We start from the raw sequence: 56,981 nt of genomic DNA on the forward strand, positions 1-56,981 counted from the left end.
TCCGGGTGTTACAAACGGAGGTCCCATTGGACAAGAACATGAAAATCCTCATCGTGGATGACTTTTCCACGATGCGACGGATCATCAAGAACCTGCTGCGAGATCTCGGCTTTACCAACACGGATGAAGCCGATGATGGCAATACCGCGTTGCCAATGCTGAAAAGCGGTAAATACGATTTTCTGGTGACGGACTGGAACATGCCGGGCATGACCGGTTTTGACCTGCTCAAGGCCGTGCGTGCTGACGAAAACCTGAAGACCCTGCCGGTTCTGATGGTGACAGCTGAGGCGAAGCGGGATCAGATTGTCGCCGCTGCCCAGGCCGGGGTGAATGGTTATGTGGTAAAACCGTTTACTGCGGCTGTCCTCAAGGAAAAAATCGAAAAGATTTTTGAACGCATCCAATAAGCAGAGGTCGGGTGGCTCTCATGAGCGATAGCAAACAGACCCATCGCGGCCTTGAGCCAGAGGTTGCAGAAAAACTGAAACAGCAGGCGGTAGAACTCGCTGAAAGTGCACAGAGCGAAGATTTTGCCCGTGCGATGACTCTGATCAATGAACTCAGCGACGTTCGCGATCAGAGTCTGTACCGCGAAGTTGGGCGTCTTACCCGGAGTCTTCACGAAGCCATACGAAACTTCCAGATTGATCCCCGCAATGCGGAACAACAGGAAGCTCTGTCGAAGATGACGGATGCGTCTGATCGGCTTGAGTACGTCGTTCAGATGACGGGTGAGGCGGCTAACCGCACAATGGACCTGGTGGAAGAAACCATGCCAGTGGCAAGCGGTGTCCGTGAGGAAGCGACTGCGCTACGGGATGAATGGCAGCGGCTGCGGCGACGGGAAATGGAGCCTGCGGAATTCCGGGAACTGTATGGTCGTATAGACAGGTTCTTTGTGGGCCTGGTGAAAGACTCCGACACCATGTACGGGAATCTGTCCGAGATTCTGTTGGCACAGGATTTTCAGGACCTTACCGGGCAGGTGATCCAGAAAGTGACCACCCTGGTGAAAGAGGTCGAGGAGCAGATGCTCAGCCTGGTTGTGATGGCGAGTCACGTTGATCAGCTTACCGGTACCGTGCATCAGATTGAGGAAAAGGTGGAGTCGCCAGAGCAGGGCGTCGGTCCTCAAATCAAAGCGGCAGAGCGTGAAGATGTAGTTTCGGGACAGGACGATGTCGATGACTTGCTGTCCAGTCTCGGTTTCTGAATATAAGAGGATGACGCATGGCGTTTGATGCTGATGAAGAGATCCTGCAGGACTTCCTTGTGGAAGCAGGCGAGATACTCGAAAAGCTGTCCGAGCAGTTGGTAGATCTTGAGCAACATCCAGAAGACAGCGATCTGCTCAACGCCATCTTCCGTGGATTTCACACCGTAAAAGGTGGCGCTGGGTTCCTTCAACTGGATGCTCTCGTAAACTGTTGCCACTCTGCGGAAAACGTGTTCGACATCCTGCGGAATCACAAGCGTAAGGTCAGTTCGGAATTGATGGACGTTGTCCTGGAAGCTCTGGATAACGTCAACGCCATGTTCGAGGAAGTTCGTAATCACGAAGAGCCGACGCCTGCGCCGGCAGAGCTGATTGCAGCCCTTGATGCGTTTGCTTTGCCTGAGGGGGAAGGCGCCAGTGCGCCTGTTGAGGAGCCTCAGGCGGTTGTCGAGATAGAAAGTGTGGCCCCGGCTGAGAATTCAGCTGGCGCTGAAGATGACGGTGGAGATATCACCGACGAAGAATTTGAGAAGCTGCTGGATGCCCTTCATGACGGAGGTGCTCCCGGCCACGCAGCGCCTGCGGCTGAGCCGGAAAGCAGTGACTCATCTGTAGCACCGTCAACCGGTGATGATGAAATTACCGACGATGAATTCGAAGCTTTGCTGGATGAGCTGCACGGTAAGGGGCAGTTCTCCGGTGCAGCCACCCCTGCGGAGGATAGCTCGGGCAGCCCTGAGCCTGTTGCGTCGGCGGGCAGTGACGATCTGATCACTGATGACGAGTTTGAAAAACTGCTGGACGAATTGCACGGTAAAGGTGGCGCGCCGACAGCGCAGTCCGGAAACGGCAGCGAGGCTGAGAAACCGCCTGAAGCGGAATCGCCGAAGCCCAAGGCTACGACTAAGCCGGCTCCTGCGCCTAAACCGGAAGTAAAGCCGGATCCTAAAGCCGAAGCCAAGTCAGCAGCTCCTGCTCGTGAAGCTGCACCTGTGGCTGAGACCACGGTCCGGGTCGATACCAAGCGCCTTGATGACATCATGAACATGGTGGGTGAGCTGGTCCTGGTACGTAACCGGTTGCAGCGTCTGGGTGCGGAGAGCGAAGATGAGCAGATGCACAAGGCTGTGTCCAACCTTGATGTGGTAACGACCGACCTTCAGTCAGCTGTCATGCAAACACGCATGCAGCCGATCAAAAAGGTGTTTGGACGGTTCCCTCGGGTAGTCCGTGATCTCGCCCGGAACCTCAAGAAAGAAGTGAACCTTGTGATGCACGGCGAAGAAACCGACCTCGATAAGAATCTGGTCGAAGCGCTGTCTGATCCGTTGGTTCACCTGGTTCGTAACTCGGTCGATCATGGCATTGAAGCACCGGATGTTCGCGAAGCCGCCGGTAAGCCTCGCAAAGGGACGGTAACCCTGTCCGCTGAGCAGGAAGGTGACCATATTCTGCTGTCCATTGAAGACGACGGTGCGGGTATGGACCCCGAGGTTCTTCGTCGCAAAGCGGTGGAGAAAGGCCTCTATGATCAGGATGCTGCAGATCGTCTGACAGACAACGAATGCTTCAATCTGATCTTCGCCGCTGGGTTCTCAACCAAAGAGCAGATTTCGGATGTATCCGGCCGCGGTGTGGGTATGGACGTGGTCAAAACCAAAATCGGCCAGTTGAACGGGCAGATCAATATTGTTTCCGAACTGGGTAAAGGTTCCAGCATCATCATCAAGGTGCCTCTGACCCTGGCGATCATGCCGACCCTGATGATCATGCTTGGGGATCAGTCCTTTGCTCTGCCACTGGTGAACGTGGTTGAGATCTTCCACCTCGATCTCACCAAGACCAACGTGGTGGATGGCAAGGAATGCATTGTGGTTCGGGATAAGGTATTCCCGCTGTTCCATGTGAAGCGTTGGTTGGTCAGGGATGCTGCAGGCCAGCCCGAGCCGGAAAATGCTCACGTGGTGATTGTGGCCATGGGAACCAAACAGGTTGGTTTCGTTGTCGATCAGCTGATTGGGCAGGAAGAAGTGGTTATCAAGCCACTCGGCAAAGCGCTCCAGGGCACCCCGGGCATGGCGGGCGCCACAATCACTGGTGATGGCCGCATTGCGCTGATTATTGATGTTCCCAGCCTGTTGCAGCATTACAGTTGAGCTGGCCGGTTGCAGGGATAGGGTATCGGTAGGAGAAATGGATGACAGTTTCTGTCCTGGTCGTTGATGATTCAGGCTTTTTTAGAAAACGGCTGACGGAAATCCTGACCGCTTCAGGCCAGATCAAAGTGGTAGGCGCTGCTACCAATGGTCGTGAGGGCATTGAACTGGCGGAGAAGCTTCGTCCGGACGTCATTACCATGGATTATGAAATGCCTGTGCTTGATGGTATTTCTGCGGTTCGGGAAATCATGAAAAAGCGTCCTACGCCGGTGCTGATGTTCTCGTCGCTGACGTACGAAGGTGCCCGGGTCACTCTGGATGCTCTGGAAGCTGGAGCGGTCGATTTCCTGCCGAAGAATTTCGAGGAAATCGCCAAGGATAACAGCCAGCTTCAGAAGATCCTGATTCAGCGTATTCTGGACGTGGCCGGTAGTCGTCCGGGCTCCCGACCGACGCCTGCTTCTACGGCTCCCTCCAAACCGACATTGGCGCCAGCCGGATCTCGCCATGAAACTCCGGCAAGGGTGACTACCCGGTCGCCGCTTGGACAGCGCCCCCGAGTTCCTGAAAAGCCTCTGGTCGCCGAGGAACCAAGGCGGCCGGCCCGGAAAAAAGGACCTGCCAAACATTACAGTGTTGTCGGCATCGGTACCTCCACTGGCGGCCCGGTAGCGCTTCAGCGGGTGCTGACAACCTTGCCTGCCTCGTTCCCTGCTCCCCTTGTACTGGTGCAACACATGCCTGCCAGTTTTACGCCGGCGTTCGCGGAACGGCTGAACAAACTGTGCCGGATCGAAGTTCGCCAGGCTGAGGAAGGAGATATTCTTAAACCCGGTCTGGCCCTGCTGGCTCCGGGTGGCAAGCAGATGATGATTGAAAATCGAGGTGGGCAGGCCCGGGTGCGTATTCTTCCCGGCGATGAACGGTTGAACTACAAACCGTGTGTCGATGTCACCTTTGGTTCCCTGGCCCGGAGCTTTCCCGGCAAAACCCTGGGTGTGATCCTGACCGGGATGGGGGCTGACGGCAGGGAAGGGTGCCGGATGATGAAGCAGACCGGCTCGGATGTCTGGTCCCAGGATGAGAAATCTTCGGTGATCTACGGCATGCCAATGGCCGTTGCAAAAGCGGGGCTGTCTGACGAGGTATTGTCACTGGACGAGGTGGGCCCGCGACTCATTGAAGGTGTCTGCTGATGGACATCCTCAGTCTTCTGGGTATTGTTCTGGCCTTTGCGGCGATTCTCGGCGGCAACCTGCTGGAAGGCGGCGCTCTGGGTTCCCTGTTTAACGGACCGGCAGCGCTGATTGTGGTTGGCGGAACCTTTGCCGCGACGATTCTCCAGACATCCTGGCCGCTGCTGAAGAGGGCCTTTGCCCAGGCTCGTTGGGTATTTCTGCCTCCCTTTGTCAGCCTTGAGGATGGGATTGGCAAGGTGATCGACTGGAGTGTCAAAGCCCGAAAGCAGGGCCTGCTCGGTCTGGAAGGTCTGGCAGAAAAGGAGCCTGAGAGGTTCGCGCGTAAAGGTCTTCAGTTGCTGGTGGACGGCGCCGAGACGGAGACCATTCGCAGTATCATGGAAGTCGACCTCGAATCGCGCGAACAGCGCGATCTTGAATCGGCAAAGGTGTTTGAGGCCATGGGAGGGTACTCTCCGACCATTGGCATTATCGGCGCGGTCATGGGGTTGATTCAGGTAATGACCAACCTCGAAGATCCGCAGTCGCTGGGCGCAGGTATTGCGACCGCTTTCGTGGCAACTATCTACGGTGTTGCACTGGCCAATCTGCTGTTTTTCCCAGTGGCCAACAAGCTGCGCGGCATCGTCCGTGAGCGGACCCGTTATGAGGATATGATGATCGAAGGCATCATCGCGATCGCAGAAGGCGAAAACCCGAAATCCATCGAACTCAGACTGCGGGGCTTCCTGCAGTAACCATGCGCAGGCCAACTATGCGGCGCCGCAAGCAACCCCAGGATGACCTTCACAACAAGGAGCGGTGGCTGATCTCCTACGCGGATTTCATCACGCTGCTGTTTGCGTTCTTTGTGGTCATGTATGCGGTGTCGTCGGTCAACGAAGGCAAGTACAAGGTGCTTTCTGAAACTCTGACCGGGGTGTTTAATGCGCCGCAGCGATCCTTTCAGCCCATTGAAGTGGGCGATAATCCTCAGCGTTCCCTCAATACTCCCAGCGACGAAGTCATTATGCCTCCGGTGACCGAAGCCCCGAGGAATCCGGAGATGGATGCACAGGCGCGCACGGAAGCGTTGCGAGCCATGGCTGATCGGCTGGCACTGGAGTTTGACGAATTGATTAATCAGGGAGTGGTTACCCTGGAAACCAGCGACACCTGGCTGGAACTGAACCTCCCCAACAGCATGCTCTTTGGCAGTGGCGATGCGGAGCCCCACTACGATGCTTTTGAAGTGGTTGAAAAAATCGCGGTGGTACTCAGGGATCGTGACAATGCCGTTCGTGTCGAGGGTTTCACGGATAATCAGCCGATAAGTACCAATCGTTTCCCGTCAAACTGGGAACTATCGGTAGCCAGGGCGTCTGCGGTTGTTCGAATGCTGACGATGGAAGGTATTGAACCCGAACGTCTCGCGGCGGTGGGGTATGGGCAATACCAGCCGGTTGCCCGCAATGACACAGACGAGGGGCGGCGGCGGAACCGCAGGGTGGTATTGCTGATTTCCCGCGATGCCAGCATCCGTGGCGCCATGCGTTAGGCCTGCTCTCGGTTTCCGTGTATTCCGCCATTGGCATGGTTTCTGTATTACTCCCTTGTAATCAATTGAAGGCGGCAATAGCTTGCCGTTCTCTCCGTGAGTTGGAGCCTTCCGATTCAAGTCGGGACGTTTTCGGCCGATAAAACGGTAGGCCGTAATGAACACTGAACGCAGTGATGTATTTCTGGAGAAGCAAGCGTGCGAATCTGGGCAGTAGCCAATCAGAAGGGTGGAGTCGGGAAAACCACGTCGGTGGTTGCTTTGGGTGGGTTATTGGCCGAACGCGGCAAGCGGGTTCTGGTGGCCGATCTGGACCCCCACGGTTCTCTCACCACCTGGTTTGGATATGATCCGGACACCATTGCCCATAGCGTATTCGATTTATTCCAGCATCAGGGAAAGGTGCCTGACGGGCTTCCTGCTCAGCTGATTACGGATACCGGATGCCCCGGCCTGTCGTTGTTGCCTGCAAGTACCGCCCTGGCAACCCTTGAACGCCGAATGGTTGGGGTGGAAGGAATGGGGTTGATTATCTCCCGGGCACTGGCCCAGCTGTGGGATGATTTTGATTATGTCATTCTGGACAACACACCTTCTCTGGGTGTTCTCATGGTAAACGCGTTGGCGGCGGCCCAGCACTTGATTATCCCTGTTCAAACTGAATTTCTGGCTATCAAAGGGTTAGAGCGGATGCTGCATACCCTGCAGATGATTATGCGTTCGCAGAAAAACGAACTGCCGTACACGATCGTGCCAACCCTGTTTGACCGGCGGACCCAGGCTTCAGTCAAAAGTCTCAATCTGCTTCGTAAGACCTACCAGGACAATCTCTGGCGTTTTGCGATTCCCGTGGATACCAAGTTTCGTGATGCGAGCCAGGCTGGCAAAACGCCGTCCGCGCTGGACGCTTCTACCCATGGCGTAAGGGCCTACACCCACTTGCTGGATGATCTGCTTGCCCGAACCGAGGCCATGAAGGAACGTCAGCATGGCTGACGAAAAATTGACAAAGCTGGCTAGTCCGGCCAGCGCCATTGCCAGCTACCTCGACGATCTGTTGCACACAGCAACGGATTCGGCGCGTCTGGAAGACGCTGAGGAAGCGTTGCCACAGCTTCTTGTCCCCGAGCCCGAGCCCGAGCCCGAGCCCGAGCCCGAGCCCGAGCCCGAGCCCGGGCCAGAACCAGAGCCAGAGCTGGAGCCAGAACCCGCACCCGACGTTGCGGTTGCCCCCGCCGAGCCGGTCGCACCCGAGCCAAAGCCCGGGCTGATCACGCCGCCGAGCCGGCCGCATTGGTCTGAAGAGCCGTTCGAATGCCTGATCTTCACCGTGGCGGGGTTGCAACTTGCGGTACCGCTGATTCTGCTGGGCGCGATCCACCGTATTGAAGAAGAAATACGGCCAATCCCCGGCAGCCCCCGTTGGTACATGGGCATTCGTGCGGACCGCGATCATAACCTTCGGGTTGTGGATACTGCGGAATGGATTATGGCCGGGCGTGTGCCAGACGGTGCCAGGGACAATTATCGTTTTGTGATCCGCCTCGACAACAGTGATTGGGGGCTGGCCTGTGATGATGTGGCGCAGTCGTTTACACTCAGTCCCGACGAGGTGCGTTGGCGTACAGCGCGGAGCAAGCGTCCCTGGCTGGCGGGAACAGTGATTGATCACATGTGTGCCCTGATTGATGTGGGTACCATGTCAGATCTTCTGGTCCGGGCTGAGCGGGAACATCACCTCGATCTGAATTAAAAGAATACTTCAGTTACTCAATGAAACCGTGCATGACTGGCACGGTTTGTGCCCTTAACTATAGTATTGGGCACTGATGATGAATTTTTGACGATCAGGTTGCCCGCGAGGCAGCCACACAGGAGATCTAGCACTATGGCTTCCCCTAGCGGACAACCGAATCAGACCCAGGACGATCAGGTACTGCAGTATGTGACCTTCCGTCTGGATGATGAGACCTACGGTCTGAATGTCATGCAGATCCAGGAAGTGCTGAGATACACCGAGATTGCCCCGGTTCCGGGAGCACCGGATTATGTACTCGGTATCATCAACCTGCGGGGCAACGTGGTCACTGTGATCGATACCCGTCGCCGGTTCGGGCTGGCGGATGCGGATGTCACGGACGCCACCCGGATTGTGGTGATGGAATCTGCCAACCAGGTGATGGGTATTCTGGTGGATTCCGTGGCTGAGGTGGTCTACCTGAAGTCCAGCGAGATTGAAACTGCACCGAACGTGGGTAACGAGGAAAGCGCCAAGTTTATTCAGGGCGTGTGCAATAAGGATGGCGAACTGATCATTCTGGTTGAGTTCGACAAAATGCTGACTGAAAACGAATGGGCGGAAATCGCCGCGCTGTAACCCTTTGCAGCGATACCGGTGGACGCCTTTCGTCATTAACAACGGGAGACGTCCGTCATGTTTGCAGAAATTCCTTCCTATGTTCCCTGGGGTCTGACCGCCGCCGCGATTTGTCTGGTGTTGGTTCAGGGCGTGATTCAGGGCTGCCAGATCAGACAGCTCAGGGCCTCACTGAAAGAACGTTGCGATACCCTCGGCCGGGAACTCCATGCCACTGCCAGTGGCAGCATGGGCGTTGGCCAGCGGTTGGTGGCTTGTGAACGTCAGCTTCATGAGCTTCGGACAACCCAGGATGAAATGCGCCAGAATGATCCGCTCAGAATTTCCTATGATGAGGCATCACGCCTGGTTGATTTGGGTGCTGAGATCGACGATCTTATGAATACGTGCGGGATTTCCCGTCCAGAGGCCGAGCTGGTGTCAGCTTTAAGGAAGCGCCAGGCAGCCTGAAACGTCGTCGTTTAGGCTTTGCTTAATGAAAAAACTCTATCCGAGGGCCCTGGAGGCCCTCCTTGCTGTATCCCGCCACGAATTCGTCGCTGGTACGGACCTCGCCGGATCTATCACCGGCCACTCCATTCCCCGGGAAGATACTGTCAGCCACATACTTGACCTCATGCCGGAGGTGGAACCGGATCAGGTGGTTATGCACGTGGGCGGCGGCGCAGGCTATGTTGCTGCTGTGCTCTCCGGGCTGGCCCAGCGGGTCATCTACGTTGAGCGGAACGATGAGGTTGCCGAAGCGGCCAGAAAGCGCTTTTTCCGTCTCGGTAAACACAACGTGGATGTCATTCCCCGGCCGATCGAAGAGGCGCTGGGCCTCGATCAGCTTTGCGATGTTGTCCTCTGCACCACATTCCTGAAAGACCGTGCCGTTGTTGCGCCTTATCTCCGTGATGGCGGGCTTTTGGCTTGCCTGGAAGGAAGCGCCGGTCCTGTGCCCAGCCTGGCCATGTTCGAGAAGCGACATGGCAAACTTGAACGGGTGAGGACGCTGGGGTGGGTCGACTTCAATCGCAGTTCCGAGCAGATTCTGATTGATCTGGGCATTATCGACGAGCAACACCTGGCGGATGCCAAGCAGGAAGCTGAGAAGCAGAACTGCCGTCTGCTGGACCTTTTGCGGCGCAAACTCAATCTCGAAGAAATCGACCTGTACAAATCCCTCGGGCGTCAGCGGGGCATGGCATTCCGGGAAGGCGACGAGTTACTGAACGGACTCCGGCCGGAGCTCTTCCGTCGATTCTCACGTACCTTCCTCGACCTCTCCAGAATGATTCCGGTTGCCGAAGAGCAGGGCAAAATGGTGGTTGCGACGGATGATCCGGACGCGCGCACCGACCAGCTGGAGCGGATGACTCCAAATCAGAGTGTTGAATGTGTGCTGGTTACCCCGACGGATTTTCGACGCCTCTGGTCCGCGTTGGATCTGACGGTTAAAGGTCGTCATTTTGTTGCGGACCATGCACGCCACCCTGAGTCTGAGCGTGAGGGAGAACAGGGTGGCGGGGCACTGCTGGGTGATGACCAAAGCAAAAGTAATGGCCATGTCAGCCCCTATCTGGTGTCTGTTTATGAAGCCATTCTGCTGGATGCGGTGAGTGAGAAAGCCAGTGATATCCACATTGAGCAGTACGAAGGCCGCGTTCGGATCCGCCTCCGGGTGGATGGCGACCTTCACGACTTGCCGCAATACCAGCTGTCACCTCGGGAGATCAAAGGTGTCATCAACGTCATAAAGCTTCGTGCGGAGCTGAATATTGCCGAACACCGTCTTCCGCAAGGAGGGCGTTCCAGGCTCCAGCTGGCCAATATGGCCTACGACTTGCGAATTCAGACCCAGCCATCCCTGCACGGCGAAAACGCCATCATCCGCCTGTTGCCACAGACGGGCCGGGCGATGACCATTGCTGAACTGGGCATGTCGAAACACATCGGAAGCCGCTACCAGCGCCTTCTGGATAACCCGGCAGGCCTGGTTCTGGTGGTTGGGCCGACCGGATCAGGCAAATCCACAACGCTATACGCTGGCCTGCAGACACTGGCGGATGACGGGCGCCGAAAGGTAATCACTGTCGAAGATCCCATTGAATACTCCATAGACAACATTCAGCAGACCCGGGTCAGGACGGAAATCGGGTTTGGGTTTGCCGACGCCATGAGGGCGTTTGTGCGGGAAGATCCGGATGTCATTCTGGTGGGAGAAATTCGTGATCAGGAAACGGCACTGGAGGCCATCAGGGCTTCCCAGACGGGGCACGTGGTTCTCTCCACCCTTCACTGTAACGATGCCGTGGATTCGCTGCAGCGGCTTTACGACCTGGGGGTACACCCCAACTCGATTGCCGGGGAACTGCTCGCGGTGATTGCCCAGCGCCTGGCGAAACGGATATGTACCCATTGCCGAAAACCTGCAACGCCGGACCCGGCCATATTGGCCGAGCTCTTCCCGGATGGTCCTCCTGCAGATTTTCGATGCTTCGAAGGGAAAGGCTGTGATAACTGCAATGGTCGCGGCACCCATGGCCGGGTTGCGATCGTGGAATACATGGAAGTGGATTCTGATATCCGCAACGCTATATCAAGCCAGCCGCCGGTAGGGGAGCTTCGCTGGAGGGCGCTGGATGCCGGTCTGGTAACCATGCGTGATAGCGCACTCGACCACGTGATTGAAGGCCTTATCCCGTTGTCCGAGCTGCCACGGATCCTGCCCAGGGAGCGTATGGCGCCGGAAGTTCGTGGTGGCCGGAGGGGTAGTCTATGAAGAGTCATAAGGAGATGAAAGCTGCCCAGCGGGAGCCTGTCGAGGTGACCTACGCAGAGGAGCTGGCCAGGCTCTCAGCCGAAGACCTCGGCCCGGTGCCGGCCGGATGGCAGATGTCGCCACGGGCGGTTGAAAAGTTTGTGATGGGAGATGAATCTCTGGGGATAGAGCCGAAATTTGTGGCCGATCCAGCCATGGTGATCCGCATTATCATTTCCCTGTGTACCAGTCGCGGTTCGCTGCTGGTCGGGGAGCCAGGCACGGCCAAGTCCTGGCTGTCGGAACTGCTGGCGGCAGCGATCTCTGGGGTATCCACGCTCACCCTGCAGGGCGGGGCTGTCAGTAATGTGGGGCAGCTTCTATACAGTTGGAACGAAGCCATTCTCCGGACTGAAGGCCCGTGCCGTAAGGCGCTCGTGCCCAGCCCCCTGTTAAGGGGGATGATGGATGGCCAGATCGTTCGTTTCGAGGAGCTCGCCCGATGCCCTCAGGCCTTGCAGGACGCTTTGTTATCTGTGCTCTCGGACCGGGTTGTGGTCATACCGGAACTGGCAGGCGATGATGGCATTGTGCTTGCCCGGGAAGGATTTAATGTTGTTGCCACGTCGAACAGTATCGACGAGGGCGTGCATACCATGAGCGCCGCACTGAAACGCCGTATGGATTTCGAAGAGATTCGTCCGATACGGAATCTTCAGGACGAGATGGCGGTGGTGCTTCGGGAAGTCCGTAAAGCCAATCGCCGGGCCGGCATTGAGGTGGATCTGGAAGAGTCGGTGATCGAGGTATTGGTGACCATGTTCCATGAACTCCGTAGCGGCCAGACAATGGATGGGCGTAGTACCGATCGTCTGGCCGGGGCAGCACTGTCAACCGCGGAGGCGGTGTCAGTGGCGCATGCGGCCAGTCTTTCTGCCTGGTATTACGGAGGCGGAGCCATGACGGTAGAACAGCTGATGCATCACATTATCGGTTCGGCATTAAAAGATCAGCCAGAAGATCGTCGTCGGTTACGCCACTACTTTGAAACCACCGTGGCGCTTCGTACCGGTGACAACTGGCGCCAGGCATGGGAGATGCGATCACTGATCCAGTGATCCTTCTGCAGGCTGGTCGGGTCTGGTGTCCGAGGGCGTTCGGCCCCGGATATGGAACGCGAAAGCCAGAATTTCGGCGATTACCCGGTACAGGTTTTCCGGAATTTCCTCGTTCAGCGACAGGCGGGCAAGAATGCTGGCCAGTTCTGCATTTTCGTACAGGGGGACATTGTGCTCCCTGGCAATTCTGATGATTTCCTCGGCCAGTTCGTGGGTACCTGTCGCGGTGATGGTGGGAGCCTTTTCACCGTCGTACTTCAGCGCCACAGCGGCGTTGCTTCCGACCTCCGCCTGCTTGTCTGTCATGCCTTCGTGTCCACCAGTCTGTGTTCGAGTCGGGTTGGCGCACCCTGAGGCCTGCCCCGGCGGCACTCAAGGTCGGTTACCTCCAGCCCAAGGTCGGTCAGGCTTCGCCGGAGTAAGGGCAGCTCTTCATTGACCTGCCGGAGTGTTTCCTGGCGTTCCGCCCAGACCCGGGCACTGACGTTCTGTTGGCGCAACGAGACGTCAAAATGCAGCTGACCGGCGCTGTCCAGGTCCATTGCCAGGCTCAGGCGCCATTCGCTGCGTGCGGCCCTCGGTGTGCTGCGGCCTCTGCCGGTGTCCCGATCATGCTGCTCGATCCGCAACTGCGCGGTTCGGGGCTCATTCTGGGGTGTCAGCCAGGGCAGCTCGATCAGCAGGGTTGATGCCGGGGCGGGGCCTGCATCGCCGCCGACCCGGGCAGAAAGTACCTGGCTGTGCAACTGGTTCACAGTAATACGGTTCAGCATGCCAGCGAGCAGTCGCAGTGTCTGAGCGACCGTGGTGGGCTCGCTGCCTGCCGATGCCGTTTGAGTATTGGCCATGGCCTGTGGGAATTGCAGAGGTGCCTGAACCAGATCGGAGCTGGTCAGTGGGGTCAACCGGTTGAATGCCTCCGGCCCTTTATTCTGTTGTGCCAGAAGCGCAGTAATCATGCGTGTAATGGCGAGCTTCAGGTCTGGCAAAGACGCGGACGGTGCCTGTGTCAGCCGTGATTCCGCAAAAAGGCCACTTTCCGACAGCCACTGTTTTACCTGACCGGGGGTGGACTCATGACTCCCGGAACCCGGTGAAAGGCTGGAACTCGTCGGCAGGCGCGACAAAACCTGTGCAATGGCCTGGCGAGCCGCCTCGGGCAATGGTTGAGGTTGCACGGTGGAGGGCAGCTGGCCAGGTGCCAGCTCCGGCTTCAGCCCCTGGCCCAGACTGGTCAGAAGATTTGCGAGCCCCGCCTGCAGGTTGTGTTGCCATGGCATACGTTGAGCGAGGGCCTGAGCGATGCCCGCTTCCCGGGCCAGGCCGAGCTTGCCTATCAGCTGGAGTTCATTGCCTGCCCGCATAATCTTGACCCAGTCACCAGCCGAAATCTCGGTCTTGCCCGTCGCAGCCTGAACCAGCAGGGACTTGCCGCGTACATCAAGCAACAGCTCTGAAGCCCCGTTGCCTTGCTGCTGGATGACCTGAGTGACCCGTGCCAATGCCGTTTCGCGGTTGGAGAGCTGCAAGGCATCAAGTTGTTGGCGGGCGGATAGCCCGACAGACTCACGCGCAGGCGAGGCCGTATCGCCGCTTCCGGGCGGTGTGCTCCTGGATGAAGGCGAGGGCTGAGGTGGTGGTTGGCTGCCAGGTAGTTTCATTGCCAATGATTGATTCCGGACAAGAGTAATCCGTAAGCGCTTTCGTTATAATACGCCGCGCCGGCGATACTCGCCGTGAATAATGCACCCGATGCTGCGTAGCGCTGCATCGTCCTAGTTACGGGGCCCTGATGTCTGAGCCGTTACTACAGGCTGTCAATCTGCAGTGTGAAAGGGATGAGCGGGTTCTCTTCCGCAACCTCTCGTTCTCCATAGTGCCCGGTACGGTTACCCGTGTCGAGGGCCCGAACGGTTCCGGGAAAACAACGCTGCTCCGTATCCTGGCCGGTCTGAATGATGCCTGGTCGGGAGATCTGAAGTGGTGTGGTGAACCCCGCTCCAGCGTCCGCGAAGAGTTCCAGAGAAATATGCTCTACCTTGGGCACCGCCCGGGAATCAAATCCTTGCTTACCCCGATGGAAAATCTCCGGGCCCTGATGGCTGCGCGCCGCCCGATGCCTGATGACGTCCTGAGGCAGGCGCTGGCTGGTACTGGCCTTTCGGGGTTTGAAAATGTGCCCTGCCGTAACCTGTCTGCCGGCCAGCAACGCCGTGTTGCCCTGGCAAGGTTACTGATAGCCGATGAGCCGCTGTGGCTGCTGGATGAAGTGTTTACTGCCATTGACGCGGATGGGGTGAATGCCATCGAAACGTTGTTGCAGCAGCGGGCTGCCGAAGGCGGCGCTGTTGTGGTGACAACCCACCACGATCTCCGAATGGACGGTATGAAAAAGATCGTTCTTGGAGGGGGGGCTGCCGATGAATGCTGACGCCCGACCTGTTATCAAACCCATCCGTAATGGCGTTGGAGCCTTCGCTGCCATGAAGGCGGTTTTTGCCCGTGACCTGAAAGTGGCGTTTCGTCAGAAGCAGGATCTGCTCAATCCGCTGCTGTTTTTTGTCATGGTGGTGTCGCTATTCCCCTTGGGAGTTAGCCCGGAAGTGTCATTTCTGCGAGAAGCCGGTGCAGGTATCCTGTGGGTAGCGGCATTGTTGTCTGTTCTGCTTTCTCTGGACCACCTGTTTCGTCACGATTTTGACGACGGGACTCTGGAGCAGTTGGTGCTTCAGCCCCAGCCACTGTTCCTGCTGGTGCTGGCCAAGACCCTGGCACACTGGATGCTGACGGGGCTGCCCCTGGTACTACTGACACCGGTGCTTGGCGTAATGGTTCATCAGGAAGGGAACTCTATTGCGGTTTTGTGTCTAACGCTGCTGATCGGTACACCGGTATTGAGTCTGATTGGCGCAATCGGGGCAGCGTTGACCCTGGGGTTACGATCGGCGGGGGTGCTCTTGTCTCTGCTGATCATTCCGCTGTACATTCCCGTCCTGATTTTTGGCACGGGTACAGTTGCAGCGGCGGCGGATGGAGCATCCGTCGGAGCGTATGTGGCGCTGATGGCGGCGTTTCTTGTGTTGGCGGTAACGCTGGCACCGTTTGCGGCAGCGGCGGCTTTGCGAATCAGTCTGTCGAATGGCTAGGAATAACGTGATGATCTACGGGGAATTCCTCTGATGTGGCAATGGTTTCATAAACTGGGCTCACCCAAGTGGTTTTTCGGGATAGCGACCCGGTTCATGCCCTGGCTGCTGATTCTCGGGCTGGGCCTGCTGGCTGCAGGTATTGTCTGGGGACTGGCATTTGCACCAAAGGATTATCTGCAGGGTAACAGCTACCGTATTATCTTCATCCACGTCCCGACTGCCTTTATCGCCCAGTCTGCCTACATCATGATGGCCGTTGCGGCCGTGGTCACGCTGGTGTGGCGGATGAAACTTGCCGATGTGTTCGTCAAGGCGGTGGCACCGGTGGGTCTGGTCCTGACGTTCCTTTCCCTGTTCACCGGAGCCGTCTGGGGTAAGCCAACCTGGGGAACCTGGTGGATCTGGGATGCCCGACTGACCTCTATGCTGATTCTCCTGTTCCTGTACGGAGGCGTCATCGCGCTTGACCGCGCCATCAATGATGAGAAATCTGCCGCCCGCGCTGTTGCGGTTCTGGTACTTGTGGGCGTCGTCAACATTCCGATTATCAAATACTCGGTGGAATGGTGGAATACCCTCCACCAGCCCGCCACCTTCAAGCTGACCGAAAAGCCGTCCATGCCTGCAGAAATGTGGGTTCCGCTCGTGCTCTCGATATTGGGCCTGTATCTGCTATTCGGCTGGCTGGCCTGCCTGCGGATGCAGACCGAGATTCTCCAGAGGGAACAGCGGACAAAATGGGTTCGGGAAATGATCACAGCGGGGAGGAGCTGAGTCATGGCGTTTGATTCCTTTGCATCGTTTATTGCCATGGAAGGTCATGGGCCCTATGTCTGGGCCTGTTATGGCGTTTTCTTTCTGCTGATGGCCGTTTTGGTTCTCTGGTCACTCCGCAGCAAACGTGCAGCTGTTGAAGCATGCCGGCGCCGGTTCGAGACTACCAGTGACACAGGCCGCGAAGCGGCTACCGGGGCGTCTGCGACGTTCGCCCGGGTGAATGTTTCCCAAGACTGAATGGCAGGTAATTAATGCATCCTATCCGTAAAAAGCGGCTCACCATCGTACTGTTCCTGATTGCAGGCATTGCGTTGGCAGTAGGGCTGACCACATATGCCCTGAGGCAGAACATCAACCTCTTCTATGACCCAACGCAAATCGCTGCTGGCGAAGCTCCCGTTGATGTCCGTATCCGTGCCGGTGGCATGGTGAAGGAGGGCTCTGTTGTCCGGGATCCAGGCAGCCTGAAAGTCGAGTTTCAGGTAACCGACTTCAATCAATCGGTACCTGTGCAATATGAGGGTATCCTGCCGGATCTGTTTGCCGAGGGGCAGGGCGTGGTTGCCATGGGACGTCTGGATGAAAATGGACGCTTTGTCGCGGATCAGGTTCTGGCCAAGCATGACGAGAATTACATGCCTCCGGAAGTTGCGGATTCCCTGAAAAAGAATGGTTCTATGGGCCAGGCCGGTGAAACGGTAGAAGCGGCCACTAACTGAATGCACCACACCAACGCCTGATAGCTGGAGGCACAGATGTATCCGGAACTCGGACAGCTTGCACTGATTCTCGCGCTGTTGCTGGCAGTGCTACTTTCCGTTGTCCCTCTCGTAGGGTCGATTACTGGCAGGGATAATCTCCAGGCGTTCGCACGCCCCCTGGCTTCCGGGCAGTTTGTTTTTATTGCCCTGGCGTTTGGCATATTGACCCACGCCTTTATGACTGACGATTTTTCAGTAGCCTACGTGGCGAACAACAGTAACAGCATGCTGCCCTGGTACTTCAAGTTCAGCGCCGTCTGGGGCGGTCATGAAGGTTCACTGCTGTTGTGGATACTGATGTTGTCCGGCTGGACACTGGCGGTGGCTATCTTCAGCCGGCGCCTGCCAGCGGAAATGATTTCCCAGGTGTTGTCTGTACTGGGCATGGTGGGTGTGGGTTTCCTCCTGTTTATCATCATCACGTCGAACCCCTTCGACCGTCTGCTGCCAAATGTGCCGGCCGATGGCACCGATCTGAATCCGCTGCTGCAGGATTTCGGGCTGATCGTTCATCCCCCGATGCTGTACATGGGGTATGTTGGATTTTCCGTCGCCTTTGCGTTCGCTATTGCTGCCCTGATCAACGGGCGTCTTGACGCTGCCTGGGCTCGCTGGTCCCGTCCCTGGACGACGGTCGCCTGGTCTTTCCTGTCAGTTGGTATTGCATTGGGTAGCTGGTGGGCATACTACGAGCTTGGCTGGGGAGGCTGGTGGTTCTGGGATCCTGTGGAAAATGCGTCACTGATGCCGTGGCTGTCGGGTACCGCTCTGATGCATACCCTGGCGGTTACTGAAAAGCGTGGCGTGTTCAAAAGCTGGACAGTACTCCTGGCGATTGTCACCTTTGCTCTCAGCCTTCTGGGTACCTTCCTTGTTCGTTCAGGTGTGTTGACCTCGGTGCATGCGTTTGCGTCGGACCCCGAGCGTGGCGTGTTCCTGCTGGCGCTGCTGGGAATTACCATGTTCGCGAGCCTGGCTCTGTATGCGTTCCGGGCACCGGTGGTGCATGTGCGTGCCAGCTACGGAGGCCTGTCCAGGGAGGTGTTCCTGCTGCTGAATAACGTGTTGCTGGTGTCTGCGACGCTGCTGGTTGCCATCGGCACTCTGTATCCGCTGGTACTGGACTACCTGGAACTTGGCAAACTGTCTATCGGTGAGCCGTTCTTCAATACCACGTTTACACCGCTGGCAGTGGCTACAGCCCTGTTGCTGGGCGCCGGTATTTTTTCCCGCTGGAAGAAAACAGACGGCGGATGGCTTGCCCGAAAGTTGCTCTGGCCGCTGGCCATCAGCGTCATTGCCAGTACTGTGGTGATTCTGGGATATGGCAGCTTCAAGCCATGGGCGCTTGTGGGTGTGTTCAGCGCCATGTGGATTGCTGTCGCCACCTTCTGGGATCTATGGGAAAAGTCCGATTCCCGAAAGGGCCGGGTACACGGGCTGAAGCGTCAGTCCCGAAGTTACTATGGCATGATCCTTGGACACCTGGGCCTGGCAATCACCATTGCCGGCGCAACCGTGGTGTCCAATTACGGTGTCGAACGTGATGTTCGCATGGTGCCGGGCGACACCGCCACCGTGGGTGACTACCAGTTTGTGTTCCGGGATATCGGGCAACGTCAGGGCGCTAACTTTACCGCTCAGTACGGCAGCTTCGATGTGGTACTCGATGGTAAGCGGATCGCTGAATTGCATCCCGAGAAGCGCCAGTACCCGGTGGGCATGAGCGTGATGACAGAAGCGGATATTGATGCGGGCCTGTTCCGGGATATCTTCGTAGCCATTGGTGAGCGTCTGGACGATCAGGCCTGGGCCATCCGGCTTCAATACAAGCCATTGGTACGTTGGTTGTGGCTGGGCGCCCTGTTCATGGCTGCAGGCGGTTTCATGGCAATTTCCGATCGCCGCTACCGTATTCGTTCCCGTGCGGATCAGAAGGCGGAGGCAAAGTCTGCGCCCACATCCTCTGAAGATCCTGCCGGAGCTGTGTCATGAAGCGTGTTTTGCTGTTTCTCCCTCTGGTCGTTGCGCTGGTTCTCGGGGTGGTTCTGTTTGCGGGTATCGGCAAAGATACGACCACGCTTGAGTCAGCTTTGATTGGTAAACCTGTTCCCGCCTTTACGCTGGCGGATCTCCATGACGCTGGTCTTGAGCGCAGCAATGACGTTCTCAAAGGTAAGGTTCAGCTTCTCAATGTCTGGGGCACCTGGTGTCCTGCATGCCGGGATGAACATCCGGATTTGCTGCGCCTGGCAAAGGAAAAGGGGGTGTCCATTGTGGGTCTCAACTACAAGGACAACCGGGAAGATGCTCTGGTTTGGCTGAATCGCCTCGGCGATCCGTACAGCACATCCCTGTATGACCCGAAGGGGACGCTGGGCTTTGACCTGGGCGTATACGGTGCTCCGGAAACCTTTGTGATTGATGCCGGTGGTGTGGTTCGCTACCGCCACGTGGGTGTCGTGAACCAGCAGGTCTGGGAAGAAACGCTGCTGCCGGTGATTAACGAAGCGAAGGGGAATGGCTGATGTTGCCCAGATGGTTGGCCGTTTTAATGCTTCTTTTCAGCGGAGCTGCCTTCGCTGATGTGGCAGACGTTTATGACTTCGATAGTGCGCAGCAGGAAGAACGCTTCCAGTCGTTGATTGAGGAGCTGCGCTGCCCCAAGTGCCAGAATCAGAACATTGCTGATTCAAACGCACCGATTGCCAGGGATATGCGTGATGAAGCCTATCGCATGATGCGTGACGGGGCTTCCGAGGACCAGATTGTGGATTCTCTGGTAGCGCGGTTTGGTGAATTTATCCTGTACAAGCCTGCCGTGGAAAAGCGCACCATCCTGCTCTGGGCGACGCCTTTCATTGCAGTGTTTGGTGGATTACTCGTGGTGATTGGCGTGGTTGTGCGGTCCCGGCAGTCCGGCCAGAAGGCCCCTGCATTGAGCGCGGAAGAAAAAGCCAGGGCCGCGCAGATTCTCGATGGTGATGAACAGGACAACCGTTCCTGATCCATACGCCCCACGAACACTTGATTTGAACCAGTGACGATAAGCTTCATGACCGAAACATTCTGGATTGCCGCAGCGGTACTGATCATCCTCGCCATCGCTTTTGTTCTTTACCCGGTTTTGTTCCATCGGACCGGCTCCACGGAACGAACTGACCTTAAAAATCAGAACCTGATGGCCTATCGGACTCGTCGGAAGGAACTCGATGAAGAGTTTGAGGCTGGTGCCCTGGACGAAGAAACCTATGAGCAGATGAAGGAAGAGCTCGCTGGTAGCATGCTTGATGATGTGGAAGAAGGCAGCTTTCGTTCATCCCTTAGCAGTGGGCGCCGCAGCGCAAGGGTCGTAGGCCTACTGGCCATACTGCTGATCCCGGCAGCAACCTTTTTGTTGTATGAGGAATGGGGTGCCATGGACAGGGTAGAGCAGTACATCACCATGCAACAGATGGGAGACTCAAACGCTGCGCGTGCCGAGCAGATGAGCGGTTTGGTTGAGCAGCTCCGGGACAAACTCGAAGCGAGCCCGGATAACCCGGATGGCTGGGCGATGCTGGGCCAGAGTTATATGCGCCTCGAACGCTACAGGGATGCGGCCTGGGCCTTCCAGAGACTGTCGGGTGTAACGGACACAGAGAGTTCCCGGGCGGTAGCTCTGGGGTTGGCGGCGCAGGCCCTGTTCTTTGACAGCGAGGGCGAGCTGACGCCGGATGTCACTGCCGCGATTGATGCGGCCCGTGAAGTCAATCCGGATGAAGTTAATGCGCTCGGCCTACTTGGTATTCACGCCTTCAGTCAGGAACAATACCGTGAAGCCATCGGGTTCTGGGAACGTATCATTTCGGTAGCGCCAGACCACCCGCAGATCGCGGCGATTCAGGGCGGTATCGATGAAGCATACCGTCGCCTGGGTGAAGAGCCGCCTGCGCAGGAAATCGCCACATCTGGCCCGGGGGTAACGGTTAGAGTCGCTTTGGACGATGCCTTCAAGGGCCTGGTCCCTGAAGACACAACGCTGTTTATTTTTGCCCGTCAGGTCGGAGGTCAGGCGGGTCCTCCGCTGGCCATTGCACGCCTCAGTGCCTCGTCTTTGCCGGTGGAAGTGCGGCTGGACGATAGTCGTTCAATGTCTCCTCAGGCAAAAATCTCAGCCGTAGATGAAGTGTTGATCACCGCCCGGTTGAGCCGCTCGGGAACCGCTATGGCACAACCGGGTGATTGGCAGGGAAGTATTGTCGACCCGGTTGCTGTCACAGATGGAAATGGGGATGTGGTCGAAGTTGTGATTGATAAGCAGCTGACGAACTGATTAACCGGTGTATCCTGACAGCGTGATACCCTCAGGCTGTCAGGTTTTTCGGATACAGGGGTGGCAAGGCTGTTTCCTTCCTGGCCTTGCCCTTGCTCTTACCGCTACGCAAGTGCTGTAGTAATACAGCCAGTTTTTTACCGTCCCATCCCTCGATACGACCTTCAGCCGCAAACAGGTGCGACTGCAAATCCGCGAACGCAGCTTGCAGTTCCGGGCTCGCGGTATGACTGATGGCTTCCGACGCAGTGCGGAAGTTGTGGCCCGGAAACGCCAGATTCATCCACCGAAGCATGAGTGCCGGGGAGCTTGCGGAACCTGTCCTGATGGCATCCACAAGCTCGTCGAACACTTGAGATTCCTGATTTCCGGCTTTGGTCACCGGAGTGGTTGCTTCGCCGGAACTCCGTTTGTGGGCCGCCCACCACGCAACCAGTGTCACCAACCATAGACCGCCGAAGGCCAGAGCCAGTAATTGCCATACTGGCTCACCTGAATCTTGTGGGGTCCGGGGTGCGGGTTCCTGACGTTCCGACGTCGTGGGCTCGGGCGATTCCGGGGCTGGTGCCACGGGTTTAGCGGCAGCCGGGGCGGCACCTCCCACTTCCAGTATCTTGGCATTGAGTACTGCATATTGCTGGCTATCGGTATCCGTATCCCACCAGGGGATACGAATTTCCGGCAGCGTCATTTTCCCGGGCTTCACGGGCACCAGTGCGCTGGTCTGACTCAGTGTGGACGTCAGCCCCTCTTGTGTCTTGATAGTGGAGCGTTCCGGCTGGTCAGGATAGCTCCTGAGTCCTTCAGGCACTTCATCGGGAATAGGAGGCAGCGCTTCGGAGGGCAGGCCCTTGGCTTCCAGAGACAGCTCCCGGGTGAGATTCTCTCCGGTGTCTACTTTCATCGTGGGTGGCAGACCGGACTCGGAGAGAGTCAGATCACTGGCGGGTAGCCAGGTGTCGCCGGTGAAACTGGCGGGAATATCCTTGACCGGCACATCATAAAGTTGCTCGCTGTCCCTCAGGAAAATCAGCTTGCCCTCGGTGTCCCGGGCCTGACCTTCAAATTTGATAGCAGGCAGGGTGAGAGTACCTGGCTGCTGGGGGAACAGGGCGTAGCGCCGTTCTACCACCCGGTAACGAATGCCATCCCTGTACCGGGAGTATTCTGTTTGCTTTCCAAGCGGCTCGATAATCGCGTTCGGGTGTTCCGGTTCGGACAGGTCGCCACGAATCAGGTTGCCGCTGAAGAACAGGCGAACGGTCAGCGTAAGCTGTTCCTGAACATAAACTTCTGCCTTGTCGGCGGCCAACTCGATAAAGCTGTCCCTGGCACTGGCCGGGTCCTGTTGCGGTGGCGTTCCGTCAATGACCTCAATGGTAACCGGCTCAGACGTTGCGTCTCGGAAGGTCAGAGCGGGAATGGTCAGTTTGCCGGTGCTCTCGGGAGCCAGCTGGTAGGTCCAGGTAATTTCGCCCACCATGTCATTGTTGACAGTACGAATGCTGTACCGCTGATTCCGGGAGAGAATCCTGAAGTCCGGTTCCACCTTTTCGATATCCGGATTGGGGAGGTCAGACAGGTTGAAGTCGAACAGATTGCTCAGGTTGATATCCAGCTTCATCGTGCCTTTGACCGTGAGCGTCACCACTTCGCCCTCGTAGAGCTGGGTCCGGTCCGGTTCAACCCTGAGTTCCTCCGCGTGGGATGCCATTGCTTGTAATGTCAGGACAAGAAAGACGGCAAGTGGAAAGAAAAGCCGTTTTACCATGGTGTATCGCCCTCGTCGGAAGGTGTTTGCCGTTCCTGGTATTGCTGCAGGAATTTTCGTCTTAGCAGGCCGCCGGGATTGTCCGGGACTCGCCTTAGCCATTGTTCCTGACCCTGGCTCAGAGGCTGTTCGGAAATCTCGGAAGGGGCCTGTGAAGTGGGCTCAGAAGGCTGCTCCGTCTGGTTACTGTCGTCAGCTTGCTGCGGCTGTTGTGGCTCGCTTTGTTGTTCTGACGACTCGCCGTTCTGCTGTTGTTCAGATTCGGACGGCTGCTGTGATTGCTCACCCTTGTCCTGCTGATCATTCTGGCCGGATTGGTTCTGTTGCTGCTGACCATTCTGATCCTGATTGCTTTCGCCGTCCTGATTTTGCTGTTGATCCTGCTGGGACTGGTCTTGCTGGCTACTGTTCTGGTTTTTTCCGGATTTGTTCTGTTGTTGCTTTTGCTGCTCAAGTAGCTTTTTTACCAGATCCCGGTTAAACGTGGCGTCTTCCATGTCCGGATTTTGGGAAAGTGCTTCATTGTATGCATCAATGGACTCCTGGAGCTTACCCGCTTTGGCCAGTGCATTGCCGCGGTTGAAATCTGCCCTGGCCCCGGGCACCTGAGCGAAGGTGCGGGCAGCTTCATCAAATTGATTGGACCGGTACTGGGCGGAACCTCGCCAGGCAGGGCTATCAAGGTTTTTAGCTGCCTGCTCAGGATCTTGCTCAATCAACGTCGGGGCGCGCTGGTCTTCCCGCTGCCACAGGCTGTCCCAGTCCATGGCTTGTGCCGGTTGTGGCGTCGACAGTGGCAGCAAAATGACAGCGATAACGGCAAATGCTCCGCGTCGCCAGCCAAGCACTAACAAGGGCAGAATAAGCCATAGCAGCCAATAGCCGTCATCCTGCCAGCGTCTCACGGTCAGATCTTCTTCCGGGTCCTGCCATTTACCGTCGGTGTTGAAGCTGTCGAGGCTGTCAGGACTCAGTCCGAGCGCCTGAATATCGGTGTCATCGAGGGTCAGGGTATGGCTGGCACCATGGGTTTTGCTGGCGAGAAAGGCTAACCCCTCCGGGTCGGCCTTGCTAATGACCACGTCACCGTTGTCCCGGATAAATCCCCGTTTGGCAAGTGGGATAGGGCCTCCGGCCCGGGTGCCAATTGTTAGGGTACTCAGCGAAAACCCGGTGTCTGCAAGGCTCTCGCGGATAGTGTCGAAATAGCGGGCCTGAATGTCGTCACTGAGTAGCAGAATGCGTCCTTTGCCTGGCGCTCCCTGCTGTAGTAGCGCCTTGGCCTGTTCAATGGCAAGATCTGCGCGGTTACCCGCAGCTGGCATGATCATGGGGTCCAGAACGTCCAGCATGGCCTCAATCGTTTGCCGGTCGTCCGTCAGCGGCGTGACGACATGGGCGTCAGCAGAAAAGACAATCAGGCCGTTCAGACTGCCTTCCCGGGTCGCGAGAATATCGCGGATTTTGCGCTTGGCCAGGGTCAGGCGATCAGGCTCCACATCAGTGGCCAGCATGGACAGTGAAAGATCCAGCACGATGACCAGGCTGTCACCAGGTTTCTTCAGGGGTGTTGGAGCCTCCCTCCAGGCCGGGCCGGCGAGGGCAATCGACAGCAATGTCATTGCCGCTATAGCGGGTAGCACCGGAGACCGGCGTTTCGTCCCTGCCTGGCCATTGTGCCTGAGCAAGGGGGTGAGGAACGCCTGGGGAATCAGCCGCGACCAGCCACTGTCTCCGGATCGAAGATGCCGAATGGTCAGGTACAGTAATGGAACCGCTAACAGCACCAGCAACCAGACCGGCCGCAGAAAATGAAAATCAGCCATCAAGCCCTCCCTCAACAGATTGCCCAGGAGAATGGCCACGAGAGCCCCCACGAGTCTCACGTTTTTCCCGCACAGCCACAATAAACCTGCCCAACAAAAACATCAGCCAGAGTATTCCCGCGGCGCCGGCAGGCCATACGAAGAGTTCGGTTACGGGGCGATAAAACTTGCCTTCAAGCTCGATGGGCTCGAGTTGATTGATGCTTTCGTAGATCATTTCCAGTTCCGGCAGGCTTCTGGCCCGGAAATACTGCCCACCGGTTTGCTCGGCCATCCGGGTCAGCAGGGCTTCGTCCAGGTCACGGGACGGGTTAACCCTGCGGGAACCCAGAAAGCCGCTCTGAATCATGGATTCAGCGCCAATTCCGATCGTGTAGAGGCGAACGCCGGCCGCTTTGGCTATTTCAGTCGCTTTGTCCGGTGTGATCTCGCCGGCGGTATTGGCTCCGTCTGTCAGCAGAATCGCTACCCGCTGATCCTGGGGTCGGTCACGCAGGCGCTTGATGGACAATCCAACAGCGTCTCCGATAGCCGTTGCACGTCCTGCCATACCCAGGCCGGCCTCTGTCAGCAGCGTCTTCACGGTTTTCAGATCGAAGGTCAGCGGCGCCTGAACGTAAGGTTCTGTGCCAAACAGGATCAGCCCCAGGCGATCACCTTGCCTTCGGGTAATGAAGTCATCCAGTACAACTTTCACCGCCTGCAGGCGGTTAATGCTACGCCCCTGAACAACCATGTCCTGTTCGTCCATGCTGGGCGAGATATCTACCAGTAGCATGAGATCTCTCCCTGTGACGGGCAACTGGACCTGTTCACCCACGTGCTGCGGGCGGGCCAGGGCGAGTACAAGAAGACACCATCCCAGCAAAAGCAGCAACTGGCGCCACAAGGGCGTTGCATTACCTCGATGGCTCACACCTGGCAGGTCGGAAAGCCAGTGCCCCATGGGCAGCACCGGAGCGTCCACCGCTTGCCGGTGGGATCGCCACCAATACAGCAGCAGAGGGATCACGGTCAGGAGCAGCAGCCAGGGGTAGGCGAGGTTCAGCATTTCTGGCCTCCCAGCCACTGGCGGGCAAAGCTTATGGCAAGAATCGGATCGGCATGTGTTGCAGGTTGCCAGGCACTGTGAACGATAGCCTCCACAATCTGGCGCGAATCGGCATCACCATCCGGAGAGGTCTGCAGCAGAAAACGAATCCAGTCGTCGCCGGACAGAGCCTCCGGGTGTTGATCCCTGTATCGTTCCCGGGCGGCCTGCTTGAGCAGAGTGTTGAGCTGTGCAAACCATTGCGGATTCCTGCTTGCACGGCTTTCCAGCTCACCGAGCTGTCTCCTGGCAAGCCTTAGCCACCGACATTTTCTGTGCCGGCGCATAATGAACCAGACGGCGGCAGCAATCACGAGCAGAAGACACAGAGCAAGCAGCCACCAGCCTGGTGCGGGCGGCCAGAAACCGCCCGTTTCCGGGAGATGAATATCCCTGAGTTCGCCGAGGGTAGACTGTGGGTTCATCCGATTCGTCCCCCGGGCCCCAGCAGAGGTTTCAGGGCCGTCGCCGGGTTTTCGGCAGTGGACAGAGTGGCCGAGCTTACCCCGGACATCCTGAAGCAGCTTTCCAGTGCCTGCTCATGTTCTTCCAGTTTTTGCCGCCAGGCGCTTTGAAACCGTGAATTGGAAGCATCGAACCAGACCGGCCCATCGGGGCCTGCGACGGCGAATCGCCCGCTTTCCGGCATGTGTTGTTCAAGGGGATCGATAATGCGAAGGGCGCTGACCGTATTGTGTCTGGCAAGGGCACCAAGCAGCGTGCCAGTGTCGCCGGAGATATTCATAAAATCACTGATAACGAAGATCCGGCTGCCGGTGTGGGCAACCCGTCGGACTTCCGCAATGGCCTGATCCAGCCCAAACGCATTTTCTGCAGACATCTCCTTCCCTTCGTTCTGTCCGGGGTGTTGTTGCAGCTTCGCAAGCGTGTCGAGGAACTGAAGAACGGACTTTTTGCGGCGCGCAGGGCGTTGGACGATGAGCTCCCGGGTGTTAAAGACAATGCCTCCGACCTGATCGCCTGCCCACAACGCCAGCCAGGCAAGAATGGAAGCCGCCTGAGCGCAGCGTACCTGCTTGTAGGCGCCGGTACTGGCAAAGAACAGGCTGGGTCCGAGATCGCACAGGAGCAAAACGGGGCGTTCCCGTTCCTCTTCGTAGAGTTTGGTGTGGGGGGCTTGCCGGCGGGCTGTTACCCGCCAGTCGATACTGCGGATATCATCACCAGGCTGGTATTGGCGAACTTCCGCGAAAGCCATCCCCCGCCCCCTCTGTGGAGAGTGCTGTAGTCCAGCCTGACGACTCCGGACCTGGCGGGCAGCAGGCAGCTTCAGAGCCCTGGCGTCCGCCTGTAGCCGGATCAGATCGGGAAGACTGATGGTTATTTCGGCCATTACGCGGTGACCGGCACCCGGTCAATCAAACGTTCGATTACGGTGTCTGCCGTCATGCCCTCGGCCTCAGCCTCAAAGGTCAGCAGGATTCGGTGGCGCAGAACATCGAAAGCCATGCTCCTCACGTCATCTGGAGTCACGTAATCCCGACCGTCGAGCCATGCCAGGGCCCGGGCGCATCGGTCGAGGGCAATGGTACCCCGGGGACTGGCACCGAATGCGGTCCAGCGGGCCAGTTCCGGATCCAGGCTGGCGGCGTCACGGGAAGCCAGTACCAGAGCAAGCAGATATTTCTCGACGGCTTCGGCCATGTAGATTTCCGCAACCTCGCTGCGAGCGGCGAAGACTTCCTCTGCAGACAGGCGAATGTCCGCTTTGGGCTGGCCCTGGCGATAGTCGTTCCGTGCGAGATGCAGGATAGCCCTTTCGGATTCCGCGTCGGGATAGTCAATCACCACATGCATCAGAAATCGGTCCAGCTGGGCTTCAGGGAGGGGGTAGGTACCTTCCTGTTCAATCGGATTCTGGGTGGCCATGACCATAAATAGTTTGTCGAGTGGGAAGGTTTGCATGCCCACGCTGATCTGGCGTTCACCCATGGCTTCGAGAAGCGCTGACTGTACCTTTGCCGGTGCCCGGTTTATTTCATCGGCGAGCACCAGATTATGGAAAATAGGACCACGCTGAAATTCGAACAGCCCCGTTTCGGCCCGATAGATTTCGCTTCCGGTGACATCGGATGGCAGTAAGTCCGGGGTGAACTGGATGCGATGGAAGTCGCCCTCAAGATGATCTGCAAGGGCTTTTATGGCGGTGGTTTTTGCGAGCCCTGGAGCGCCTTCGACGAGCAGGTGGCCATCTGCAAGCAAAGCGATCAGAAGCCGCTCTACCAACCGTTCCTGGCCAATAATCCGCTTGGCCAGCTGATCCCGTAATTCACCGAACGTATTCTGTAACGACATGAGAAGTGATTGCCCCTCTTTTGAGGATGATCTGAGGTATCCGGATCTTGCGTAAGTAGATGCCGCAGTTTTTGCGTCTGGGGAGCAAAAATCAAGGGCTTGACTATGCTTAAGTGACAATACATCGATTACGTTTATTTCACGTTAACTGAGGTTCGACATGAATGCGCTGACAGTGGCCAGCAAGGAACAGTTCTTTGAACAGTTGGCTGAGGCTTTCTCCCAAAAAATCGCAAAAACAGAAGCTAAGAAGATCAGCGAATTTGCCAAACAGCATTATGCACATATCCCCCTCGAGGAGCTTGTCAGTCGACGATTCTCGGATACCTATGGTGCGGTACTGGCCGCCTGGCAGTTTCTCCAGAAGCGGAGTGGTGAAGAAACGCCGGTATCTGTTTTTAATCCGGATCTTGAAAGTGACGGATGGCAATCGACCCATACCGTTGTTTTTATCCTGCATCCGAACATTCCATTCCTGATCGACTCGCTTCGAATTGCGATCAATCAGCGGGAAATCGGTACCCATTCAATCCAGCATTCGATTCTGCAGGTCGAGCGGACCAAAGAGGGCAAACTCAAAAAGTTGCTGCCCACGAAGAAAAGCAGTTCCGGCGCGGAATATGAGGCTTTCATTGTGCTGGAAATCGACCGGCACAGCGACCCCGAGGATCTTAAGGCGCTGGAAGACGCGTTGCAGACTGTATTGCACGAGGTTCGTATCGCAGTGTCGGACTTCCCGGTGGTGACGGAGAAGGTCAGTGAAATTCTCACGGGTCTGGATAAAACCAAAGCGGGAATATCCGACGAAGAGAAGGAAGAGGCCCGTGGATTCCTGCACTGGTTGTTGCAGGATCATTTCACTTTCCTGGGTTATGACGAATACGATTTTGCGAAGGACCGGAGCGGGATTGTCGTGAGAAGGGTCGAGGACTCGGAGTTGGGTATTCTCCGGGTTAACAATGAACGACCGGACCGTGTGCGGCTGAATGAGCTGCCTCAGCGCACCCGTCATGAAATGACGCGCACCGACGATATTTTCATCTTTGCCAAATCGGCCCAGCGTTCCCGGGTCCACCGTCCTGCCTACCCGGACTACATCGCGGTCAAGAAGTTCAACGCCAAGGGGGAAGTGGTCGGAGAGCGCCGTTTCCTTGGTCTCTACACGGCCCGGGTCTATAACGAGCGGCCGGACGAGATTCCCCTCCTGCGGCGGAAATTTCAGCGGGTGATGAAAGAATCCGGGTTCCTTACGGATGACTACGCCGGTAAAGAACTGGAACAGATTCTGACTCTGTACCCCAGGGATGAGTTATTCCAGATCAAGACCGATGAGCTATTGAAGGTCGCCAAGAGCATTCTCTATATCCAGGAGCGTCGCCGGATTGAACTGTTCATTCGTGAAGATGTGTATGGCCAGTTCGTGACCTGCCTGGCGTTCTTCCCTCGGGATATCTACAACACTGAGTTGCGACTCAGGGTCGAGCAGGTATTGATTGATACGCTCGGTGCCGAGGATGTGGAATTTGTTACGCATTTTTCCGAATCAGTGCTGGCCCGCGTCCAGTTCACCATCCGCGTGCCCCAGGTCGAGAACCGCCAACTCCCGGTGGCTGAAATCCGGGAGAAGGTTATAGCGCTGGCTCAGTCCTGGCGGGACGGGCTCTATGACGCGCTGAGTGAAACTTACGGCGAGGAACAGGGTAACGAGTTATACCGGCTCTGGGCCGGAGGTTTTCCTGCCAGTTACACCGATATGTTTTCGCCGCGCCGTGCTGCGATTGATCTGGAGCATATCTCCACGGCCGCCCGTCAGGGTGATCTGGCGATGAGTTTTTATCGTGCTCTGGAAGAAGATGAAAGCACGCTGCACTTCAAACTGTTCTTCCCGGATCAGCCGCTGCCGTTATCGGACGTGATGCCGATCTTTGACAACCTGGGATTCCGGGTGTTGGGTGAGCATCCCTTTGAAGTGATTGATCGGAGCGGTAAGACTGTCTGGATTCATGACTTTGCGCTCAAGGCTCATTCAGGGCGTATTGTGGACATTCATCGTATCCGGCCGATTTTTGAAGACCTGTTCCGGCGGGTCTGGCACGGTGATGCCGAGAATGATGCGTTCAACCGGATGCTGCTATCGTCCTACATGAGCTGGCGGGAAATTGCGCTGCTCAGGACCTATGCCCGATACATGCGGCAGATTCGCTTCTCCAATAGTCAGACCTTTATTTCAAATACCCTGGTCAACCACGTGGAGCTGACCCGGATTCTGCTGGATTACTTCGAAGTGAGGTTCAATCCGGACAAAAACCAGAGCGAGGCCAAGAGCAAAGCTGCTCAGCAGAAACTGGAAATCGAATTCAATGCGGGGCTGGACGGGGTCGACAACCTGAGTGAGGACAGGGTACTCCGGCTATACTTGGAGTTGATGCAGGCTACTCTCCGAACCAACTACTTCCAGCCGGATTCTGATGGGGGAGTCAAACCATACATCAGCGTGAAATTCGATCCGTCCCGCATACCGGACATGCCGCTGCCATTGCCGATGTTCGAGATCTTCGTGTACTCACCAAGGGTGGAAGGTGTGCACCTGCGCGGCGGTAAGGTCGCCCGCGGCGGGCTGCGTTGGTCTGACCGGTTCGAGGACTATCGCACAGAAATTCTCGGGCTGGTGAAGGCTCAGCAGGTCAAGAACGCGGTGATTGTGCCGGTCGGCGCCAAAGGTGGTTTTGTTGCCAAGCGCCTCCCGGACCCATCCGACAGGGAGGCCTTCCAGGCCGAGGGTATCGAGGCCTACAAAACCTTTATCCGCGGGCTGCTGGATATCACCGACAACCTGGTCGATGCAGGAATTCAGCCGCCAGAGAGCGTGGTACGCCACGATGAGGACGACCATTACCTGGTGGTTGCGGCGGACAAGGGTACGGCAACCTTCTCGGATATAGCCAATGGTCTGTCGGCTGAATACGGCTTCTGGATGGGTGATGCCTTCGCCTCCGGAGGCAGCAATGGTTACGACCACAAGAAAATGGGCATCACCGCTCGGGGTGCCTGGGTGTCTGTGGAGCGCCACTTCCGGGAAATGGGCATCAATCCGGCCCTGGACGAATTCACTGCCATTGGTATCGGTGATATGGGCGGGGACGTATTTGGTAACGGCCTGCTTTGCTCTGAGAAGACGAAACTGGTGGCAGCGTTCAACCATATTCACATTTTTGTCGACCCATCACCGGACCCTGAAAGGAGTTACAAGGAGCGCAAGCGTCTGTTCGAGTTGCCCCGTTCTGCCTGGACAGATTACGACAGCAAACTGATTTCCAAGGGTGGCGGCGTGTTCAGCCGAAATGCCAAGTCCATTCCCCTGAGCCCGGAGATCCGGAAGCTACTGGGAATCAAGGCTGACAGGGTACCTCCCAACATGCTGATCTCTCACATTCTCAAGGCTCAGGTGGATTTGTTGTGGGTTGGTGGTATCGGAACCTATGTGAAGGCCGCTTCCGAGTCCCACAGCGATGTCGGCGACAAGGCTAATGACGGCCTCCGCATCAACGGATCGGAGCTGCGATGCAAAGTTGTGGGTGAGGGGGGCAATCTGGGGCTGACTCAGCTTGGCCGTATCGAATATGCCCTGAAAGGCGGTCGCCTCAACACCGATTTCATCGACAATTCCGGTGGCGTGGACTGTTCGGATCATGAAGTAAACATGAAGATCCTCCTGAACCAGGTGGTCTCCATGGGCGACCTCACAGACAAGCAGCGTAATGCGATGCTTGAGGAGATGACTGATGATGTGTCTGCTCTGGTACTGAAGAACAACTACCGGCAGACCCAGGCGATCAGCATTGCCAGCGAAGATGCGGCATCACGGCTTGAGGAATACCGTCGCTTGATGAATACCCTGGAAAGCGAGGGCAAACTCAATCGTGCCCTCGAATTCCTGCCGGATGATGAAACCCTGTCTGAACGGAAACTGGACAAGAAGGGCCTGACCCGTCCTGAACTCTCGGTGCTGATTTCATACGTGAAAGGGGATCTTAAGCAGGCGCTGGTCGAGAGCACATTGCCTGATGAGCCGCTGCTGGCAGGAGAAATGTATAAGGTATTCCCGCGTGGGCTGACTCAGAAATTCTCGCAAGAGCTGGGTGAGCACCAGTTGCGGAGAGAAATCGTGGCCACCCAGATTGCCAATGACATGGTCAATCACATGGGGATTACTTTCGTTGAACGGCTGAATCAATCCACTGGAGCGGATGCCGGGTCGATTGCACTGGCCTGGATCATTGCCCGGGATGTGTTCCGCATTGATAACTGGTGGGACAAGATCGAAGCACAGGATTTTCATGTTTCCGCCCAGCTCCAGATGGAACTCATGCAGGAGTTGATGAGGCTGATGCGCCGCTCTGTGCGTTGGCTGCTGCGTAATCGCCGGGCGGAGCTCAGTATTCAGGCTCACATGGAACGTTTCGCCGACAGCGTCTGGGCGATTACGGCCGGCTTGCCTGAGTATCTGGGCGAACAGGCCCGTACCGATTGGGAGAAACGTCACCAGGCGCTGGTCGACGCCGGCTTGCCCAAGGAACTGGCTTCGGTGGTTTCTGGTACCGATTACCTGTATTCGTCTCTGGGCATCATTGAAGCCAGGGAAGCGACAGGGATGCCTCTCAAAACCGTGGCGAACCTCTACTACGAGCTCGGCGATAAACTCGACCTGGACTGGTTCGCCAATGCCATCGCTACCCTGGCGCCGGCGTCCCACTGGCAGGCGCTGGCCCGGGAAAGTTTCCGCGAGGACCTCGACTGGCAACAGCGGGCGTTGACCACCGGGGTATTGAATCTGGCCAGCAAGCCAAAGGATGTACCGGCGAGTGTGGAGAGCTGGTTGAAGTATCATGAGCCGATGATCGAGCGCTGGAAATCCATGCTGGCTGAACTCAAGAGTGTTCGGGAGCCCGAATATGCGATGTTCTCGGTCGCTTTGAGGGAGCTACTTGATCTTGCGCAAAGTACGATTCACTCCTCGCAGCCGGACAGCGGGGAACAGACTAACTGAGTATTGCTTTGTGGCATCGGGTCGCGTTCAATCACGACCCGACACTCATTGATGGATATGTACTCATGGGGCAGTTAGACCACCTTCTGGATAAGAACCGCGCCTGGGCCAATGGTATCAAGATGGCCGATCCGAAGTTTTTTGATCGGCTGTCCAATCAGCAGGCTCCGGAATACCTGTGGATTGGTTGTGCGGACAGTCGCGTACCTGCCAACCAGATTGTGGATATGGTCCCTGGCGAACTGTTTGTTCATCGAAATGTGGCGAATGTCGTCGTTCATACCGATTTTAACTGCCTGTCGGTGTTACAGTTCGCCATCGAAGTGCTCAAGGTTCGCCACATCATGGTCGTTGGCCACTATGGCTGCGGTGGTGTCAAAGCTGCGTTGCGGAATGAGGGATTCGGCCTTATCAGCAACTGGCTGCGTCACGTTCAGGATGTACGGGATCGTCATCAGGATGTGCTGAATGCGATTACCAGCGAACAGGACCGGGTCGATAGGCTCTGTGAACTGAACGTTCTGGAGCAGGTCGGTCACGTATGCCAGAACAACATCGTTCATGAAGCCTGGGGACGGGGACAGCCGCTGACAGTTCATGGGTTTGTTTACGATGTCGCTGACGGCATTCTTCGGGACATGGGGCTTTCGATTTCCAACGAAGAAGAACGCGAACGCATCCAACAGCGCGCGCTGGAAGAACTTGTCCAGCGCCCTGTCCGTGCTGTTCGTCAGAAAAACGTTTAAAAGGCTTTATCATTTTACATGTCCTTATCCAATTCCTTGCCCAACTCTCATGAAGCACTGCTTCGTAACCGCGATCTGTTGACCGGCCGGGTAGCGCTCATCGGTCCCGCCTCCCCCTCAATTCTTGCCGAGTTGCCTGCAGGCGGCATTGCTGTGAGCGAGCATGCCGGCCAAGTAAAGGCGCTTGAAAGCCAGGCTGACTGGCAAATCTGTTATGGCTACGACGTGTCCGCGCTGCAACCTGCGAGTTGCGATGTGGTGTCGATATTCCTCCCCAAAGTGCGAGCAGAGCTGGATTTGAGGCTGGCACTGGCTCGCTGGCTCGGTCGTGATGGCGCAACGATCATCCTGGTGGGAGAAAAGAAAGAAGGTATTGCCGGGGCCATCAAGCAGCTGCGGGCGGTCGCTCCGGACGCAGGAAAGATCGACAGCGCACGACATTGCCAGGTGTGGACGGCAACCAATTCGGCCCCGCTGGAGCGCTTTGAGATTGCCGACTGGTTCGAGTGGCATACAGTCAGCAACAGTGGGGTTTCCCTGCAGATCGCCGGGCTGCCGGGCATCTTCAGTAAGGGCGAACTGGATGATGGTACCGCACGACTGCTGGACTCCCTGGCAGAGGCACCGCTGAAGGCTTCAAAGGTACTGGATTTTGCCTGTGGCGCCGGGGTTGTCGGTGCCTGGCTTCAGGGCTGGCAGGCGGCTAACGACAAGCCGGTAACACCGGTTGATGCGGTGGATGTACAGTACCAGGCGGTTACTTGTGCCCGGGCAACCTATGATCGAGCCGGGGCCAAAGGGGACATCATCGCGTCGGATGGTTTGAGTGAACTGGAAGGTCGCTGGTCGGCCGTCGTGACCAACCCTCCTTTCCATGCCGGCGTTAAAACCGATACCTCAATGACCGAGAACTTCCTTCGGGATGTGGCTCGCCATCTGACGTCCGGAGGTGAACTGCGCCTCGTGGCAAATACGTTCCTGCCCTATGAAACCATGATCAAGCGATTTGTCGGCCCGGTTGAGCGACTATACGAAGATCGAAAGTTCACCGTCTACAGGGCTGTGCGCAGATAAAAAAAAGCCCCTGGGGTGAGGGGCAAAAGGTTCGCGTCCAAAACAACGGAGCCAACCGGAAAGGTTTGATGTGAACAGTTTCCAATCTAGGGTTAATTTCTAGAATAATCAGCCTAAAATGCCGATCTTGTGACAAACCACCCGCTGGAAGCCTGAAATGACAAGCGCAGTTCTACAGACCCCCGTTGGCCCCCTGACTTTGCATCGGCCTGGGGGCGGCCGGTCCCTGCAAGCCTGGGATGCTGCAGATGAGCTGCTTCTGGAACAGGCTTTTGAGCGCCTCAAAGGCCTTGAATCCCCGCGAGTACTGGTAGTGGATGATGCCTTTGGTGCGTTAACTCTGGGGCTTGATCTGACCTCTCCCGAGGTCGTTTCGGACAGCGCAGTATTGAACTCGGCAGTCTCGAAAAATGTAGCGCTCAATGCTGCCATTTACGGTGTGTCTGAAGTACGTAACTGGCTGAACCCTCCCGAAGGCCCGTTTGATCTTGTGGTTATGCGCATTCCCCGGCATGCAGACTATCTGGCGTGGTTACTGCGTTGGATAAATGGCGTGTTGGCCGATACCGGTGTTCTGCTGGCAGGTGGCATGATCAAACATTTGCCCGACAAGAGCGTTGATGTTTTTGCTGAGGCAGTTGAAACGGAGGCGGTACTACCGGCCCGTAAAAAGGCGAGGGTTGTTGTCTGCAGGGCTGGGGTGGCGCGGCTGGCGGAATGGCAGGGTCAATGGAAAGGGTATTCACTGGGCTCTGGGCAATCCGTTCAGGCATTACCCGCGGTATTTGCTCGTGAACGGCTTGATATAGGTACTCAGCTGTTTTTGCCCCGGGTCTGTGAAGCGGTTGCCGGGCTTGTGGAGGGCAGTCGTGTTCTCGACCTGGCCTGCGGTAATGGTGTCGTGGGGCTGGGGGCGCTATCCGTAAGGCCAGATCTGGCGGTCAGCTTCAGCGATGTTTCGAGCCAGGCGGTAGCCAGCGCGCGCCGTAATGTTATGGATAATTTTCCGGACAACGAAGCCGAATTCCACCATGCAGATGGTATTCCGTCAGACTGTGGCTCGTTTGAACTGATTCTGCTCAATCCACCGTTTCATGAAGGTGGCGTGGTTGGTGACCATATAGCATTGAAGCTGTTCAGACAGGCCGCTCGGCATCTCGCCCCAAATGGCTGTTTGCTCGTGGTGGGGAATCGGCACCTGGGCTACCACCGGAGCCTGCGTCAGACCTTCAGCGACGTGACGCAGGTGGATGCCAACCCGAAGTTTGTGGCGTTTTCTGCAAAGAGGCCTCAAGCGGTGGGGCGGTCGTAGCCGAGTCGGGCCAGGGTGTCGACGATTGTCTGGGTCTGACTGTCGACCTCGATGTTGACGCGGTCACCCTCGGCAATAGTACCGAAAATGGTTGCTCTCAGGGTTTCGGGAATCAGATGCACGTTGAACTGATTGCCTGAGACTTCGCCGATGGTCAGGCTGGCGCCGTTAATGGCGATGAAGCCTTTCGGGAACACATACCGGGTCCACTCCTCCGGAATTTCAAACCAGATCGTGACGTTGTTTTCCGGGCGTTCGATTCGGGAAACGGTTGCGGTGGTATGGATATGGCCGGACAACAGATGCCCGCCGATCTCGTCTCCAATTTTCGCAGCCCGTTCAAAGTTGACGCTGTCTCCGGAATTAAGTGCGCCCAGAGTCGTCAGTCTTAATGTTTCCTGCATTGCATCGAAATACAGTTTGTCACCGTCCTGACGGGTAACCGTCATGCAGGTGCCGTTAATGGCAACAGACGCACCGATCGTAACGTCTGTCAGATTTGCCTCCGGAAAACGGATGACAAATGTGTTCAGACCTGGCGCTTTGGTGACGTCATCGACAGTCGCGATGCCTTGAACAATTCCTGTAAACATATCCGGACCTCGTACAACGGTGGGCAATCGCCAGAGTGGCGAGGGGAAGAGCATAGCGAGCGAACCTTTGCTTGCCAAGAACCGTCAGTCATAGAACGCTCGCCATTGTGAATGTGCTGATGTCGGTGTCCCTGGATCAAAGGTTGATTCAAGAAGGACGGAAGCCGGCCGATAACCACTATACAAACCACAGAGCCCGCTATCAGGCTCCCGAACGGAAATGGATCATGGCTGAAAACCAGGCAACTGCTGAAGAGACTTTGCAGAGTGCTGGCCACAATGCTGGTGTCGTGCTGCGTCCGGGGCGCGCTGCGGACCCCGTACCTGCCGAAACCGCTTTACCGGAAGCGTCTGTTCCTCAGGGAACCGGTGCGCCGGAACTCGCGGATGTCACGAACGAAAAAGAAGGTGAACGGGAGAACGTCAATTCCGATCAGATCCTTGCCCGGTCCAGACAAAGAAAGCTGCGTTTGATTCTGCGCCAGTGTGACCGGGTGTTGCTGATGGATTTTGACCTTTTGGCAATGAATGACTGGCCAGACAGCTATAGCCTCGCTGCCGCCCGAAAGAGCCGGGACCTTTGGCTGTTCAGCGCGTTGATAGCGGCGGCTGTTTTTCTGAGCGGGCTAACCGGGTTCGTACCAGCGTGGATTGCCGGGACTGGCTTTGGCGCTTTTGTCATTATCCTGCTTCTGGGCTTGCCTGTGATCAGGCGTATCTACACGTCAAAACCTTCCTATATCGATCTCGTCGTCAAGCGTCAGCGGATGCTCCGGGATGCCCGAAAACATGTCGCGCATCTTGAGGGAGATGATGGCCTCATCTGGCAATGTGCCCGGATGGCGGAGTTCAACCCCGCCCTGAGTAATACCCGATTCAGTGATCTGCTGCGATTATCGGAGCATCGTGTGGTTGCTCGAAACCTGACCCGGCGCGAGCATGTGAGGCTTTATCTGATCTATCTTCTTGAAGCGGAAAAGGCGTATGGAAGGGCGCAAACCGCATTTTTTGAAGGCAATCAGGAGGCGTTGGATAAAGGATGGCAGGAGGCTGTAGCGCAACCCGAGGTGAGAGCTTGACATAATCGCGCTTCAAACGTATGTTTCAAACAGACGTTTGCTAGAGGCACGGATAATAAAATGGCGCAGTCTGATACCGTCGACCGGATTCTCGATGCAGCCGAAGAGCTGTTCGCGGAGCGCGGATTTTCTGAAACTTCCCTCCGCATGATCACCAGTAAGGCTAAAGTAAATCTGGCCGCTGTCAATTACCATTTCGGATCAAAGAACGCGTTGATTCATGCAGTGTTTGCGCGGTTCCTGACCCCGTTTTCCGCCACTCTGGAAACCGCGTTTGATGAGCTGGAAGACAGTTGCAAGGGCAAGCCTGCCTCGCTGAACCAGACCCTTTGGGCTTTGACTGAAAGCGCCGTGCGTATGCCGCAGCGCACTGATAAGGGCATCTCTATCTTTATGCGATTGCTCGGGCTGGCGTATACCCAGTCCCAGGGGCACCTTCGCAAGTTCCTGGAAGATGAGTACAGCGAGCCGTTCAGTCGCTTCATGCGCATGCTGAAGGAAGCTACGCCCCAGTTGTCGGCAGTGGACCGGTACTGGCGTATTCAGTTCATGCTGGGGGCCACAGCGTTTACCATGTCCAGTAGCGATGCCCTGATCGAGATTCTTGAGAACAAGATCGGCGTTGATACCACAGTTCAGGAAATTGCTGCTCGCCTGGTTCCCTTCCTGGCCGCTGGTATGCAGGCTAGAGATGCGATGCTCATTCCGCCTCCAGGCAGCATGGTTTCTATTGCCTGACTTCCTTTGAGTCGGTTAGGCTTCCGACTGGCAATCTGCCTGAAGGGAGTCTGACCGGTTTTGAATACTCAACGCAGCCAAACACCCCGCATAGTCGTCAGTCTGGACAGGCAGACCCTCAGCCTTTATGGCGCAGGTGGTGGCCTCATCATCGAATTTCCCGTATCTACAGCGCTTAATGGTGCCGGCGAGCGAGATGGCAGTGGCTGCACTCCCCGCGGCCAACACTACGTCCGGGCCATGATTGGCGGTAATCAGCCTGCCTGCACGGTTTTTCGTGGTCGCCGACCTACCGGCGAAATCTATACGCCAGAGCTTGCCGCATCTTACCCCGGAAGGGACTGGATTCTGAGCCGTATCCTGTGGCTTTGTGGTACCGAGTCGGGCATAAATCGGGGGGGCGGGGTCGATACTTTCCGTCGCTTCATATACATTCACGGCACGCCGGATAGCGAGCCGATGGGTATTCCGAAATCCCACGGCTGCATACGAATGCGCAATGCGGACGTGGTGGATCTCTTCGCCCGGGTGAGCCCGGGCATATCTGTTGATATTCGTTAAACCAGACTGATCAGAGGGAATCGATGATCGAGCAAGTGGTGTCCACGGTTAACAGCTGGATCGAAAATTTTGGCCTGCTCTCCGAAGGTTGGCGGGTCGGTATTGTGGTCTTTGCCCTGGTATTTGGCACGGCGACCGTGGCCTATCTCGCGAGCCATGTGATTGTCATGCTGGAACGGAAATTCAGTGATACCAAGAACCTCTGGGACGATGCTTTTCTCCATGCTGCCCGAAAGCCCGTTGTGGCTTTTGTGTGGTTACAGGGTGTTTACTGGGCGGCAGAGGTTGCTCACCATTATTCCCAGGCTGAAATCTTCAAGGCCAACGATGCCGTGCTGCAGGTTGGATTTATCTGGATATTCGTCTGGACTCTGCTGCGGGCTATCAAAGAGAGCGAGAAAATCCTTGTTTCGCCTCTGAAGATGAAAAAACCCATGGACTACACCACGGTCAACGCGGTCAGCAAGCTGTCCCGTGCCGTGGTGATTATTACGGCCGTTCTTATCGCTCTGCAGTCGTTGGGTTATAGCATTTCCGGCGTGCTGGCCTTTGGTGGTGTTGGCGGCATCGCAGTGGGTTTTGCTGCTAAGGATCTGCTGGCGAACTTCTTTGGGGGATTTATTATCCATCTTGACCGGCCGTTCAAGGTCGGAGACTGGGTTCGCTCCCCGGATCGCAGTATCGAGGGAACGGTAGAGCATATCGGCTGGCGGCTGACCACAATCCGCACGTTCGACAAGCGGCCAATCTACGTGCCTAACGCGGCTTTCACCACCATCGTGGTGGAAAATCCGTCTCGTATGACCAATCGACGGATCAGCGAGACCATTGGTATTCGTTATACCGATGTCAGCCATATGGCTCCGATCGTCTCGGATATTCGCTCCATGCTTGAGAGTCATGAAGACATCGACACCAATCAAACCCTGATTGTGAACTTCCTGTCTTTCAACGCCTCGTCACTGGATATCATGGTTTATACCTTTACCAAGACGACGGAATGGGTTCGTTTTCATGAGGTGAAGCAGGACGTGCTGCTGAAAATCAGCCAGATCATTGAAGGATATGGCGCTGAAATCGCGTTTCCGACCCGTACGCTCCACCTTCCAGAAGGGCTGCGGATCGAAAGAGAGGAAGGCGAAGAGGCAGATGAACACAGCGAAGAGTCGTCTGCCAAGGCGAGTCCGGCAAGCCGGCGTCCGGTCACACCGAGAACACGGTACGGCGATGAGGGTGAATCAGGAGATGGTGAGTGAGTAACGAATCAGAAAAGGCCCCCGTAGGCATTATTGGTGGTACCGGCCTGACCACGCTGGCCGGACTGGAAATCACCGGAGAGACCGAATGTACGACGCCGTGGGGCTCACCGTCAGCGCCACTGGTTGAAGGTCAACTCGGTAATCAGAAGGTGGTCTTTCTGTCGCGGCATGGCAACCCGCACAGGATTCCTCCGCATCAGGTCAACTACCGGGCAAATCTGAGAGCACTGTATGACGCCGGCGTCAGGACAGTGATCGGGGTTAATGCCGTAGGGGGAATTCACAGGGAGATGGGGCCGGCTCATGTGGTTATTCCGGACCAGATCATCGATTACACCTGGGGACGGCCCAGCACCTTTTTTGAGGGAGATCTGGAAGAAACTACCCACATCGACTTTACCTGGCCTTACGATGCAGATGCCCGGGCCACACTTGTTGCTGCGGCAAAGGGGCGGTCTGTGCCGTTTTCAGATTTTGGTGTTTACGCGGCGACCCAGGGACCACGGCTGGAAACAGCGGCGGAAATCCGCAAGCTGGAGCGGGATGGCTGTGATCTTGTGGGAATGACGGGAATGCCAGAGGCGGTTCTGGCTGCCGAGTTGGGAATGCGTTACGTCTGCCTGGCACTGGTGGTGAACTGGGCCGCTGGAAAATCAGACCATATCATCACCATGGAAGAAATTGAGGAAGCCATCGAGCAGGGGATGTCTGGTGTCAAGAGCATACTCGAAGCATCGATGGCTGATCTTGGGGCGCTTACTCCGAAATCTTCTTGAAGAAAACGAGTACGCCAATGGTGGGGGAGTCCAGGAAATGGATTTCCTCACTGCGCATACGGCGTGTCTCGCGAATCCAGGTGACCAGTTCTTTCGGTCCTTCCATTCCTTCCTTCCAGTGATTCAGATGCACGCCAACGTGGAGGTAGCGCTGCCGGTCCACGGTGATGGTGCCTTCAATCTCTCTGGTTCCGCTATTTGGCAACCAGTCTCCAAGTTCTACCCGAAGTGGCTTGCCGTCGTAGTTAGGTGGGAATGTCTGGTACCAGCCAGTTGCCGCCAGGAGCCGGTAGTGACCGCTTCGTTCCAGTCTTTGCGCCGCAGAATTCAGGTACAGGCTATTCTTTGAAACCAGTGACAAGGTGCTCTGCACAGAGCCACCCTGGGCGACTGACCACAGGATATCGTTGGTAGCCGGAGTGGGCTCCACAATATGATCTGCCATATGTTCATTGATCGAGCCCGGGTCGACAATCCGTTCGAGGATAACAAACTCGGCCCGATAGTAGTCATCGGGCACATTCTGCGCGGATGATTGCGCCAGTACAGAGCCGGCTATTGAGAATGTCAGCAGCAGGGCCGCGAGGATTGAGCGTGTCGCCATGCGACACAAGCGATTACCGTCCATCTGCAAAGGGTCTACTCCACAATTGACTCAAGCGTTCATTGGGCGGCTACGGCCGCTTTTTCTGGCATCAGTTCGCCAAGCATCTTGGAAATGCCGTCGAGTTTACCACTGGTCGAGGTGTCCTTCAGCCGGAAACGGAAGCTGTTGGCCCCTTCCAACCGGTATTGATCCGGTGAGGATTGCATTTTCTTAACCAGAATCAGGGGATCAACCGGCGTTGAGCTTCCGAACTCCAGACGGGCCCATTCCTTGCCTGCGTCAATCTTGACGATACCCAGCGCTTCAGCCTGAAGCCGGAGCTCGGTCTGCCGAATGAGATTCTTGGTTGATTCCGGTAACAATCCAAAGCGGTCAATCATCTCAACCTGAAGTTCTTTTAATGCTTCCTTGCTGTCCACGCTGGCGATTCGCTTATAGAGCATCAGCCGGTTGTGGACATCCGGCAGGTAATCTTCCGGAATGATGGCCGGAATTCTGAGATTGATCTCGGTGCCATGGCTGAGGGGAAGCTCGGCATTGGGCGTGCGTCCTTCGCGGATCGCTTTGACTGCCTCATCCAGCAGTTGCATATAGAGCGTGAATCCGATGCTTTCGATCTGTCCGCTTTGTTCCTCACCGAGAAGCTCCCCGGCGCCACGGATTTCCAGGTCGTGGGTGGCGAGCATAAAGCCGGCTCCGAGATCCTGAGCTTCGGAAATGGCGTCAAGCCGCTTCCTGGCATCGGCTGTTAGCGTGCGGGGTGGCGGTGTCAGCAGGTAGGCATAGGCCTGGTGGTGGGATCGACCGACCCGACCGCGCAGTTGGTGGAGCTGGGCAAGGCCGAACTTGTCCGCTCGCTCGATAATGATTGTGTTGGCGCTTGGGATGTCGATCCCGGTTTCTATGATGGTGGTGCAGACCAGTACATTGAACCGTTTGTGGTAAAAATCCGACATGATCTGCTCAAGCTCACGTTCCCGCATCTGGCCGTGGGCGACGCCGACCCGGGCTTCCGGGATGAGACGACGCAGGTCTTCCGCCGTTTTTTCGATGGTTGAGACATCGTTATGGAGGAAGTACACCTGGCCCCCGCGCAGAATTTCCCGAAGGATGGCTTCCTTGACCATGGCTTCGTCCCGCTGCCGTACAAACGTTTTGACGGACAGTCGCCGGGCTGGTGGGGTGGCGATGATCGACAGGTCCCGCAGGTGGCCCATGGCCATGTTGAGGGTGCGCGGAATTGGCGTGGCGGTCAGGTTCAGCATGTCGACCTCGGCCCGCAAGGCTTTCAGCTTTTCTTTTTGTTGAACGCCGAAACGGTGTTCCTCGTCGATGATCACCAGGCCCAGATTCTTGAAATTGATATCGCCCTGAAGCAACTTGTGGGTGCCGATGACGATATCGGCCTTGCCGCTTTCGATGGCTTCCATTGCTTTGGCGGTTTGCCCGCCAGTACGGAAGCGGCTGAGCAGTTCGACGTTAACCGGGGTATCAGAGAAACGATCCCGGAAGGATTCGTAGTGCTGTTGGGCGAGCAGAGTGGTTGGTACCAGTACGGCAACCTGCTTGCCGGAAAAGGTCGCCATAAAGGCTGCCCGCATGGCTACTTCGGTTTTACCGAAGCCGACATCACCGCAGACCAGTCGATCCATCGGGCGTTCACTGGTCATGTCCTCAATCACTGCCTGAATAGCGACTTGCTGGTCCGGAGTTTCCTCGAAAGGGAATCCGGCTGCAAAAGCCCGATAGGCTTCTTTCGGGTTTTCGAAGCTGAAGCCTTTCCGTGCTTCCCGGCGGGCGTAGACGTCCAGCAATTCCGCTGCGGTATCGCGGATTTTTTCCAGTGCTTTCTGTTTGGCGTGGCTCCACTTTTCGGTGCCAAGCTTGTGCAGTGGCGCATGTTCTGTGTCGCTGCCGGCATAGCGGGAAATCAGGTGGAGGCTGGAGACTGGTACGTAAAGCTTCGAGCCTCCTGCATACTCCAGCATCAGAAATTCATCTGCTTCACCTTCAACGGTAATCGTTTCAAGACCCTGATAGCGGCCAACGCCATGATCAATATGAACCACGGGCGCGCCAATGCGCAGTTCGGAAAGATCCCGGAATCCTGCTTCATCAGTGTCTGTCGGCTTTTCGCGGCGCCGGCGTTGCAGTACCCGCTCACCGAAAAGGGCTGTTTCAGTAATCAGTGCCAGGTGCTGCTCTGGCAGCAGAATTCCCTGCTCAAGGGGAGCAACGGTGATTCCGAGCGCGCACGTGTCGTCGTTCAGAAAGCTTTGCCAGCTATCCAGCGTGAGCGGCTTTAGCCCATGGTCCGCCAGGTTTTCGATCAACGCTTCACGGCGACCGGAGGATTCGGCACAGATCAGTGTTCGGCCGGCAAAATCCTTGAGGAAGTGTTTCAGGCGTCTGGCAGGCTCGGTGGCCCGCCCATCCATGGCAACGTCGGGCAGGGATTCCGTCGTGCAATTGACTGCACCGCCGCTGCTGGATCTATCTGGAGTCATCGTGACACGGGGAAATGATTTAAGGTGCCCGAACAACTCGTCCTGCTGGAGAAACAGCAGGGCCGGGGGGAGGATCGGGCGCAGCCTGTCGTGCCGACGATCTTCATGCCGGGCCCGGGTCTCTGAATCGAACTGATTGACCGCCTGGTTAAGGTCGTTGGCGGTGAAGACCAGTGTCTGCTGCGGAAGATAATCGAACAGGGTGGCGGTCTTGTCGAAAAACAGGGGGAGATAGTATTCAATGCCCGGCGGAGTAATGCCGTGAGTCACATCCTGATAGATCGGGGCATCCTTGTCGGCGTTCGGGAACTGTTCGAACCAGCGGTTTCGGAAGCCGGACCGTGCTTCTTTATGCCAGGGAAATTCGTAGGCCGGCAGCAGCTCAATGCGCTCGATCTTGTCGATGGAGCGCTGGGTTTCAGGGTCGAAGGTGCGTAGCGTCTCTATTTCGTCATCAAACAGGTCGATTCGGTAGGGCAGGTTGGCGCCCATGGGATAGATATCGAGAATCGCGCCGCGTACCGCGTATTCGCCATGCTCGTAAACATTGTCCGCATGGCGATAGCCCGCCGCTTCCAGTTGCAGTCGCCAGGAATCGATGTCGAGGGATTGGCCGACTTCCAGGAGTAATGTGTTGCCCTGAAGGTAGTCCACCGGGGGCAGTCGGTGCATCAGTGTTCTTGCCGGAACCACTAACACGCCGTGGCGGGTCCCCGGCAGCCGGTGCAGGGTTCTTATGCGACGGGAGATGATGTCCTGATGCGGTGAAAACAGATCGTAGGGCAGCGTTTCCCAGTCTGGCAGCGATAGCAGTTCGAGGCCGTCCCCGGTAATCGCCGGGCCATCTTCCTCTGCAGGTAATCCCAGAAAGAATCGCATCGCCTGCTCGAGTCGGATGGCATCGCTGGTGCTCCGGGTGATGACCAGAGTAAGACCGGTATGGGTCCTGGCACTTTCGCAGATCGCCAGGGCATCCGCGCTGCCATGTAACTGGCCCCAGGTGCGGTGATCGGCCGGCTTCTCCGGGCAATCGGGAGCAATCAATGGGCGTGACGAAGTAGATGCACCTTGGCTCATGGGCAGTCAAACTCTCCTGCTGTCGGGTCCGGAGTGGGGCGAGGCGCGTATTCTACCGCCCACAGGTTGCGGTGTCATGGCAGCTTTATTTGCTGTCCGGCTTCATAAGTTGGATAATGTGCGCCCCAAATTATTACCAGTGCTAACAGAGGTCCCAACCGTGAGCCACGAACAGATCAACCAGCACCTGTCTAACTGGACGGAAAGAGAATCCACCGCAGAAGCGATGATCCCGCTGATCGGTCGTCTCTACCGCAAGAATAATGTGGTTACTTCCGTCTACGGTCGCTCCATTATCAATCAATCCGTGATCGATATTCTCCGGGCCCACCGCTTTGTGCGTCAGGTGGAAGACAGCGAGCTGTCTGTTCACGACACCATGCCGATTCTTGAGGCTATGGACAAACTGGATCTCGGTCGTGCCCACGTTGATATTGGCAAGCTGGCGGTCAAGTTCAAGGAAGAAGGTGGCGATCTCGTCGAATTCCTGAAGCGCGAAATTGGTCCGGTTGTTGGTCAGTTCGCTTCACAGTCTGAAGAAGATGCCAACAACGAAACCAAAGACGTTGTTCTGTACGGCTTTGGTCGTATCGGTCGTCTGCTGGCTCGTATTCTGATCGAGAAAGCCGGTGGCGGTAACAACCTGCGTCTGCGTGCCATTGTGGTGCGCCAGGGCGGTGCCGACAATGATCTTGAAAAGCGTGCCAGCCTGCTGCGTCGTGACTCGGTTCACGGACCTTTCGACGGCACCATTACAGTGGATGAAGAGAATTCTGCCCTTATTGCCAACGGTAACTTCATCAAGGTGATCTATTCTGATGGGCCGGACAAGGTTGATTACACCGACTACGGCATCAACAACGCCATCGTGATCGACAACACGGGTAAGTGGCGTGATGAAGCTGGCCTGGGTCTGCACCTGAAGTCCAAGGGCGTCAGCCGCGTTATCCTGACAGCGCCTGGCAAAGGCGATATCAAGAATATCGTATACGGTATCAACAATGGCGATATCACAGAAGACGACAAGATCCTGTCCGCGGCTTCCTGTACCACTAACGCCATTACGCCGGTTCTGAAGGCGATCAATGACGAGTACGGTATTGAAGATGGCCACGTTGAGACTGTTCACTCCTACACCAATGACCAGAACCTGATCGACAACTACCACAAAGGCAGTCGTCGTGGTCGTAGTGCCCCGCTGAACATGGTTATCACCGAGACCGGTGCTGCCAAGGCGGTTGCCAAGGCGCTGCCTGAGCTGAAAGGCAAGTTGAGTGGCAATGCTATCCGTGTGCCGACTCCTAACGTCTCCATGGCTATCCTGAACCTGAATCTGAAGAAAGATGTGGACGCTGAGGGTGTTAATGAATACCTGCGCGACATGGCTCTGCATTCCGAGCTTCAGAAGCAGATCGATTTCGTGAACTCTCCTGAGGTGGTTTCCACTGACTTTGTTGGCTCGCGTCACGCGGGTATCGTCGATGCCCAGGCGACCATTGCCAACGGCAAGCGTGTCATCCTGTACGTGTGGTACGACAACGAGTTTGGTTATAGCGCCCAGGTGATCCGTTGCGTTAATCAGATGGCGGATGTGACCTACCCGATCTTCCCGAAGCGCGCACGCGACTAAAGTCGTAGGCCGTTCAGGCCAAGGGCTTTTGAAAACCCCGTCAGTGACCGCTGGCGGGGTTTTTTACTGCCTAAGAGGTATAAAACCGTTCTGGTTTCTGGTGGAAATAGATTTCCTTAATCTCTATAATTGGCGCGATTTTGGGTATGTCTGGCGCCCCGTTCCTCATTCCTTTCTGTGCCGAAAGACTGGTCGCGTGCTGGCGGTCAATGGGCTCACTGCCCGGGAAGAACCATGCGGTTTGATCCGGGGGAAAGCTGAGTCGCAGGGGTCGGATAATACAAATCCATAGATAGTTTCTGATGATTGGACGAGGCTAATGATTAAGATCAAGAAAGGCCTGGATCTTCCCATCAGCGGCGCTCCCGAACAGACCATTACCGACGGCAAACCGGTTCGCCATGTGGCGTTGATCGGTTTTGACTACAACGGCATGAAGCCGACGATGGCTGTGAAGGAAGGGGACCGTGTCAAACGCGGCTCGCTGCTGTTCACGGACAAGAAGACCGAAGGCGTTCGTTATACCTCACCTGCCGCCGGTGTGGTGAAAGAAATCAATCGCGGTGAGCGTCGTGTATTCCAGTCTGTTGTTATCGAAATTGATGGCGACGAGGCGGAAACCTACGCCAAGTACAGCGACGCAGACATTGCCGGCCTTGAGCGCCAGCAAGTCGTCGATAACCTGGTAGAGTCCGGCCTTTGGACGGCATTCAAGACCCGTCCTTTCAGCAAGGTTCCGGAAATCGACTCCGCTCCCCATTCCATCTTCGTATCCGTTATGGATACCAATCCGCTTGCTGCGGATCCGACGGTTATCATTGGCGAAAACAGCAAGGCCTTCGAAAATGGCCTGACAATCATCGCCAAGCTGACAGCCGGCAAGGTATTCGTAACCGGAAAGCCTGGCGCTAATGTGTCCGTGCCTAAGGCTTCAAACATCGAAGTGCATCAGTTTGATGGCGTTCACCCTGCGGGTAATGTCGGCACCCATATCCACCACCTGGATCCGGTGTCCGTCAGCAAGACCGTCTGGTCCATCAACTACCAGGACGTGATCGATATCGCCAGGCTGTTTGAAACCGGTGAACTGACCGTTGACCGGATCGTAGCTATTGGTGGTCCGAAGGCTCAGAAGCCGCGTCTGGTCCGTACCCGTGTCGGTGCTAACCTGACCGAGTTGCTGGATGGCGAAGTCGCTGGCGGCAGTGAAGTCCGCGCGATTTCCGGCTCCGTGTTCGGTGGTCGTCGTGGCGACGGTCCTTGCGCATACCTTGGCCGTTACGCCAACCAGGTTTCTCTCCTGGAAGAAGGTACCAAGCGCGAATTTATGGGCTGGCTGACCCCGGGCGCCAACAAGTTCTCGGTGCTCAATATCTACCTGTCCAAACTGGCCGGTGGAAAACTGTTCAACTTCACTACTACGACTAACGGTAGTGAGCGTGCGATGGTACCGGTTGGTGCCTACGAACAGGTTATGCCGCTGGACATCCTGCCCACCCAGCTGCTGCGTTCACTGATTGTTGGTGATACTGAAATGTCGCAGAAACTGGGCGCTCTCGAGCTGGATGAAGAAGATCTGGCGCTGTGCACATTCGTGTGCCCGGGTAAATATGAATACGGTCCGATTCTCCGTGAGAACCTGACCCGAATCGAGATCGAGGGCTAATACGATGGCAATCCGACAGTTTCTCGATGGAATCGAGCACCACTTTGAGAAAGGCGGCAAATACGAGCGGTGGTATGCTCTGTACGAAGCCGTTGACACAATCTTCTATACTCCGGGTAAGGTAACCTCTACCACGGCTCACGTGCGTGACGGCGTTGACCTCAAGCGCATCATGATCACCGTTTGGTTGTGTACTTTCCCGGCCATGTTCTTCGGTATGTGGAACATTGGTTTCCAGGCCAACAGCTTCCTGGCTGAAAATCCCGATGCCCTGATTGGCGACGGTGGCCTGCGTACTGCCTTTATCCAGGCCCTTGCGGTCACAGGTGCCGGTGCCGGCGTCTGGGATAACTTCATCTACGGTGTTGCCTACTTCATTCCCATTTACGCTGTAACCTTCGTGGTTGGCGGCTTCTGGGAAGTGCTGTTTGCAACCGTGCGCCGTCACGAAGTAAACGAAGGCTTCTTTGTTACCTCTATCCTGTTTGCCCTGATTTGCCCGCCCACCATCCCGCTGTGGCAGGTAGCTCTGGGCATCACCTTTGGTGTGGTTATCGGTAAGGAAGTGTTCGGCGGTACCGGTAAGAACTTCCTGAACCCGGCACTGACCGGCCGTGCGTTCCTGTACTTCGCTTACCCGGCGCAGATCTCCGGTGACACCGTTTGGACGGCTGTTGACGGCTTCAGCGGTGCAACTGCGCTGAGCTGGGCCGCCTCCGGTGGTGTCGAAGCCCTGAATCAGCAGATTGGCTGGATGAACGCTTTCATGGGTACCATTCAGGGGTCCATGGGTGAAACATCTACCCTGGCGGTTCTTATTGGCGGTATTGCGCTGCTGCTGATGAAGATTGCCTCTTACCGTGTGGTTGGTGGTGTTCTGATTGGCATGATCGGAATGTCCCTGCTGCTGAACATCATTGGCTCCGATACTAATCCGATGTTTGCCGTTCCGGCGCATTGGCACCTGGTCATGGGTGGCTTCGCCTTCGGTATGATGTTCATGGCGACTGACCCGGTCTCTGCTGCGATGACCAATACTGGTCGTTGGTGCTTCGGTATTCTGGTGGGTGTGATGACTGTACTGATTCGTGTGGTCAACCCGGCTTTCCCGGAAGGCATCATGCTGGCGATTCTGTTTGCCAACCTGTTCGCACCGCTGATGGACCACTTTGTGGTTCAGGCCAATATCAAACGGAGGCTTGCACGTGGCTAAAGGTAAAGAAACTGTCTCCAGAACGGTTATTGTGGCCCTGGTACTGAGCGTATTCTTCTCGGTTATCGTGTCCACCGCTGCCGTTTCTCTGAAGCCGCTTCAGGTCAAGAACCAGACTCTGAATATGAAGGTCAACATCCTGGCTGCTGCCGGTATGCTGCCTGAAGGCGCAAGTGCTGCGCAGATCGAAGATGAGTTCTCCAAGTTCGAAGTTCTGCTTGTTGACCTTGATTCAGGCCAATACGTTGAGCCTTCTGCAGTTAATGTCGAAGATCCGATGAAGTACGATATGTACAAAGCGGCGTCTGACCCCCAGCTGTCCGAAGCGATTCCCGGTGATCAGGACCGTGCCAGCATCAAGCGCCGTCCGGATGTTGCCCGTGTATTCGTGCTGAAAGACGGCGATGAGTTGCAGAAAGTGGTTCTGCCTATCCACGGATACGGTCTGTGGTCCACCCTTTACGGTTTTGTGTCCCTCAAAGGTGATGCGAACACCATCGAAGGTCTGGGCTTCTACCAGCACGCTGAGACCCCGGGTCTGGGCGGTGAGGTTGATAACCCTCGCTGGAAGGCTATGTGGGAAGGTAAAGAGGTATACGGCGATGATACGTCCAAGCCGGAAATCCAGCTGGTTAAAGGTGGCGTAAGCCCGGATGCCAAAGACAAAGAGCACAAGGTTGATGCTCTGTCAGGGGCAACGCTGACCAGTCGTGGTGTAGAAAACCTCGTCAATTACTGGTTAAGTGACAGCGGTTACGCCCAGTATCTGAAAAACTTGCGTCAAGGGGAGGCTTGATCATGGCCGGTCAAACTGCCAAGCAGGTTCTTTTTGAACCAATCTTCAGTAACAACCCGATTGCACTGCAGATCCTCGGTATCTGTTCTGCGCTGGCTGTTACTGCCAGCCTGAACGTGACCATCGTTATGTGTATCTCGGTGATCGCGGTTACGGCGTGCTCCAACTTCGCGGTATCTCTGATTCGTAACCAGATTCCCGGAAGCATCCGGATCATCGCCCAGATGACCATTATTGCCTCTCTGGTAATCGTGGTTGATCAGCTCCTGAAGGCCTATGCCTATGAAATCAGCAAGCAGCTGTCGGTATTCGTCGGTCTGATCATCACCAACTGTATCGTTATGGGGCGCGCCGAAGGCTTTGCCATGCAGAATACACCTGGCATGAGCTTCCTCGACGGCATCGGTAATGGTCTGGGTTACTCAGTACTGCTGTTGTTTGTTGGCTTCTGGCGTGAGCTGTTCGGCTCTGGCTCCCTGTTTGGTGTGACCATCCTGTCTCCGGTTAACGAAGGCGGCTGGTACGTTACCAACGGTCTGCTGTTGTTGCCGCCGAGCGCCTTCTTCATCATTGGTCTGGCGATCTGGGCGCTGCGCACCTGGAAGCCGGAGCAGGTAGAAGAGCCTGATTATAAGATGTCTGCCCACAAAGTTAAGGAGGCGTTCTGATGGAACATTATCTGAGCCTTCTGGTTAAGGCGGTATTCATCGAGAATATGGCATTGGCCTTCTTCCTGGGGATGTGTACGTTTATTGCTATCTCCAAGAAAGTTGAGGCTGCCATTGGCCTCGGTATTGCGGTTGTCGTGGTACTGACCATCACCGTTCCGGTTAACAACCTGATATACAACAACGTGCTCCGCGAGGGCGCGCTGGGTTGGGCTGGTATGCCGAATACAGATCTCAGCTTCCTGGGTCTGATTACCTACATCGGTGTTATCGCCGCTATTGTTCAGATCATGGAAATGGTTCTGGACAAGTACATTCCTGCGCTCTACTCAGCGCTGGGTGTATTCCTGCCACTGATCACTGTTAACTGTGCCATCATGGGCGCGGCATTGTTCATGGTAGAGCGTGATTACAACTTTGGTGAGAGCGTTGTCTACGGCTTCGGTGCCGGTCTCGGTTGGGCGCTTGCAATCGTGGCCCTGGCGGGTATCCGCGAGAAGCTGAAGTACAGTGACGTACCTCCGGGCCTGCGTGGTCTTGGTATTACGTTCATTACTGTCGGGCTGATGTCTATGGGCTTTATGTCCTTCTCGGGCATCTCTCTCTAAAGCATCCGGTGATTCGGTTTAACGAAAAGGCGAGACCATGAGTACAGAGATCATTCTTGGTGTAGTCATGTTCACCGTTATCGTACTGGCGCTGGTCGCAATTATCCTTGCGGCCCGCTCCAAGTTGGTAAGCACCGGTGATGTGACAATCGAAATTAACGACGACCCCGAGCACGAGCTTAAGACCAGTGCCGGTGGCAAACTGCTGGGCACCCTGGCAAACAGCGGCATTTTCCTGTCATCTGCCTGTGGTGGTGGCGGTACCTGTGCCCAGTGTCGGTGTAAGGTTCTGGAAGGTGGCGGTGCTATGCTGCCGACTGAAAAGACCCACTTCACCAACCGTGAAGAGAAGGAAGGCTGGCGCCTGTCCTGTCAGGTTCCGGTAAAGCAGGACATGAAAATCGAAGTGCCGGAAGAGTTCTTCGGCGTGAAGAAGTGGGAATGTGAGGTGGTTTCCAACCACAACGTTGCTACCTTCATCAAAGAGCTGGTTCTGAAGCTGCCAGAAGGTGAAGAAGTTGCCTTCCGTGCCGGCGGTTACGTCCAGCTTGAATGTCCTCCTTACGAGATCGACTACAAGAACTTTGATATCGAAGAAAAGTTCCATGAAGACTGGGACAAGCACGATATCTGGCGCTACAAGGCGATCAACAAGGAAGACACCATTCGCGCATACTCCATGGCGAACTATCCGGAAGAGAAAGGTGTTCTCAAGTTCAACATCCGAATTGCAACACCGCCTCCGGGTACGGATCATCCGCCGGGAATCATGTCCAGCTTCGTGTTCAACCTGAAGCCGGGTGACAAGGTTACCGTAATGGGACCGTTTGGTGAGTTCTTCGCGAAGAAGACCGACGCCGAAATGGTATTCATCGGTGGTGGTGCAGGTATGGCACCGATGCGGTCGCACATTTTCGACCAGCTCAAGCGCCTGAATTCAGACCGCAAGATCAGCTTCTGGTACGGCGCTCGTAGCCGTCGTGAAATGTTCTACGTTGAAGATTTCGATATGCTCCAGGAGCAGAACGAAAACTTCCAGTGGCACGTGGCCCTGTCTGATGCTTTGCCAGAAGACAACTGGGAAGGCTACACCGGCTTCATTCACAATGTTCTCTATGAGAACTACCTGAAGGATCATCCGGCGCCTGAGGACTGCGAGTTCTACATGTGTGGACCCCCGATCATGAACGCGTCCGTCATCAAGATGCTGAAAGATCTGGGTGTTGAGGACGAAAACATCATGCTGGATGACTTTGGAGGTTAATCAGATCCAATGACATCCCGCATGCATGAACCCGTCAGGGTGGTTCTGGCCAGCATCGTCATGATGCTGGCCGTTGCCGCCCTGGCGGGTTGTTCGTTTGAGCCCGAAGAAAAAGTCTGGGAGATTACCGGCCCGGTTTTCGGCACTTCATACCACATCAATGTCGTATTGACCGATGATCCCGAGCGGCTTGAGAATCTGGCCTCAGGGATTGAGAGTGAGCTGGAAAAGGTTGATGCGGCCATGTCGACCTGGCGTAAGGATTCGGAGCTTTCCCTGATCAATCAGCGTTCGGACCAATCCGGGTGGATTCCGTTGTCTGAGCCCCTGTTTGAGGTACTCAGCAAAGCTCACGAGGTTTCAGAGCTTACCGGCGGCGCGTTCGATATCACCGTTGGTCCGGTCGTTAACCTCTGGGGCTTTGGTCCCAATGCCCGGCCCGAGAAAGCCCCCTCGGACGACGAGCTCGCCGAGATGCTTTCCCGCATTGGCTATGACAAACTGGAACTGCAGGAGAGTCAGAAGGCCTTGCGCAGCGAGACCCCGCAATATATCGATCTTTCTGCGATCGCCAAAGGTTACGGTGTTGATGTCGTGGCTCGCTACCTTGAAAAGGAAGGTGTCACAGCCTATCTGGTAGAGATTGGTGGGGAAGTCCGGGTTAATGGTCGCAAGCCCGACGGAGATGCCTGGCGGCTGGCCATCGAACAACCGGTATCTGGCGGCAGGCAGGTAAATCGTGTGGTAGCACTCGAGCACCATGCAATGGCGACGTCCGGAGACTATCGTAACTATTACGAATCGGAAGGCCATCGTTATTCCCATACTATTGATCCTGCAACAGGCAAACCGATTACGCACAATCTGGCATCGGTGTCGGTCATCGCGGATGATTGTATGACAGCAGATGCCCTGGCGACCGGGTTTAATGTCCTCGGGTATGAGCGGGCCAGTGAACTCGCCACCCGGGAAAATATCCCGGCCTATTTCATAGTCCGGACAGACGACGGGTTTGAAACACACCAGACACCGGCGTTCTCGTCCTATGTTACGCAATAAGGGGAGGGCAATATGAGTACCTTTCTTCTGGTTCTGGCCATTGTGATTCTGCTGATCGCAGGTATGTCCATTGGCGTTATTTTTGGTCGTAAGCCCATCACCGGCACTTGTGGTGGTATTGGCGCACTGGGTATCAGTACCTCTTGTGAAATCTGCGGTGGCAACACCCAGAAGTGCAAGGAAGAAAACGAGCGTCTTGAAAGCGAGGGCAAAGGCGCTGCCGATCTGGCTTATGACGCTAGCAGCGCTGAAAAGCGCTGATCCGGACACTTATAACTAGAATCAAAATCCAAAACTAAGGCTCAGACAAGGAGTTACAGGGGGCATGGCAGAGCATCATTACGACGTGGTCGTTATCGGAGCGGGACCTGCAGGTGAAGGGGCAGCGATGAACGCGACGAAACACGGTAAACGTGTTGCGATCATTGAGGACAAGCCCACGGTTGGAGGTAACTGTACCCACTGGGGGACGATCCCCTCAAAGGCCCTCCGTCACTCAGTAAAGCAGATCATCACCTTCAACACCAACCAGATGTTCCGGGATATCGGGGAGCCGCGCTGGTTCTCCTTTCCCCGGGTCCTGCAGAATGCCCAGAAGGTTATTGGTAAGCAGGTAAAGCTTCGGACTCAGTTCTACTCCCGTAACCGGGTTGATCTTATCAACGGACGGGCGTCGTTCCTGGATGGCAATCGCCTGGAAATCCGCGGGCACAAATCGATTGAGATCCTGCATTTCAAGCAGGTGGTCATCGCGACGGGTTCTCGCCCTTATTTGCCGCCCGATGTGAACTTCCGTCATCACCGGATCTATAACTCTGACACCATCCTGAATCTGTCCCATACTCCGCGAACCCTGATCATTTATGGGGCCGGCGTTATCGGGTCTGAGTATGCCTCCATCTTTGCGGGTCTCGGGGTTAAGGTCGATCTGATCAACCCTGGCAGCCGCCTGCTGTCATTCCTCGATGACGAGATTTCTGATGCTCTGAGTTATCACCTCCGTAACAACGGTGTACTGGTGCGTCATAATGAGCAGTATGAATCTGTTGAAGGCGATGATCACGGTGTTGTGTTGTCGCTCCAGTCCGGCAAGAAAATCCGGGCTGATGCCTTCCTGTGGTGTAACGGCCGTAGCGGCAATACTGACAAGCTTGGCCTGGAAAATATAGGGCTGGTGCCGAATGGTCGGGGGCAGCTGGCGGTTGATGAGCATTACCGCACCGAAATCGAGAACGTATACGCCGTTGGGGATGTGATCGGTTGGCCGAGCCTGGCAAGTGCCGCCTATGATCAGGGGCGTTCAGCGTCATCTGATATCGTGAAAGATGACTACTTCCGTTTTGTATCCGACGTCCCAACAGGGATTTATACCATTCCTGAGATCAGCTCGGTGGGCAAAACGGAACGTGAGCTGACGGAAGCCAAGGTTCCTTATGAAGTTGGCCAGGCCTTCTTCAAGGATCTTGCTCGTGCACAGATCACCGGGGAAGCGGTCGGAATGCTGAAGATCCTGTTTCACCGTGAAACCCGTCAAATCCTCGGTATTCATTGCTTCGGGGACCAGGCGGCCGAGATCGTTCACATCGGTCAGGCCATTATGAATCAGGAAGGGGAAGCGAATTCCCTGAACTATTTCATCAACACCACGTTCAATTATCCGACCATGGCGGAAGCCTACCGGGTAGCGGCTTTGAACGGGCTGAACCGGATCTTCTGATCCGGCACGCCATCATCCTGCGGGCAGCACTCGGCTGCCCGGCATTCCTTCTGTCCCGTTCAGGGGAAGTGTCATCAGCGCCCGCGCGCGGTTGTCGAAGAACATACGCGAACTGGTCGGGTAGTCGGTGATAATGCTGTCCACGCCCATTTCTTCCAGTTGTAGCATGTCGTGAATGCGATTGACCGTCCAGGTAGATACGTGCATCCCGCGGCGATGAGCGTTTTCCACCAAGGTTCTGGAGCACAGTTTCCAGTTCAGGATCAGGTATTCGCAGCCCAGACGCATAGCGGTGTTCAGAGGCCGCGGAAACTTCCGTTCTGCAACAAGACCAATATGGATGTGCTTGTTCCTGCGCCGGATTTCCTTCAGGAACCAGGTATCGGTTGAGGTGATAACCACCCGTTGATACAGATCCCGTTTCTGAATAATCTCCGTTACCCGGTTACACAGGATATTCAGCCTCTGGCGGTTGTCGGTCTTCACCTCCAGTTGCAGGTGTTCCAGATCGTCAAACTTGTCCAGAAGGTCGTTGAGGGTAGGGATGCCGACCGCTCGTGGCCACGAGCTGGTGTTGCTGCGTGCGTCCATAGTGGCCAGCTCGTCAGCCGTATAGCTGAATACGTT

General features: G+C 56.1%; 52 protein-coding genes (1 of these 52 cut by a window edge). 40 read left to right on the plus strand and 12 right to left on the minus strand.

The features are described 5' to 3' along the window. Positions 1 to 26 precede the first annotated feature (26 nt). The 12 genes from cheY to FWJ25_RS05335 all read left to right on the plus strand — a co-directional run bounded on the left by cheY (position 27) and on the right by FWJ25_RS05335 (position 12,352). Positions 27 to 410, plus strand: coding sequence for a chemotaxis response regulator CheY (gene cheY / locus FWJ25_RS05280; protein ID WP_149599220.1), 384 nt, complete (start codon positions 27 to 29; stop codon positions 408 to 410). Positions 411 to 430: 20 nt separating this feature from the next. Next, entirely contained in the window at positions 431 to 1,216 is a 786-nt protein-coding gene (locus FWJ25_RS05285; protein ID WP_149599221.1) for a protein phosphatase CheZ, read from the plus strand. A gap of 17 nt (positions 1,217 to 1,233) precedes the next feature. Next, on the plus strand, positions 1,234 to 3,375 hold the full coding sequence (locus tag FWJ25_RS05290; RefSeq protein ID WP_149599222.1) for a chemotaxis protein CheA: 2,142 nt from the start codon (positions 1,234 to 1,236) through the stop codon (positions 3,373 to 3,375). Between the two features lie 41 nt (positions 3,376 to 3,416). After that, positions 3,417 to 4,574: a protein-glutamate methylesterase/protein-glutamine glutaminase gene (locus FWJ25_RS05295; protein WP_149599223.1), complete on the plus strand. Its 1,158-nt coding sequence runs from the start codon at positions 3,417 to 3,419 to the stop codon at positions 4,572 to 4,574. Beyond that, positions 4,574 to 5,314: a flagellar motor protein gene (locus tag FWJ25_RS05300; RefSeq protein WP_149599224.1), complete on the plus strand. Its 741-nt coding sequence runs from the start codon at positions 4,574 to 4,576 to the stop codon at positions 5,312 to 5,314. The genes FWJ25_RS05295 and FWJ25_RS05300 overlap by 1 nt, the downstream gene beginning before the upstream one ends. Before the next feature lie 17 nt (positions 5,315 to 5,331). Next, positions 5,332 to 6,114 (plus strand): flagellar motor protein MotD, encoded by a 783-nt coding sequence (gene motD / locus FWJ25_RS05305; protein ID WP_149599616.1) that lies wholly within the window; start codon positions 5,332 to 5,334, stop codon positions 6,112 to 6,114. A gap of 198 nt (positions 6,115 to 6,312) precedes the next feature. Then, positions 6,313 to 7,110 carry a ParA family protein gene (locus FWJ25_RS05310; RefSeq protein ID WP_149599225.1) on the plus strand — a complete coding sequence of 266 codons (798 nt, stop codon included), beginning with the start codon at positions 6,313 to 6,315 and terminating at the stop codon, positions 7,108 to 7,110. Beyond that, positions 7,103 to 7,867, plus strand: a complete 765-nt coding sequence (locus FWJ25_RS05315; RefSeq protein WP_149599226.1) for a chemotaxis protein CheW — start codon at positions 7,103 to 7,105, stop codon at positions 7,865 to 7,867. Before FWJ25_RS05310 ends, FWJ25_RS05315 begins: the two co-directional genes overlap by 8 nt. Before the next feature lie 135 nt (positions 7,868 to 8,002). Then, positions 8,003 to 8,491, plus strand: a complete 489-nt coding sequence (locus FWJ25_RS05320; RefSeq protein WP_149599227.1) for a chemotaxis protein CheW — start codon at positions 8,003 to 8,005, stop codon at positions 8,489 to 8,491. Between the two features lie 57 nt (positions 8,492 to 8,548). After that, entirely contained in the window at positions 8,549 to 8,941 is a 393-nt protein-coding gene (locus FWJ25_RS05325; protein ID WP_149599228.1) for a DUF2802 domain-containing protein, read from the plus strand. A gap of 25 nt (positions 8,942 to 8,966) precedes the next feature. After that, positions 8,967 to 11,255, plus strand: a complete 2,289-nt coding sequence (locus FWJ25_RS05330; protein ID WP_149599229.1) for an ATPase, T2SS/T4P/T4SS family — start codon at positions 8,967 to 8,969, stop codon at positions 11,253 to 11,255. Further along, complete coding sequence (locus tag FWJ25_RS05335; protein WP_149599230.1) at positions 11,252 to 12,352, plus strand: ATP-binding protein; 1,101 nt, start codon at positions 11,252 to 11,254, stop codon at positions 12,350 to 12,352. The genes FWJ25_RS05330 and FWJ25_RS05335 overlap by 4 nt, the downstream gene beginning before the upstream one ends. On the opposite strand, the gene FWJ25_RS05340 is transcribed toward FWJ25_RS05335, so the two are convergent. Both FWJ25_RS05340 and fliK read right to left on the minus strand, forming a co-directional pair. Then, entirely contained in the window at positions 12,338 to 12,658 is a 321-nt protein-coding gene (locus FWJ25_RS05340; protein ID WP_149599231.1) for an EscU/YscU/HrcU family type III secretion system export apparatus switch protein, read from the minus strand. The genes FWJ25_RS05335 and FWJ25_RS05340 overlap by 15 nt on opposite strands. After that, a complete protein-coding gene (fliK, locus tag FWJ25_RS05345; RefSeq protein ID WP_149599617.1) occupies positions 12,655 to 14,013 on the minus strand; it encodes a flagellar hook-length control protein FliK in 1,359 nt (452 codons plus the stop codon). Before fliK ends, FWJ25_RS05340 begins: the two co-directional genes overlap by 4 nt. Positions 14,014 to 14,144: 131 nt before the next feature. Here fliK and ccmA point away from each other — a divergent pair, with 131 nt between their 5' ends. Genes ccmA through ccmI form a run of 9 tightly spaced genes read left to right on the plus strand, consistent with a single transcriptional unit; the run spans position 14,145 to position 21,354 of the window. Continuing rightward, positions 14,145 to 14,783: a cytochrome c biogenesis heme-transporting ATPase CcmA gene (gene ccmA / locus FWJ25_RS05350; protein ID WP_149599232.1), complete on the plus strand. Its 639-nt coding sequence runs from the start codon at positions 14,145 to 14,147 to the stop codon at positions 14,781 to 14,783. Continuing rightward, the gene (gene ccmB, locus FWJ25_RS05355) at positions 14,773 to 15,498 is read left to right on the plus strand and encodes a heme exporter protein CcmB (RefSeq protein ID WP_149599233.1); all 726 of its coding nucleotides are present in this window, start codon (positions 14,773 to 14,775) and stop codon (positions 15,496 to 15,498) included. The genes ccmA and ccmB overlap by 11 nt, the downstream gene beginning before the upstream one ends. Before the next feature lie 33 nt (positions 15,499 to 15,531). Then, positions 15,532 to 16,275: a heme ABC transporter permease gene (locus tag FWJ25_RS05360; RefSeq protein WP_149599234.1), complete on the plus strand. Its 744-nt coding sequence runs from the start codon at positions 15,532 to 15,534 to the stop codon at positions 16,273 to 16,275. Between the two features lie 3 nt (positions 16,276 to 16,278). Further along, complete coding sequence (gene ccmD, locus FWJ25_RS05365; protein WP_149599235.1) at positions 16,279 to 16,515, plus strand: heme exporter protein CcmD; 237 nt, start codon at positions 16,279 to 16,281, stop codon at positions 16,513 to 16,515. A 14-nt stretch (positions 16,516 to 16,529) separates the two neighbouring features. Continuing rightward, positions 16,530 to 16,997 (plus strand): cytochrome c maturation protein CcmE, encoded by a 468-nt coding sequence (gene ccmE / locus FWJ25_RS05370; protein ID WP_149599236.1) that lies wholly within the window; start codon positions 16,530 to 16,532, stop codon positions 16,995 to 16,997. Between the two features lie 36 nt (positions 16,998 to 17,033). Continuing rightward, positions 17,034 to 19,034: a heme lyase CcmF/NrfE family subunit gene (locus tag FWJ25_RS05375; protein ID WP_149599237.1), complete on the plus strand. Its 2,001-nt coding sequence runs from the start codon at positions 17,034 to 17,036 to the stop codon at positions 19,032 to 19,034. Then, positions 19,031 to 19,567 carry a DsbE family thiol:disulfide interchange protein gene (locus tag FWJ25_RS05380; protein WP_149599238.1) on the plus strand — a complete coding sequence of 179 codons (537 nt, stop codon included), beginning with the start codon at positions 19,031 to 19,033 and terminating at the stop codon, positions 19,565 to 19,567. Before FWJ25_RS05375 ends, FWJ25_RS05380 begins: the two co-directional genes overlap by 4 nt. Positions 19,568 to 19,593: 26 nt before the next feature. Next, positions 19,594 to 20,046 carry a cytochrome c-type biogenesis protein gene (locus FWJ25_RS05385; protein WP_246166662.1) on the plus strand — a complete coding sequence of 151 codons (453 nt, stop codon included), beginning with the start codon at positions 19,594 to 19,596 and terminating at the stop codon, positions 20,044 to 20,046. A gap of 48 nt (positions 20,047 to 20,094) precedes the next feature. Continuing rightward, positions 20,095 to 21,354 carry a c-type cytochrome biogenesis protein CcmI gene (gene ccmI, locus FWJ25_RS05390; RefSeq protein ID WP_149599240.1) on the plus strand — a complete coding sequence of 420 codons (1,260 nt, stop codon included), beginning with the start codon at positions 20,095 to 20,097 and terminating at the stop codon, positions 21,352 to 21,354. Positions 21,355 to 21,385: 31 nt separating this feature from the next. Here the strand turns inward: ccmI and FWJ25_RS05395 are convergent, their stop codons facing one another. Genes FWJ25_RS05395 through FWJ25_RS05420 form a run of 6 tightly spaced genes read right to left on the minus strand, consistent with a single transcriptional unit; the run spans position 21,386 to position 28,357 of the window. Then, entirely contained in the window at positions 21,386 to 23,068 is a 1,683-nt protein-coding gene (locus tag FWJ25_RS05395) for a BatD family protein (protein ID WP_246166663.1), read from the minus strand. Positions 23,069 to 23,118: 50 nt separating this feature from the next. Beyond that, positions 23,119 to 24,951: a VWA domain-containing protein gene (locus FWJ25_RS05400; RefSeq protein ID WP_188093571.1), complete on the minus strand. Its 1,833-nt coding sequence runs from the start codon at positions 24,949 to 24,951 to the stop codon at positions 23,119 to 23,121. Continuing rightward, on the minus strand, positions 24,944 to 26,002 hold the full coding sequence (locus FWJ25_RS05405; protein ID WP_149599242.1) for a vWA domain-containing protein: 1,059 nt from the start codon (positions 26,000 to 26,002) through the stop codon (positions 24,944 to 24,946). Before FWJ25_RS05405 ends, FWJ25_RS05400 begins: the two co-directional genes overlap by 8 nt. Beyond that, the gene (locus tag FWJ25_RS05410) at positions 25,996 to 26,466 is read right to left on the minus strand and encodes a DUF4381 domain-containing protein (protein ID WP_149599243.1); all 471 of its coding nucleotides are present in this window, start codon (positions 26,464 to 26,466) and stop codon (positions 25,996 to 25,998) included. Before FWJ25_RS05410 ends, FWJ25_RS05405 begins: the two co-directional genes overlap by 7 nt. Then, positions 26,463 to 27,395, minus strand: coding sequence for a DUF58 domain-containing protein (locus FWJ25_RS05415; protein ID WP_149599244.1), 933 nt, complete (start codon positions 27,393 to 27,395; stop codon positions 26,463 to 26,465). The genes FWJ25_RS05410 and FWJ25_RS05415 overlap by 4 nt, the downstream gene beginning before the upstream one ends. Next, the gene (locus FWJ25_RS05420) at positions 27,395 to 28,357 is read right to left on the minus strand and encodes an AAA family ATPase (protein WP_149599245.1); all 963 of its coding nucleotides are present in this window, start codon (positions 28,355 to 28,357) and stop codon (positions 27,395 to 27,397) included. The genes FWJ25_RS05415 and FWJ25_RS05420 overlap by 1 nt, the downstream gene beginning before the upstream one ends. Before the next feature lie 160 nt (positions 28,358 to 28,517). Between FWJ25_RS05420 and FWJ25_RS05425 the strand changes: the two genes are divergently transcribed. From FWJ25_RS05425 to FWJ25_RS05440, 4 genes are all read left to right on the plus strand, one after another. After that, positions 28,518 to 33,404, plus strand: a complete 4,887-nt coding sequence (locus FWJ25_RS05425) for an NAD-glutamate dehydrogenase (RefSeq protein ID WP_149599246.1) — start codon at positions 28,518 to 28,520, stop codon at positions 33,402 to 33,404. 65 nt (positions 33,405 to 33,469) lie between these two features. Further along, positions 33,470 to 34,150, plus strand: coding sequence for a carbonate dehydratase (can, locus tag FWJ25_RS05430; RefSeq protein WP_149599247.1), 681 nt, complete (start codon positions 33,470 to 33,472; stop codon positions 34,148 to 34,150). 18 nt (positions 34,151 to 34,168) lie between these two features. Beyond that, positions 34,169 to 35,224 carry a class I SAM-dependent methyltransferase gene (locus FWJ25_RS05435; RefSeq protein WP_149599248.1) on the plus strand — a complete coding sequence of 352 codons (1,056 nt, stop codon included), beginning with the start codon at positions 34,169 to 34,171 and terminating at the stop codon, positions 35,222 to 35,224. 157 nt (positions 35,225 to 35,381) lie between these two features. After that, positions 35,382 to 36,536, plus strand: a complete 1,155-nt coding sequence (locus FWJ25_RS05440; protein WP_149599249.1) for a class I SAM-dependent methyltransferase — start codon at positions 35,382 to 35,384, stop codon at positions 36,534 to 36,536. Here the strand turns inward: FWJ25_RS05440 and FWJ25_RS05445 are convergent. Further along, positions 36,515 to 37,129 (minus strand): riboflavin synthase subunit alpha, encoded by a 615-nt coding sequence (locus FWJ25_RS05445; RefSeq protein WP_149599250.1) that lies wholly within the window; start codon positions 37,127 to 37,129, stop codon positions 36,515 to 36,517. The two genes, FWJ25_RS05440 and FWJ25_RS05445, sit on opposite strands and share 22 nt — an antisense overlap. 227 nt (positions 37,130 to 37,356) lie before the next feature. Here FWJ25_RS05445 and FWJ25_RS05450 point away from each other — a divergent pair, with 227 nt between their 5' ends. From FWJ25_RS05450 to FWJ25_RS05470, 5 genes are all read left to right on the plus strand, one after another. Next, positions 37,357 to 38,208 carry a hypothetical protein gene (locus FWJ25_RS05450; RefSeq protein WP_149599251.1) on the plus strand — a complete coding sequence of 284 codons (852 nt, stop codon included), beginning with the start codon at positions 37,357 to 37,359 and terminating at the stop codon, positions 38,206 to 38,208. A 60-nt stretch (positions 38,209 to 38,268) separates the two neighbouring features. Then, positions 38,269 to 38,946 carry a TetR/AcrR family transcriptional regulator gene (locus FWJ25_RS05455; RefSeq protein ID WP_149599252.1) on the plus strand — a complete coding sequence of 226 codons (678 nt, stop codon included), beginning with the start codon at positions 38,269 to 38,271 and terminating at the stop codon, positions 38,944 to 38,946. A 90-nt stretch (positions 38,947 to 39,036) separates the two neighbouring features. Next, complete coding sequence (locus FWJ25_RS05460) at positions 39,037 to 39,507, plus strand: L,D-transpeptidase (protein WP_246166682.1); 471 nt, start codon at positions 39,037 to 39,039, stop codon at positions 39,505 to 39,507. Positions 39,508 to 39,530: 23 nt separating this feature from the next. Then, positions 39,531 to 40,763, plus strand: a complete 1,233-nt coding sequence (locus tag FWJ25_RS05465) for a mechanosensitive ion channel family protein (RefSeq protein ID WP_149599254.1) — start codon at positions 39,531 to 39,533, stop codon at positions 40,761 to 40,763. Then, positions 40,760 to 41,542, plus strand: coding sequence for an S-methyl-5'-thioinosine phosphorylase (locus FWJ25_RS05470; RefSeq protein ID WP_149599255.1), 783 nt, complete (start codon positions 40,760 to 40,762; stop codon positions 41,540 to 41,542). Before FWJ25_RS05465 ends, FWJ25_RS05470 begins: the two co-directional genes overlap by 4 nt. Here FWJ25_RS05470 and FWJ25_RS05475 read toward each other — a convergent pair. Next, the gene (locus FWJ25_RS05475; RefSeq protein WP_246166664.1) at positions 41,523 to 42,146 is read right to left on the minus strand and encodes a CsiV family protein; all 624 of its coding nucleotides are present in this window, start codon (positions 42,144 to 42,146) and stop codon (positions 41,523 to 41,525) included. The two genes, FWJ25_RS05470 and FWJ25_RS05475, sit on opposite strands and share 20 nt — an antisense overlap. Before the next feature lie 59 nt (positions 42,147 to 42,205). After that, positions 42,206 to 45,733 (minus strand): transcription-repair coupling factor, encoded by a 3,528-nt coding sequence (mfd, locus tag FWJ25_RS05480; RefSeq protein ID WP_149599257.1) that lies wholly within the window; start codon positions 45,731 to 45,733, stop codon positions 42,206 to 42,208. A 160-nt stretch (positions 45,734 to 45,893) separates the two neighbouring features. Between mfd and FWJ25_RS05485 the strand changes: the two genes are divergently transcribed. From FWJ25_RS05485 to sthA, 10 genes are all read left to right on the plus strand, one after another. Continuing rightward, complete coding sequence (locus FWJ25_RS05485; RefSeq protein WP_149599258.1) at positions 45,894 to 47,363, plus strand: glyceraldehyde-3-phosphate dehydrogenase; 1,470 nt, start codon at positions 45,894 to 45,896, stop codon at positions 47,361 to 47,363. Between the two features lie 319 nt (positions 47,364 to 47,682). Further along, positions 47,683 to 49,029, plus strand: a complete 1,347-nt coding sequence (locus FWJ25_RS05490; protein ID WP_149599259.1) for a Na(+)-translocating NADH-quinone reductase subunit A — start codon at positions 47,683 to 47,685, stop codon at positions 49,027 to 49,029. A gap of 4 nt (positions 49,030 to 49,033) precedes the next feature. After that, positions 49,034 to 50,242, plus strand: coding sequence for an NADH:ubiquinone reductase (Na(+)-transporting) subunit B (locus FWJ25_RS05495; protein ID WP_149599260.1), 1,209 nt, complete (start codon positions 49,034 to 49,036; stop codon positions 50,240 to 50,242). Further along, entirely contained in the window at positions 50,235 to 51,038 is an 804-nt protein-coding gene (locus tag FWJ25_RS05500; RefSeq protein ID WP_149599261.1) for a Na(+)-translocating NADH-quinone reductase subunit C, read from the plus strand. Before FWJ25_RS05495 ends, FWJ25_RS05500 begins: the two co-directional genes overlap by 8 nt. Before the next feature lie 2 nt (positions 51,039 to 51,040). Continuing rightward, positions 51,041 to 51,706 (plus strand): NADH:ubiquinone reductase (Na(+)-transporting) subunit D, encoded by a 666-nt coding sequence (locus tag FWJ25_RS05505; RefSeq protein WP_149599262.1) that lies wholly within the window; start codon positions 51,041 to 51,043, stop codon positions 51,704 to 51,706. Beyond that, positions 51,706 to 52,314 (plus strand): NADH:ubiquinone reductase (Na(+)-transporting) subunit E, encoded by a 609-nt coding sequence (nqrE, locus tag FWJ25_RS05510; RefSeq protein ID WP_149599263.1) that lies wholly within the window; start codon positions 51,706 to 51,708, stop codon positions 52,312 to 52,314. Before FWJ25_RS05505 ends, nqrE begins: the two co-directional genes overlap by 1 nt. Positions 52,315 to 52,351: 37 nt before the next feature. Continuing rightward, a complete protein-coding gene (gene nqrF, locus FWJ25_RS05515) occupies positions 52,352 to 53,578 on the plus strand; it encodes an NADH:ubiquinone reductase (Na(+)-transporting) subunit F (RefSeq protein WP_149599264.1) in 1,227 nt (408 codons plus the stop codon). A gap of 9 nt (positions 53,579 to 53,587) precedes the next feature. Continuing rightward, positions 53,588 to 54,637, plus strand: coding sequence for an FAD:protein FMN transferase (locus tag FWJ25_RS05520; protein ID WP_149599265.1), 1,050 nt, complete (start codon positions 53,588 to 53,590; stop codon positions 54,635 to 54,637). A gap of 12 nt (positions 54,638 to 54,649) precedes the next feature. Continuing rightward, a complete protein-coding gene (gene nqrM / locus FWJ25_RS05525; RefSeq protein ID WP_149599266.1) occupies positions 54,650 to 54,898 on the plus strand; it encodes a (Na+)-NQR maturation NqrM in 249 nt (82 codons plus the stop codon). Between the two features lie 64 nt (positions 54,899 to 54,962). Then, a complete protein-coding gene (gene sthA / locus FWJ25_RS05530) occupies positions 54,963 to 56,354 on the plus strand; it encodes a Si-specific NAD(P)(+) transhydrogenase (protein ID WP_149599267.1) in 1,392 nt (463 codons plus the stop codon). A 12-nt stretch (positions 56,355 to 56,366) separates the two neighbouring features. Here sthA and FWJ25_RS05535 read toward each other — a convergent pair whose 3' ends face one another. Then, a protein-coding gene (locus tag FWJ25_RS05535; protein ID WP_149599268.1) for a glycerophosphodiester phosphodiesterase crosses the window boundary here: on the minus strand, positions 56,367 to 56,981 show its 3' portion. It continues 180 nt past the right edge of the window; 615 of the gene's 795 nt are visible here — the last part of the coding sequence; its start codon lies off the right edge, out of view; the stop codon is at positions 56,367 to 56,369.

Source organism: Marinobacter salinexigens (genome assembly GCF_008370345.1).
Lineage (GTDB): Bacteria > Pseudomonadota > Gammaproteobacteria > Pseudomonadales > Oleiphilaceae > Marinobacter > Marinobacter salinexigens.

Bases quoted from the DNA above. Each gene is read 5' to 3' on its own strand.
- FWJ25_RS05285 (WP_149599221.1), top strand. From the start codon at position 431: ATGAGCGATAGCAAACAGACCCATCGCGGCCTTGAGCCAGAGGTTGCA.
- FWJ25_RS05290 (WP_149599222.1), top strand. From the start codon at position 1,234: ATGGCGTTTGATGCTGATGAAGAGATCCTGCAGGACTTCCTTGTGGAA.
- FWJ25_RS05295 (WP_149599223.1), top strand. From the start codon at position 3,417: ATGACAGTTTCTGTCCTGGTCGTTGATGATTCAGGCTTTTTTAGAAAA.
- FWJ25_RS05300 (WP_149599224.1), top strand. From the start codon at position 4,574: ATGGACATCCTCAGTCTTCTGGGTATTGTTCTGGCCTTTGCGGCGATT.
- motD (WP_149599616.1), top strand. From the start codon at position 5,332: ATGCGGCGCCGCAAGCAACCCCAGGATGACCTTCACAACAAGGAGCGG.
- FWJ25_RS05315 (WP_149599226.1), top strand. From the start codon at position 7,103: ATGGCTGACGAAAAATTGACAAAGCTGGCTAGTCCGGCCAGCGCCATT.
- FWJ25_RS05320 (WP_149599227.1), top strand. From the start codon at position 8,003: ATGGCTTCCCCTAGCGGACAACCGAATCAGACCCAGGACGATCAGGTA.
- FWJ25_RS05325 (WP_149599228.1), top strand. From the start codon at position 8,549: ATGTTTGCAGAAATTCCTTCCTATGTTCCCTGGGGTCTGACCGCCGCC.
- FWJ25_RS05330 (WP_149599229.1), top strand. From the start codon at position 8,967: ATGAAAAAACTCTATCCGAGGGCCCTGGAGGCCCTCCTTGCTGTATCC.
- FWJ25_RS05335 (WP_149599230.1), top strand. From the start codon at position 11,252: ATGAAGAGTCATAAGGAGATGAAAGCTGCCCAGCGGGAGCCTGTCGAG.
- FWJ25_RS05340 (WP_149599231.1), bottom strand. From the start codon at position 12,658: ATGACAGACAAGCAGGCGGAGGTCGGAAGCAACGCCGCTGTGGCGCTG.
- fliK (WP_149599617.1), bottom strand. From the start codon at position 14,013: ATGAAACTACCTGGCAGCCAACCACCACCTCAGCCCTCGCCTTCATCC.
- ccmA (WP_149599232.1), top strand. From the start codon at position 14,145: ATGTCTGAGCCGTTACTACAGGCTGTCAATCTGCAGTGTGAAAGGGAT.
- ccmB (WP_149599233.1), top strand. From the start codon at position 14,773: ATGAATGCTGACGCCCGACCTGTTATCAAACCCATCCGTAATGGCGTT.
- FWJ25_RS05360 (WP_149599234.1), top strand. From the start codon at position 15,532: ATGTGGCAATGGTTTCATAAACTGGGCTCACCCAAGTGGTTTTTCGGG.
- ccmD (WP_149599235.1), top strand. From the start codon at position 16,279: ATGGCGTTTGATTCCTTTGCATCGTTTATTGCCATGGAAGGTCATGGG.
- ccmE (WP_149599236.1), top strand. From the start codon at position 16,530: ATGCATCCTATCCGTAAAAAGCGGCTCACCATCGTACTGTTCCTGATT.
- FWJ25_RS05375 (WP_149599237.1), top strand. From the start codon at position 17,034: ATGTATCCGGAACTCGGACAGCTTGCACTGATTCTCGCGCTGTTGCTG.
- FWJ25_RS05380 (WP_149599238.1), top strand. From the start codon at position 19,031: ATGAAGCGTGTTTTGCTGTTTCTCCCTCTGGTCGTTGCGCTGGTTCTC.
- FWJ25_RS05385 (WP_246166662.1), top strand. From the start codon at position 19,594: ATGCTTCTTTTCAGCGGAGCTGCCTTCGCTGATGTGGCAGACGTTTAT.
- ccmI (WP_149599240.1), top strand. From the start codon at position 20,095: ATGACCGAAACATTCTGGATTGCCGCAGCGGTACTGATCATCCTCGCC.
- FWJ25_RS05395 (WP_246166663.1), bottom strand. From the start codon at position 23,068: ATGGCATCCCACGCGGAGGAACTCAGGGTTGAACCGGACCGGACCCAG.
- FWJ25_RS05400 (WP_188093571.1), bottom strand. From the start codon at position 24,951: ATGGCTGATTTTCATTTTCTGCGGCCGGTCTGGTTGCTGGTGCTGTTA.
- FWJ25_RS05405 (WP_149599242.1), bottom strand. From the start codon at position 26,002: ATGCTGAACCTCGCCTACCCCTGGCTGCTGCTCCTGACCGTGATCCCT.
- FWJ25_RS05410 (WP_149599243.1), bottom strand. From the start codon at position 26,466: ATGAACCCACAGTCTACCCTCGGCGAACTCAGGGATATTCATCTCCCG.
- FWJ25_RS05415 (WP_149599244.1), bottom strand. From the start codon at position 27,395: ATGGCCGAAATAACCATCAGTCTTCCCGATCTGATCCGGCTACAGGCG.
- FWJ25_RS05420 (WP_149599245.1), bottom strand. From the start codon at position 28,357: ATGTCGTTACAGAATACGTTCGGTGAATTACGGGATCAGCTGGCCAAG.
- FWJ25_RS05425 (WP_149599246.1), top strand. From the start codon at position 28,518: ATGAATGCGCTGACAGTGGCCAGCAAGGAACAGTTCTTTGAACAGTTG.
- can (WP_149599247.1), top strand. From the start codon at position 33,470: ATGGGGCAGTTAGACCACCTTCTGGATAAGAACCGCGCCTGGGCCAAT.
- FWJ25_RS05435 (WP_149599248.1), top strand. From the start codon at position 34,169: ATGTCCTTATCCAATTCCTTGCCCAACTCTCATGAAGCACTGCTTCGT.
- FWJ25_RS05440 (WP_149599249.1), top strand. From the start codon at position 35,382: ATGACAAGCGCAGTTCTACAGACCCCCGTTGGCCCCCTGACTTTGCAT.
- FWJ25_RS05445 (WP_149599250.1), bottom strand. From the start codon at position 37,129: ATGTTTACAGGAATTGTTCAAGGCATCGCGACTGTCGATGACGTCACC.
- FWJ25_RS05450 (WP_149599251.1), top strand. From the start codon at position 37,357: ATGGCTGAAAACCAGGCAACTGCTGAAGAGACTTTGCAGAGTGCTGGC.
- FWJ25_RS05455 (WP_149599252.1), top strand. From the start codon at position 38,269: ATGGCGCAGTCTGATACCGTCGACCGGATTCTCGATGCAGCCGAAGAG.
- FWJ25_RS05465 (WP_149599254.1), top strand. From the start codon at position 39,531: ATGATCGAGCAAGTGGTGTCCACGGTTAACAGCTGGATCGAAAATTTT.
- FWJ25_RS05475 (WP_246166664.1), bottom strand. From the start codon at position 42,146: ATGGCGACACGCTCAATCCTCGCGGCCCTGCTGCTGACATTCTCAATA.
- mfd (WP_149599257.1), bottom strand. From the start codon at position 45,733: ATGAGCCAAGGTGCATCTACTTCGTCACGCCCATTGATTGCTCCCGAT.
- FWJ25_RS05490 (WP_149599259.1), top strand. From the start codon at position 47,683: ATGATTAAGATCAAGAAAGGCCTGGATCTTCCCATCAGCGGCGCTCCC.
- FWJ25_RS05495 (WP_149599260.1), top strand. From the start codon at position 49,034: ATGGCAATCCGACAGTTTCTCGATGGAATCGAGCACCACTTTGAGAAA.
- FWJ25_RS05505 (WP_149599262.1), top strand. From the start codon at position 51,041: ATGGCCGGTCAAACTGCCAAGCAGGTTCTTTTTGAACCAATCTTCAGT.
- nqrE (WP_149599263.1), top strand. From the start codon at position 51,706: ATGGAACATTATCTGAGCCTTCTGGTTAAGGCGGTATTCATCGAGAAT.
- nqrF (WP_149599264.1), top strand. From the start codon at position 52,352: ATGAGTACAGAGATCATTCTTGGTGTAGTCATGTTCACCGTTATCGTA.
- FWJ25_RS05520 (WP_149599265.1), top strand. From the start codon at position 53,588: ATGACATCCCGCATGCATGAACCCGTCAGGGTGGTTCTGGCCAGCATC.
- nqrM (WP_149599266.1), top strand. From the start codon at position 54,650: ATGAGTACCTTTCTTCTGGTTCTGGCCATTGTGATTCTGCTGATCGCA.
- sthA (WP_149599267.1), top strand. From the start codon at position 54,963: ATGGCAGAGCATCATTACGACGTGGTCGTTATCGGAGCGGGACCTGCA.